This is a genomic window from Peribacillus sp. NPDC096448 (assembly GCF_044762675.1).
In the GTDB taxonomy this organism is placed as follows: domain Bacteria; phylum Bacillota; class Bacilli; order Bacillales; family DSM-1321; genus Peribacillus; species Peribacillus frigoritolerans_B.
The window spans coordinates 1-46,204 of sequence record NZ_JBIWEU010000023.1 but is presented as its reverse complement, the minus strand read 5'-3'; the positions used below and the strand labels follow the sequence as shown (position 1 = coordinate 46,204).

The following is a 46,204-nucleotide window of genomic DNA, read 5'->3' as shown; positions in this document are numbered from 1 at the left end:
AAATAAATATTGATGAGGATAAAAAAAAGGAGAATGATCTTACAGGTCCTGGCTTCTATATAGGTATTATATTCGTATGTTTTGGCCTTTTCATTGACTTAGGCTCCTATTCTATCGTTATTACCATTTTGGGATTTTTGACAATGGCGTTTTATGAAGACTTAAAAAAGATATTTTGGAATGTAAAGAAAGATTTTAACGAGCAATAGAGTTTTAAGCAAAAAACCTGTTGTTTAAAGCATATGTTTGTCCTTTTAAAGTTTGAAGGAATGATTTGAGGTGGAATTTTGAGCCAATTTGCTATTTTAGTTATTTGTGCAGCATGCCTAATCCTAGGGATGTTTGTAAAAAAGACGAATTCTTAAGACTACAAATCACTATGTATATCATATTCATATTTAGTTTACATAAACACTCCTATAGGAACCAAGCTTTAACAGACCCTTTTATATAAGGGTTTGTTTTTATTTTATCTAACTCATTAAAGTTTATTCAACTAAACGGGTTCGTTAGCTGAGATCAGAGGGGGCTTTAAGGCAGCTCTTTCTTTATGCAAACTAACGAGGCAGGTTTATTAGGAAAGAAGGGGGATTTTTGAAGTTATCGAATGGGATACCAACCTAAAAAGGATCATACATATTAGAAGGACTAATATGTATGATCCTTTATTTGTTCACGCATAAATATAAAATTTACATATCTGGCGTATATACTGTCAGCAAATAATGAAAAATAGGAATGAAGTAATGAAAAAGGTTAGGATGTGTATCTTGGAAAAATTAGTTTATTTATTAACAGCAGTAAGTGCCATTATGACTTTACTGTTTATAGCACTTTTTCTGGTTGTTAAAACAAAGAAAATTAAAAACCTTTGTATAATCACTTCAATTTTTTTATTCATGATTTTTATAGGTGGAATTATGATGGAATATTATAAAATTATTTAATATTGTGAACAACTGGCTCTTTTTGTGAAATATTGTACTTGGAGTCCAGACAGCAAAACGCGGTAAACGTACGCTAAGAGTTGTGTTGCATTAATTTTTTAGTATTTCAGGTAAATTGTGTTGCGTAAAAGCGATAAATGGCACTTCTTCAACTATGTAATGCAACATAATTGTATTTATGTTGTATAGAATGAACAGCCTTAGCGTATAAAAAAGCCTTTGTTTTAGGTATTTTAATCCTTAGCGTATGAAATCCGCGTTTTGCTGGCGGTACCCCATCGCCATCAAGCTAAGCGTGCAAGAGATAATATAAAAGTGTGTTCTCTTTAATTTGCTATGGTAACACTAAAAATGCGCATGACAAAAAAAACATCAAATAGGTTTTTTTAAAAAATATTAGGCAGCTTTAAGTTTTTGTGACGTACAATCATACACAATACCTAAGATATCAAAGACCGTTTTCTTGTTATAACGATGACATTTCCGTCCGTTTTTCTCCAAAAGGTGAAACAGACGTAGAAAAATTTTTGATAATTCTTTGGCGTCCTTTTGTAATCCTTGATAAAACAATAAATAATAGTCTTTTATCATATAGATGGATTTATATTAACTTAACTCCTTCTTTTTCTTATCTAAAAGTAACTGACGCATTCTAAACATTGTAGATGAACAGAGTAAAATGCTAATAAGTTGCCCATACAAGTGACACTCTAAGCGTTCCCTCTTAATCTCTTTGCACTTGTCAATTTGAAAGAAAGATTTCCATGTCTTAAATAGAATTCAATCTGCCAACGTAACGAATACAGTTCATGAATATGTTCCGTTGGAACGTCTTCTAAAGAAAGATTTGTAATATATACGTTTATTCCACTTAATCGTTTGCTTCGGTCTTTATAGGTAATGCCCTTCTTCTTTTCTTTTTTTGCTTGTTCTTTCAATCTTTTCTCTGTTTGTACCTCAGTTAATCGATGAATAATCACTCGGGCGGGTAGTTTTTGATTCAGCCCAATGTATGCTTCTGAAATTTCCAGTGTTTGACCAGGTCGTAATTGATTCATAAGCTCTTCCGTGTCTAACTGAATAAAGAGAGTACCTTTCTTCACAGTCCCATTCCGAAAAAACTCTGGTTCATCATTCTTACGATATATACGAGAATTCAACTTCAAACGTGAGACATAGTAAGCACCTTCATCATTCATTTTCTGTAAGTCGTGTAAGTCGCAATACCCTAAATCCCTTATGTATAAGTCTTTCGGTTGAATGGTTAGTAGACTTGTGGAACCGAAGGTTTTATCATTTTCTCTCCCTTCTCCTACATAAACGTGGAGGAACTTCCCACTCAATAAGTCATATTCAAGTTGTATTTTAGCACCTGCGGTATGGCTACTTCCGCCAGAACCTTGATAATGTGAAGCAAACTTATCTGGAAGTTGAAATGTTGTAGAATCTAGGATCCGAATACGTTTAAAAGTCGTGGAGTATGGATGTAGTATTTCTTGCGTTGAATGAATTCTTTGAGTTAGAAGATTAGCTAAAACTTGTTGAAGAAACTGTACGGCTGAACCATTAAATCGTTGATTAAGCCCTTCGGGGCTCATGAGGACACCTGTAGATGCTTCGAGACGGCTACACAATTGTGTGAGTGGTGTACTCGCAACCTGTTGACTAAGCCATACACATAAAGCAATTAATTCTTGTGCTTGATATTTACTTGTACGTTGAACAAAACCAACTTCTTTAGCTAATTGTTGTAGAGAAGATGGAGATAAGTAGTTTTGAAGTTCTTGAGAAAAGAGATTCATTTCGTCTGAAATAGAAAAACTCATAGAAAACGACATCCTTCCTGTATATTTCTACAAAAAGAATAGCGTTTTTTTCGTTATGATGATACAAATTCACCTTAGCTTGATGGGAATATGGCGGTACCCCAAAAAGAAGTTGCGAAATGGCAATCATAAAAAGCTTGGTATTTCTGAATGATGGACACGATTGGGTAGTGGACATTGACCTTGAAAGATTCTTCGATACAGTCCACCACGATAAACTCATGCGAATTATAGCTAATACAATAGATGATGGAGACGTTATCTCTCTATATCTGATAAAAAATTCATGATATACGGTTATTTGTCATGCGTACCAGAAAGGTGCGCTTATTTTTATAGTTCGGGCTTACCACTTGTCCACGTCATTCTCATTCATTTTTTGTAAGATTATTGAAAGAAATTCGAAAGAAGTCAGAAAGATTTATCCAGTAATATGAAACTGGGAGTCTTAAATATCAATCATTATTGGAGGTTACAATCATGCAGGTTATATGGGAAAATGTCCGACAATCGATAAATCGCTTAAAAACGAACCGAAAGCCAAAGCAGCCTCTGTCTCCAGGTTGGAAGTGGGCAGCAATTATCATGATCATTCCTTCTCTCATCCTATTTATTATTCAATCTATCTATTTTTTCGGGGACAGAGGAATCTATGAATTCACTGTTGCTACACTCCTGTTTATCCTATTTATTTCTCTAATTAGTGGCTTATTAACTGTTTTACTATTTGCTTTTAAAAAATTGCCAAATCTTTATCTATGGTTATTCTTTAGCTCTTGTTTCATGCTATTTATTTGTTTTATGGGTCCGTTAGAAGTTTCTGCACTATTTATCTTTGTTTTTATTCTTTCCCTTACCCTTTGGGGTGCACTTATATACCGGCTTAAGGAAAAGGGTGGAATTAGAAATAAACTTTTATTCGCCCTACTCACCATCTGGATCGGACTCTTTAGTTATTGGATAATTAACGATGGCCAGCCATCCCCCCGTGGAGTCACGTTAAAAGAATTAAAAAAAGCAAATCATTATGACAGTTCTTCTATCCAGAATCCCAACCAAAATGGGCTGTATAAGGTCCAATCGATTACGTATGGCAGTAAGAATAGCTACCGCAAAGAATTCAATCGAAAGAACTCACTGCTTACCAAACCCATTGATGCATCTTCATTTCTTGAAAAATGGTCCACTTTAAGAACGAAAACCTTTGGTTTTGGACCAAAAGAATTGCCGCTCAATGGAACAGTCTGGTATCCAAAAGGAGAGGGGCCCTTTCCCCTCGTTATAGCCGTCCACGGAAACCATCTAATGACAGACTACTCCGACCCCGGCTACAAATATCTCGGTCAACTTCTTGCCAGCCGCGGTTATATCTTTGTTTCAATTGATGAGAATTTCCTAAATGTATCACCCTTTAATGATATGTTTATCTTTCATGCCTTGGAAAAAGAAAACCCTGCAAGGGCTATCTTACTTCTAGAGCACCTTAAAACCTGGAAGAACTGGAACAAAGAAGAGAAAAACCCCTTTTTCGAAAAGGTAGATATGGACAATATTGCACTTATTGGCCATTCACGAGGTGGTGAAGCGATTTCAATAGCTGCGGCCTTTAATCAATTAAGCAACTCTCCTGATAATGCAAAGATTAAATTTAACTACGGATTTCACATTCGCTCGCTTATCTCAATTTCGGGTACTGATGGATACTATTCTCCTTCTGGAAAACCAGTCCCGCTTCAAAATATAAATTATCTAGCCTTGCATGGTTCTCATGATATGGATGTCAATAGCTTTTCTGGTTATAGTCAATTTAATCGAATTCATTTTAACTCTGATCAGGATTTTATGAAGGCTTCCGTTTACATTTACGGGGCCAATCATGGTCAATTTAATCAAACTTGGGGCAAACGGGACGGTGTTGGTTTAGGAAATCAACTTTTCAACCTGAAACAGCTTATGCCAATAGAAGATCAAGAACGAGTGGCCAAAGTGTTCATTTCTTCCTTTCTCGATGCTACGATAAAAAATAAAAAGGAATATAAATTGATTTTCAAAGATATCGGTTATGCACAAAAATGGCTGCCGAATACCATGTATATTAGTGATTATGGAGACTCGAAGACTTCCATCCTTACCTCATTTGATGAAGATATTGATGTGCTAAGTACTTCCGTCATGGGGGGGAGAATTCAAGGAAAGCACTTAATGGAATGGAAGGAAGAGCGGATGAAACTGAAATATGGAGAATCCCTTAACAGCGTGGTACGGTTAGGTTGGAACCTTCGTAAGCTCCGTAAGGCTGCCTCCTATACGGTCTTCCTACCCGGGAAGGGTTTGAATCTTACAGAAAATAGCTCCATTTCCTTTTCAATGGCCGATTCGACAAAAAGGAAAAATCCTTCCTATAGAAAAGATCTTATTGATTTAACCATCACCCTAGTGGATGATGAAGGTAATCGTGCCAGCCTGCCGCTTAGCCATGTTTCAAAATTAATCCCAATGATAGAAGGAAAACTATTAAAATGGCCGTTTACTGAGTTATCTCCTACTAAGGAGCCCATCTTTCAACACTTTAACTTCCAACTGAAGGATTTCAAGCGAATGAATCCAGCCTTTAATCCCCAAACATTAAACCAAATTTCATTTGAATTTAATCGAACCGAAAAAGGCACCGTTTTAGTAAACGATATCGGTATTCGCTAAAAACACGGGGGACTTCCATGAAAAGCAGTCCCCCATTATTTTAATAAAGCAATCTGGAAATGTGTATATCCGTTACCTGAATCCAATTGAATACTTCCATTGTGCATTTCAATAATTCTCTTTGTGATCGTTAGTCCTAGGCCAGTGCCTTCATTACTTTTCCTAGATTGGTTTTTCAACCTACCCAAAGAGAAGAAATTAAAGATTTTAGAAGTTAGTATGGCTGAATTCTCTGAGCATGGTTATCAAGAGTCCAGTATCTCAAGCATTATTAAGAAAGCAGGAATTCCTAGGGGGAGTTTTTATCAATACTTCGAAGACAAACTTGATTTGTATAAGTATGTAGTTGAACAAGTAGGCATCAAAAAACACGAGTACTCCCAAAATTTAACCCAGATAACTAGTGAAATGAAATTTATTGATATTATAAGGAACCTATTTATCGGGGGAATTCATTTTTACCGTAAGCATCCGGATATGGGCAAAATTGCAAACGACCTTATCTTCAATTCCGATCAAGATTGGAAAAAATCAATACTTGGGGAAGAAGATAAAAAGAGTAATGAATTTTTTCATATATTAATCAATGAGAGTAAGAAGAAACATGAAATTGATCAGAGATTAAATAATGAAACAATCATTTTGCTTGTTCATTCTCTTAACCTGTCACTTGTTCAATATTTCATCAACAAATCTGGCTCCGATTATTTTGATGATAAGCTATTTTTTTTAATTGATGAAATGATGTTGTTCTTAGAAAAAGGTCTATCAATACCATTACAAGGGAAGGAGAAAAACTTTTGATGCGTAAATATGATAAGCCATTGGCTATTTTCTTTGCTCTATGCTCCATATGTTTACTGATTGTAAATCGCGATTTATTAGATTGGGCTTTTGCAAGGCATCATAATCAGCTTTCTTGGTATATAAGACCTATATTTATTATTCCTTTTTGTTTTTTTGCCTTCAAAAGGAGCCTTGCCGGAATATCGTTCACACTGTTCTGTATTTTCACATCCATGTTTTGGTTCCCTGAACCGACTACCGTAGATACAAAAGTGCAAGAATTTCTTCAATATGAAGTCGATTATCTAACTGGGGATTGGGGAATGGGGAAAATTTTGCTTACATTGATTGTACCACTATCTTTAACCCTCTTAGCTCTTGCTTTCTGGCAACGTAACATTTGGTTCGGCTTGTCAATTATGGCCTTTATTGCAATAGGGAAAGTAGGATGGAGTATCCTATTTGCAGGGGACTCTGGTAAATCTATAATTATTCCAGCTACATTAGGTCTTATAGTATGCATGGTATTTGTTTATCTCGGAATTACACGAAATAAGAGGCGACAAAATTGACATGGAGGGGATAAGGGTGGAACCAAACGGCCAAATTTTACAATTAAATGATGGAAGAAAACTTGGATATATTCAATATGGGAAGAAAGACGGCATACCTATATTTCTCTTTCACGGAACACCAGGTTCAAGAATATGGTTTTTAGATGATGACGAAGTATCAAATTCACTAGGAATTAGGTTAATTTCGATAGATAGACCTGGATACGGCTTATCAGACTTAAAGCCAAACAGAACTGTACTAGATTGGACCGATGATGTTGAGGAATTGGCTAATCATTTACAAATTGAAAATTTTTCAGTAATTGGGGTTTCTGGAGGAGGAGCATATGCAGCTGCTTGTGGATATAAAATTCCGCAACGAATAAATTCAATTACGATGGTTTCAAGCGTTACTCCTTTCAAAGATGGAAAGCCTCCGAAGGCGATGGTAAAAGAAAATCGTATAGCGTTTTGGCTTTCTAAAAATGCACCGTGGATTTTGAAGTTATCATATAAATCCATGGTAAAGATAATGGATAAATCTCCAGATAAATTTAAAAAAGACCTTAAAAATGGCAATAAACATTTAACCGATTGGGATCGCCAGTTTCTGCAAACTGATGAACACTTAGAAGCAACATTTAGGCATTTAAGAGAAGCATATAGGAACCAAGTTGATGAAGGAGCAACCGAACCTTATTTATTGTCTAAATATTGGGGATTTGATTTAAAAGACATAAAAGTACCAGTCTATCTTTTTCATGGAGAAGAGGACAGAATGGCTCCTGTGGAAGAGATTAAAAAAGTATCAAGGATAATACCTGAGTGTCAGTTGCACCTTATTCCTGATGCAGGTCACTTTTTAACTGACGATAGCAAAATTTGGGGACGTATTTTAAGAGAAGTTATTATAAATTAAGCTACGTTTTACAAACTTTTTGCACAGTGTATTCACACGGTTTTAATAAGCTAACGGTGGTTAGAATTAAATAAGTGCGAGATAGCTGCAATTGCCTTTGATCTTCAACAATCGGGCGCTTTTATGGAGTAACAAAAAAGCCCAATTTCTCAATTTTAATCTGAGAAATTGGACTTTTTTTTCTGGAATTTCCTTAACGTTGTAAATTCGCGTTTTTTGCTGGTGGTACCCCATGCCCATCAAGCTAACAATAACGAGTTACCTCAAAACGATAAAAACGGAAAAATGCACAAAAATTTTCGTTCTGGGGGTATTATGATATCTTACCTTGATTGGCATGTGGCGGTACCCACTTTTAGTCCGCAAAGTGGTAGTGGTGACTTAGATTGGATTTATACACTTAGTGCATTTTATAAAAATTGAATTTTTTAGTTTATTATAGTTAATATATACCATTATAGGGATTTTGTGTTGATTTTATTTAGTTATTGAATTATGATGAGATAAAGTTTTTCCTTCAGGAAACATTTTAACGATAGGTAAAAATGTTTGTCTATAGAAAAAATATTCAAAGTAACTGCAAAAGTAACTATTATGAAGGTAAATTCAATGAATTGATGTTCTTTCTATCTATTGTGATCCCCCTATTTTTATATAAAAAAGAATGAGAAGCAGCCTGGAACTGCTTCTCATTCTTTTAATGAGTGAGATTTTATTTTACTTGAAGTTCTGCAATCATATCTTCTAAACGTTCTTTTTGTGCTACTAATTCTTCTACAGAAGGCTGATATGAAGATGCTCCTGCTCCCTGTACACTTCTAAACGATTGATTAGGTTGTACAAGTCTTTGTAATTGACCTCCATTTTGTTCATACAAACGGTATCCCACTGCACCTACTACTGTGCCTGATACAAAACCCATTAAAAAGTCGCGATTAATCATTGTATAATTCCCCCATTAAATTAGTTGTATATATCAATTCATGTAAAAGACATGAATGAATATCTAGATGATCATGTGTAGAAGTTGAGTTTGAAATTTTTGTTTTTCATGCAATAGCTCGAGTACGTTGACAATCCATGTAATCATAGCCACATAAAGCATATTAGAGGGACCTAGGGATAATAAAGTAACTATGCCTGTTAAGATGTCTGGATGCCTAATTTTATCCGCCGATCCATGAGACAATACAGTATATCCAGTGGCTACAACTGCTCCATATACTAAAGCATCCGGTTTATAGAAGGATGACTTTCGTATACCTGCTAACAATAATAAACATCCAGAAAATAGAGTCCGCAACCAATCTTTTCGAGTTGTTGGATCTATCTGAATCATAATATCATCTAACGGATCTAAGCGGATTTGCTGAAAAAAAATAGATATATACCGAAAAATAGTATTACGATAAAGATGTGAAATATCATATTTTATTAACATGGTTTGAATAGTAGGTTCTATCCTCACAAATAAAATACCTTTGAGGGAAGAAAACATATGCTCAATTTCCTTGTAATCCGTCTTGTCTCGTAAGGATGGAATCTGTAATCGAAGGCGGCCTGGTATATCATGTAGAACATAAAACTTTGGATTCATTCGATTCATCTCCTGTCCATAGAATACGTGCACTATTTATGACTACACCAATCGTAGCTGCATTATGAATAGCTGCTCCAACGATTGGCGAAAAAATGCCCAATGCTCCAAATAAAATAGCAAGACCATTAATTGCAAAGGTTACAATAAAATTTTGTTTAATAATATTCATTGTTTTCCTAGAAAGTCCTACTAATTCTGAAAGCATTTCCGGGTTATCAGATGTAATAATGACGTCACTTGCTTCTGAAGCAATATCTGTTCGTTTAGCTCCCATTGTGACGCCTACATGAGCATGAGCAAGAGCTGGTGCATCATTTATTCCATCTCCTACCATCATGACAGATCCTCGTTTCCCATAGTATTTTACATAAGTAGCTTTGTCTTCTGGCAGAGCCTCTGCATGATACCAATCTAATCGTAAACGTCGTGCCATTTCTCTTGCGACTGTGCGTTTATCACCTGTGAGCATGATAATGTCATCAATCCCTTGTTTACGAAGGTGGTGAACAGTCCGATGCATACCTGATCGGATTTTATCAAAGATACTCACTATACCTATAAGTGTTTGATCGTAGGCCACATAGATCACATTTTCATCTTTTTCTAACTTGTGAAGGAAATGATCTACTTTAATTTTCAACTCATTCATAAAGCGAAGACTTCCTACAAAAATTTGTTTTCCATCTAAGAAGGTACTAATCCCTTTTCCGACTACTGTCTCTACTTGAGCATTGTTATCTCGAATTTGAATCGGGATTCCCCATTTAATAGCTTGTTTAACAATAGCATCAGCTATAGGGTGAGAAGAATTCTTTTCAGCTGTTGCAGCTAACCGAATGACATCCTCTTGCTGGTATCCTTCACATGCTATAACATGTTGTACGACAGGGGCTCCTTCTGTAATAGTTCCTGTTTTATCAAGAATAATGGTGCTAATTTTAGACATCTCTTCAATATGGTGACTACCTTTGACAATGGCTCCTTCTTTCGCAGCTCGACCAATTGAAGCATAAAGTGCAGTTGCTGTAGATAATTTAATTCCACAAATAAAGTCAATAACGAGCATATTCATGGCACGGTTTACGTTACGTGTTAGAAGAAGCGTTAACAGTGCTAATCCAAATGAAACAGGTACCATTTTTTTGGCCAAGGTATCGGCAATATTTTGAATAGGTGCACGTTTTTCCTGTGCTTCTTCCAATAGTTTTACAATACGAGAAATAGCTGTGTCTTCGCCCACTTTCTCTACTATTACTATAAGATGACCATTTTGCAAAACACTTCCTGCATATACACAGTCGTCTTTTTTTAATTCTTTTGGCATGTACTCACCAGTAATAGAGGATTCATCTGCCGTTCCACATCCTTCTATGACAACGCCATCTGCTGGAATTTTTTCTCCAGTAAACACAACTACTCGATCGCCAACTTGTATTTCTTCTAATAAAACTTTCTCTTCAATACCTTCTCCATTTACTTTCCAAGCATAACAAGTATCTAGTTCTAAAACAGAATGGATGTATTGCTTTGTTTGCTGGGATGTATATTCGGTTAGTAATTCACTAATAGTAGACAAAATGGTAATAACCAAAGCAGAGCCAGGGTTGCCAATATACAAGGAAGCAAAGATGGAAGCAGCAGTCAACGTGTTAGCATTTCCCTTTTTTTCTTTAAATAAGTTTAAAATCCCATCTTTTATAACATTAAAAGATGTAGCAACCGCAGTTACCATTGCCCCTAAATGAAATGTATGTTTCCACATTACGGAGGCAGGAGATTTTTGTATGTACCAATTTGCTACAAACATAGCAATAGAGCTTACAATTGGTGCTAGTTGTTTCCAAACCGAAGATAACCATTCTGATGGGTTATTGATTTTTAAAAATGAGAAAATGAAATGTCTCAGTTTTACTAAAGAAATTGCTAAGTCATGATAAACTAGAATACTTCCTGTCATCTGCGTATAAACAGCCGAACGAACACCAGGAAAAGATCGTAAGCAGCATTCAATTTGACCTGGTTCTATAACTTTTGAAATATAAAAGCGTGTTCTTCCTGGTAAAGAATGTTCTATACGCACTGTATTCGTTATCACCTATTTGAATCCCCCTTATTTTTCATAATGCTATAAGACCAATATAATAGGCTTGCTGAAAAAGCAGGAGCATTGCCAAAGGATTGTATTCCTTTTCCTAGTAAGAATAAAATAAAGAGACTATCAAAATCTGCAAACCCATTGGTTTGCTTCTTAATACCTTTATCAATAAACTGTAAGGTATTTTTCATGCCATTCATTAACATAGCATCTTTATGTAAGATTGCGTTTGATGCTATTTGTACAATGTTAGTCATTATTTCATCCAATTCATCTTGACTAATATGAGGAACAATAAATTCAATAACAAGGCTTCCTGTTATTTCTGATGCTTTAGATGTTAATATAAGGGGATGACTCTGTACCTGTTTACCTAATGCTTCTGCTACAATAGTATGTTTCCAGCTATCACATTGTAAACGCAGTCTACCTGGCATAGCATGGATTACTTTTACTTTCTGATCCCGGAATTGGGACATTATTTTTGGAGCAATTAAAGAGGCTCCAATTCCCACAAGAGTAGGTACCATTGTTCATCTCTCCTTAGAGGATAAATTCTTTCTGATAAACTTCATCTACTATATAAAACCATGATTCTAGTTCCTTCATATCACTCACATGCGACGCATCATATGTAATAAGTAAACTACCTGTTGCTTGTGTAAACTGTACATCATACACTAAAATTTGCTCTTTTAACTTTGCTATAATCGTGTTTATTAATAGAACATTTTGCTTCCATGTAGAGGATTGAAGGCGAATACGTCCAGGGATAAAATGCATAAGCTTAATATCATATTTACCTAGCTTTCTTTCTACATGTTTCAACATAATTTTTTCTGTTATTTTTCCAATCATGTTAAATACCACCAATCTAATTCAATATTTTACTAATTATTTCCTTTTAAAGCAATGTATTGTTAAAGTACTGTAAATATTATAATTCAACTCTTATAAGAAGTTAGATTATCTTTACTAAACACATAAAAATAAGCAGTGCTCAATGACACTGCTTATTTTCGATAATTAAAATTTAATGAAATGAAAGTCAAAATTGATTGTTCGTACACCTTATATTATGTCTATAACGATTCTTTAAGAAGCGTGTTTTTTGTATCGAAGCCATTATTTTTATCTAAGGCAATTTTTATAGTGTAAAGAAACATTTATTGGATAGACTGATAACAAATATGAATACAATGAGAGTGTATAAGTATGAGTTATTTTTATGGTGCTACCTTTTTATTTTCTGGTTTGTTTCTAATAAACATGTTATTTTCGTATCAAAACAAGCATATTGATCCAGCCTTTTGGGCGACTTTAAAGTATCAAATTTTTGCCCTTCCATTATTTTTAATAGCTAATATGCTAATCGGATACGGCATCAAATTTGGATTTAAAGCGATTCAGAATTTAACATTTGTTTTAGTTCCGTCTAAAGGAATGGAGATAGTGATTTCAGTATTGATGGGCTATCTATTTTTCAAAGAGGTTCCTACTTGGAAAACACTATTGGGATTTTTTATTATGATTGTAGGGATTATTGTTTCGAAAATAAAATAGAACCTTCAAAGTTTTAGAAGGTTCTATTTTTAAATTTAAAGTAATAAACAACTTTCTGTTTGGAGAACGTTATATTAAAGTCCTAGAATGTTAACTTTAGGAAGTATCAAAAACGCCAACTATATCAAGGGTTTGGCGTTTGTTCATTTTTTATCATTTATGCAGGATTTTATACAACGTTGATAAATCAACGTTTTCGGCTTCTGAAGAAGCCTGGTGATTGCATAAAAAATGGAAAACCTTTTATTCAATATAATGGCCCTTTAATGGAATTACATGACTATCGTTTTTAAACAACAACAGTAATATAAGATATTTTTTATGTGTGGCTACTTTCAAAAAGCATACGTTAGAGTACTGCAAGGCTACCCTTTAAATAAACTGTGTCATCTACCTATGTGGGAACATAATTAGCCTAATTTCTCGGTGTTATAAGTGAGAAATTAGGCTTTAGTTACTTCATTAAAGCGCCCTACTTGACATAATCATTGATTATAAGAAGTCAAAGCAAAGAACTGTGTACTCGCCTAAAACATATATTGATTTGAAACCAATTTAGAGGGGATGATAATATGTCTCGTGAACTGCGTGCCACTTTGACTGGTCTGGATTCACAATACGCAAAAAGACTGGCTGATGCCTTCAATAGATACTTGGCTAATCTTCATGTAGTTTATATCAAATTACGTAACTTTCACTGGAATGTGGTTGGTGTTGATTTCATTGATTTTCATGAAAAATTAGGCGAATTGTATGAAGAAGTTGCTCTTGAAATCGATCGAATTGCTGAACGAATAAAAATGTTGGGTTTTTTTCCTCTTGCCTCTATGCATGAATTTGTCCGTTATGCAACTCTAGAAGAAGCCCCTAGTTGTCCTTACAATACCTCGACTATTGCTTATGCCGTTGCTAATGATTTCGCAGCAACAGCACGTTACTTGCGTGAAGTCGATGAATTCGTAAAAGAGACAACAGATGAATTTACAATCGATCTTATTGCAAATGCATTGGCCTTTCTAGAGAAACATGTTTGGTTCTTTACAGCATACCTAGAAAGAATGGATTGCGTTGATTCTCAAAGATGATAATTTCTATATAATCAATAAAAGCTACACCTGAGAAGTAAAGGGTAGCTTTTTCTGTTTTGTTACCCAACCCGATTTAAGAGCTCATTAACTTCAAGAAAATCAGCTTTTTCTTTATGGAACTGATATGAACGAAACTGTCAACCCACCACACCCAAATGTTTTTAAATGGTGTTTCATTCAGCTATGAATAGAGTTATTCCTTGTTCAACTTATAAACCAAATATCCTTTCGGATTTAGCTTGTCAAGGGCGTACTTTCCCTTGATAAGCTAAATTGAAATGGATACAATTCTAAAAGTTGAACAAGGATAACCTTAAAAACTTGGCACGAAGGCAAAAACGTTGACGGTGGTATACAAACTGATATGCGTGGGTTGGTTACCACATTTCACCCCATCCGTCACGGAGCTGCCTCGGACTAACGGCGCACGTTCAGTCCCTAGACCTAGTGCATAGTTGCACATGAGGGTTCTCCTTCCCGGGGGTTTGCCTTCGAGCCAAATCTTCAATTCTAAATCACAAAATTATGATTCGATAAAATCATTTATTACATAATCTTACTTTCAATCGACTTAAGCAACATTCGATACACTTACTTGCTTATCCTCAATGGCACAACCGATAGCCCAAATAAAACCAAGTAATTCTCTGGCTACTGCAACAACAGCTACTTTTCCACCTTTTCCTTTAGCAGAGATGCGATGATATTTCATATGAAGACGGTGTTGAGCTTTCCAAGCAATACGTTTTGCCTCTGGATCTTGACCTTCTTGACGTTTAAGTAATTCACCTTTAAGAGATGGTCGATGGCGATAAGACCAACAAACTTCTACTATGGAACGACGAATTTGGGAGTTTCCGGTTTTCGTAATGGAACCTTGCCAACGACTAGACCCACTCGAGTACTCCTTTGGAACAAGTCCAGCATAGGACATCAGTTGTCTTGGGTTTGAAAAGCGAGAAAACTGTCCAATTTCAGCTACCAAAGTAACAGCTGTGACTTCTGCGACTCCTCTTAATGTTTGAAGAGCTTGAATTACCGGAGCATGTTCACTTTGAAGGGCTTCTTCATGGATCTGAGCTTCGATTCGTTTCATACGATCTTCAACCTCATTGATTGCATGAAGATATTCTTGAAAAACAATACGTTGAGAAGCTCGTTCAAATGTTAATCGTTTTAACCATTCACGATGTTTTACGGACCAATTTCTAACTCCCTGCGGAGGACGTATTCCATGGCGAAGTAAGAAGTGAACAAGTCTCTGGCTAGAACTTTGTAAATCCTCACGAGCATCATGACGAGCACGAATTAAGTCTCTCAATGCTTCATGATCTTCATCTGGAACCCATACAGAAGTAAGCTCTCCAGCGCGAAGTAGCTGAGCTACTAATCTAATAGAATCTCATTTATCTGTTTTCACACGATCGCCCGATCGCTTTGGAATAAGGGAGGGTGCGACAACCATACAATCAATGTCCATAGATAGAAGAAATCGATAAATTCCATACCCAGAAGATCCTGCTTCATAACATACTAATAGACTTTCAGGCTTCCCTAACTTTTTCATCAATTTGCGAATATCCTCTGGTTTATTTTGAATAGTTCCAAGAAATCTAGGTTCACCACGACCAGAATCAGCAATCGCAACAGCAATTGAATCTTTAGATACGTCTAAACCAACAAATTTTTGAACATCCTTCATAATATAGGCTCCTTTTCGTGTGTAGCTCTACACTTGGTTTTTTATTTTTGGTAGTAACATTATGACCAAGTGCAATCTACGTTAAGCGATGGGAGCCGTTTTCGTTCATTATGACTATCGGGGCAGGATAGTTCAAGAGTGCTGTTGATCTTTGTTCAACAATTGGTCCATATTCTTGAATAACTAACGAAAGTACACTTGTCATAAGAAAGAGCTTATCAAGGTAAACTCTTTCTATTTTCCTTTTAATAACCAAAAACCAATTAATATAATTGTGATACCAATCCCTGTTCGCCAATTGGGAATTTCTTTTAGAAATATATATCCAATTGCGACACTAACTAGTATCTCCATTCCTTTAGAGACAATAAGTGAGAAGGTTAAGTTATCTACAATTTTTGTTAAAAACTTCACTCCGTATCCAATCATAATACTCGCAGACAGGAAAAGAGGTAAAAGTTTTATATAGTACCATAAAGTCGATAAAAAATTCGAGTCTATGTGCTTGGTGTGATAAGCGTAAATAGTATTAATAATTAATAAACCGCCTAACATTAATAAAAGGGCAAGGAAAATCATAAATGTTGTTCTCCAATTGAATTTGTTTCTATAATTTTGCCCAAATGCAAAATCTTTATGTATAGTAAAAATGAAGTTACTCATTAGCATGAACTGTTTTCAGAATCGCTTTTCTTAATGAACTAACGGGTGCTTTAGCTGAAGATCGGAGCTGTTTTTAAAAGATAAAATAAAACCTTTTTACACTAACCAAACTATAGAACCTGATTTGTTTGGGATTGATGCAGATTATTTTAAGTGGAGTTCTGATGGGAAGTGGGTTAGCTTTTTAATTGTTCCTACAGCTTCTTGGTCAATGGATAGCAATACGTTATGTGTCCTATTATCACAAGGAAAACACTTTCAATCAGTGGGAAAAATGTTAGGGTTTAAAGACTGGTATAAGTGGGCTCCTCTAGCCAATCAATTGGCCTATAAAGGAAGATTTTTCGTTGAAAACAAGAAGATGACGATTGCCGAAACCCCAACATCTAAACAACAAAAGGCATAAACACCTAAAGAATTTGTAGACCTCGATCTGGTATGGTTTTTACTCTTATAGTGCTAACGACCCGTTAGCCATCCATGAATCGCAAAGAATGAAAATGGTTAGGCAGTGTTAATACTAATACTGACCTTAATCCAGTCAACCCTAATCCATAGACTAATTAATTAACGCTCTCCTCTTTTTTTAAACGATTGAGCAGGGTCTTCTTAAGTATTGTCATCTTTCATTTTTAAAGAAACTTATTTTCATGGTAGTTTAAGTGAAGTCCGTCACAATCTTGTTGATAGAATAATGAAAAGTAAAAATAGTCGATTCCTTAACGTTGAACTGCACCCCAAAAAAATAGGCGACGTGTAACCCCTTGAGCGCCAATGGGGTCTTTGCTATGAGTACTTCCTGAAAGTAGTCTTATGTATGTTTCCACCTTCAAAAACATTAGGATCTTAATTTGATATAGCATAAATTTGCAATAACGAATATAATTTGTAATAGGTAAACTTTTTTTCATTTCATTTTTAAAAAGTAAATATTCCATTTCAAGAGAGTAGCAATCGTTAAACAAACAAATGTAGGAGAATGTTATATATTTGTTAGATTTTTGAGAGAACATGTATAAATTCCTTCTTACTTACTGTATTTCGTTTATAGCTAGGATTAGTAGCTGGATTTATCAAAAATTACTTAGAGATGAAACTAATAAAATGTAATGGTTTACAAATAGTTTCAACTGACTAATTTTAGAATAGACAAGTTCTAAATTTTATTATGAAGATAAGGGAAAATTTCATATTTTATTGGAATGGGTGTATTTGTTTAATTGCAAATACTTAAAAGGGAAGCCGGTGCAAAATCCGGCACGGTCCCGCCGCTGTAAGGGTGAGTCCTATGTGAAAATGTCACTGGATAATATCTGGGAAGACGCATAGAGATGATGAGCCTAAGTCAGAAGACCTGCCCGTTCTAGAGATGCTGTTAAACCTACGGGAGATAGGGAGGTGTTAGAGTGCTAGAAGACAAATTTCTTGAACTATAGGCATTTCTGACCTGATAAATTCTGGTAGGAAATGTTTTTTTTGTATTTCATATTTTTCAAATAGTTAAATTCTATAATTGAAGGTGAGAACGCATGTTTTTAAAGAAGTCTAATTTATTCCGTTCTTTTGTTGGACTGCTAGTAATATTTACAATCTTTGTTACTGGTTGCAACAACACAACAAAAGATCAAAAAAATGTATCAGATAAAGATCAACCAAAAATTGTTGCGTTTTCTTGGCCTAGAGATATCGGTAATTTAAATCCACACACGTATTTTCCAAATGAATTTTTTTCTCAAGCGATGGTATATGAATCTCTTGTTTATTACGGTGAAGGTGGGGAAATTCAGCCTTGGCTGGCGGAGAGTTGGGATATATCGAAAGATGGAAAAGAATATGTATTTCACCTCAGAAAAGATGTTAAGTTTTCTGATGGTTCGCCATTTAATGCTAAAATCGTTAAGAAAAACTTTGATACTATTTTAGATAACCGCAAACAACATGAATGGGTGGAATTAATTAACCAAATTAAAGGTACAGAAGTAGTGGGTGAATATACATTTAAACTTACTTTGCATAACTCGTACTATCCAACTCTTCAAGAACTAACTTATGTTAGACCTTTGAGATTTGTAGGAGAAGCTGCTTTTCCGGACAGTCAAAATACATTTAAGGATGGACTCAAATCTCCGATAGGTACAGGTCCGTGGGTATTGAGCGAATATAAGAAAAATGAGTTTGCTGTATTCAAAAGAAACGAACATTATTGGGGTTCTAAACCTAAAGTAGATAAGGTGGTTGTTAAAGTTATTACTGACGGCGAGTCTAGAGTATTAGCTTTTGAGAAAAAGGAACTTGATTTTATTTTTGGTAACGGGGTCATCAGCCAAGATTCATTCCAATTCTTGAAGAACTCTGGAAAATATAAAACCAAATTGTCAGAACCTACTGCTACAAGAACGCTGCTTTTTAACACAAATAACGAAGCTACTAAAGATCGTAAAGTTCGGTTAGCTCTTAACCATGCGTTTAATAAACAGGCTGTTATCGATAATATTTTTTATGGTATGGAAGAAAAGGCTAATACTTTATTTCCACCTGTTTTGGATTACACAAAGATTAATGTAGATCCTTATAAATATGATGCAGCAAAGGCAGCACAGTTATTGGATGAAGCTGGATGGGGAAAAGTAGAGGGCAAACCGTTTAGAGAAAAAGACGGAAAAGAGTTGCAACTGGAATTTCTATTTAATAGTACAGACAACATCCAGAAGTCGATAGCAGAATTTGTTCAAGGTGATTTTAGAAAACTAGGGATAGATATTAAATTGACTAGTCAGGAAAGTAATACATTTTGGAAAACGGCATTCCAAGGTAAGTATGATTTATTATTTACATCAACATGGGCTGTACCGTTTGACCCACATTCCTATTTAGCATCTATTACGACAGATTCAGAAAATGGAAGTCCAGATTACACTGCTTTATTAGGGCTACCTGAAAAGAAAGAAATAGACCAGAAAATTAAGGAAGTATTATTAACTACAGATGAAAAAGAGAGAAAAATGTTGTATACAGATATTTTAATGACTTTGCATGAGCAAGCTGTTTATTTACCGATATCTTATCAGTCTAATGTAGCCGTGTATCATAAAAATATTAGCGGGGTAGACTTTTTACCTCAAGAAGTTGAGGTGCCTTTAACTTCAATTGATGTTAAATAAATTGAGCATAATTAAAAACAACTTAAGGAGTATTACATGGGTTGGTTTATTGTTAAGCGTCTCACAAGTTTAATTCCAATATTGTTAGGAATCTCACTCATCACCTTTATCTTGCTGCACTTAATTCCTGGAGATCCAGCAGTAGCTTACTTAAGGATTTCACACATTCCACCTACGGATGAGGCAGTGAACGCTCTGCGATCTGAGCTTGGATTAAATAAGCCTTTATATATTCAATATATAGATTGGCTAGGAAAAGTGTTGCAATTGGATTTAGGGATGTCTTATGTATCCAAAAATTCTGTTTGGGACGAAATATTGTTGCATCTATTTCCAACGATTCAATTAACATGTGCTTCGCTTATTTTTATTGTTGTAATTAGTTTACCTATAGGAATGATTTCTGCTATTTACAAGGGAAAAATGGTTGATCAGGTTAGTGGAATAGTAGCCTTTGCTAGCGTCTCTATGCCTACATTTTGGTTTGGTTTTATCTTAATCTACTTTTTATCCGTAAAGTTAGATTTATTCCCTGTCTTGGGGAGGGGCACTTTGGCTCATCTAGTACTTCCCACCTTAACACTTGCTTTTGGTTATATAGGTACGTATATGCGATTGCTTCGGGCTAGTATGCTGGAAAATTTGAATGAGTCATATGTTATGTATGCTAGAGCAAGAGGCTTGCGTCAGAGGCTAATCGTTAGCAGGCATGTATTAAAAAAGTCCTTGTTGCCTGTGATAACTGGACTTGGTATGAGTTTAGGGAACATGCTAGGAGGAGCGGTAATTGTTGAAACAATTTTTGCTTGGCCCGGCATGGGGCAATTATTTGTCACATCTATTCTAAATCAAGATTATCCGATGATTCAGGGTTGTGTATTATTTATGAGCGTGATCTTTGTGGTCTGTAATCTTCTTGTGGATGTTACGTATTCCTTCCTGGATCCTCGTATACGATGGGAAGGAGAGAAATAAGAGTGTTACAAAACGTGAAACGAAAGCTGTTATCACATAAGCTCATGATGATTAGCAGTATGATTATTTTATTCATGATAGTATTGGCTCTTTTTGCTCCTTTTTTGGCTCCTAATGATCCGTACTTGATTGATATCGCTCAGAAACTGCAAGGACCTTCCTCCCAGTTTCCATTGGGGACTGACCATTTAGGGAGGTGTATATTGTCTCGATTAATCTATGGAACACAGACCTCGTTAGGAACAGCATTCCTTGTCATGGGATTAACGATGATGATAAGTATCCCACTTGGTATTTATGCAGGTTTTAGAGGTGGTAAGGTTGATTATTTCTTCATGAGATTATGTGATATTCTTATGGCATTCCCAAGCTTTCTTCTATCTTTAGCTTTAATTGGAATTTTAGGAGCGAGTCTTGGCAATTTGATTTTGGCTACGGTGCTTGTCCAATGGGCTTTTTATGCGCGCGTTATTAGAGGAATGGTTCTTAGTATAAAGGAGCAAAACTTTGTCTTAGCAGCCAAAATATGTGGAACACCACGGCTCATTATTGTCGTCAAACATATTTTACCTGCCATTATCTCTCAAGTTATAGTATTAGCCTTTATGGACATAGGGGGAGTTATTTTATCTATTTCTGGTCTATCCTTTCTAGGTCTTGGCATAAAACCGCCAGAGGCAGAGTGGGGAATGATGATCAATGATAGTAAGCCATTTTTTAGAAATAATCCTTCATTGATGCTGTATCCGGGGATGATGGTCTTTATCGTTGTGATTGCTTTTAACTTGTTTGGCGAATCTTTAAGGGATGCCCTAGACAAAAAAAGGAATAGAAGGGAGGTTGGGAGATGACAACACTCCCTTCTAACTGTAAAAAATTTAAATGTAGTCATATCAACACCGCATGGAGGTCCAACAATATCATTGATGTATTGAAAAAAGGTTTTTTCGGGAAACTGCTGGCTTAATTTGACCATAATCACTCCCGCGATAATCGCGATAAATCCGCCTATAATAACGCTTATCCATACATCTGGTGTGTGTACCTTTTCCACAGATACTCTGGGTAGGGTGAGTAATCCTGTACCGAGTATAAAGTTGATGACAATGACAGCTGCTTGAGTAGTTGTAATTTTGTCTTTCGGACTGAGAATCATTCTTTAACCACCTTTTCACCGATAGGTTATCCTTTACGTATGGGGTTTTTTGTATGCATCATCTTTGGACGGCGTTTCATCACCATAAGTGGCATGCGAACCATCAGGTCTTTCCACTCACTTAAGCGATAAGGAACAGCTGGACTCAAGAAAGGCACACCAAATTGTCATTACGACAGCTCCTTTTTTTACCGCGAAAAATTGCCCGGTAAAAAAAGACTGTTTTTTTCAATGTGCTATATTTGTTTTAAATCAGAATGAGAAAAGTTTAATGCTATTTATTTGTTTTAGAAAATTCCTGAGAGAAATAATTTATGAAAAACTTACTTATACTCTTGTTTTTTTTAAGACCAAAAGAATTTAATTCAAACACCTTAGGCAACTAAGAGAATTAAATCTAGTTTGGGGATAAATAAAATGACTGTAAGTAAATCAGCAGGAGAATTAAAATTAATAAATGGCGATGTCTTTAATGAAATAAAAAAAATTGAAAGTAATTCTATTCATTTAATATGTACGGATCCGCCATATTTTATTTCTAGAAAGACGAATTTTAAAAGTGGCGGTGGTGACCAAAAAAATATGGCTCAATTTCAATAGAATTTGGTGAATGGGAGAAGAGAATAGTTTAAATTGGTTTTCCCTATTACAAGAATTTAAAAGAGTACTAGTTCCAGGTGGAACAATGGTTATTTTTTACGATATTTTTAAAATAACTGATATATCAAAAGTTGCAGATAAGCTGAAGTTGAAACAAAAAAGAATAGGAATTTGGGAAAAAACGAATCCTTTCCTCATTAATGCGAAAGCCAATTATTTTTCAAACTCATGGGAATATTTTATTTCCTATACTAAAGGCACAAAAAGAACGTTTAATTCTTATTATGATAGGGCTTCTTATGAAGCACCTATAGTTAGTGGAAAAGTGAGATTTCACCCTTGTCAAAAGAAAGTTGATGTTCTCGAAAAAATAATTGCAACTCATTCTAATAAAGGTGAAACAGTATTAGATTGTTTTATGGGTTCAGGGTCAACAGGACAAGCTGCTATAAATCTAAATCGGAGCTTTATTGGTTTCGAATTAGATAATAACTACTTAACCAAAGCTTCTAGGGCTCTACATAAAGCTTTCACAAGGTGATTGTCAATTCCTATTTTCTCGTCTTAGGAAGTTTCTCTTTCAACGTTCTTGCATGTTTAGCTTAAATGTCCAATACGGGTTACCTTATTGAGAGTGTGAAGGTTTATACTTAAACTAATGGGTGCTTTACTTTAATAAGAGGGGGTGCTGCGGCGGCCTTTTTCTTATGGAACTAAAGGGTCAGGTTAGTTGCAGAAGGAAAATTACAGACAAATATAGAAACTAGTATTGACTACTTATGTGGGAGGATCTGTATGCTAAAGGAGATTTGCATTGTCAGACATTGCGAAGAACAGGGGCATCTCGGAATCTCAATTAACAGAAAAAGAGCATTGCTTCATTGTTCACTTTCCAAAATGTCGAGCAATGAAGCCTTTTTATCTGCTTTTTCCGCTTCTCTTTCTGTTTAATAATTTCTTTTTCCCCTTTAGCAGCACCACTTCCTGGGTGGCCAATTTCATTTTTAAAAGTTTCTGTTAAGGGCAGTCCATTTACATTAAGTTCGATAAAGGAACAGAAAGAGGGAAGAGAAAGAATCAATATTATTTCTTGGATTCTAAGAATTTCTCGAGGTCTCTATCTACAATAAACACTTCTAGTCTTTCCTCCATTTTCGTGCTGATATCACTATGACTGGAAAGAACGTTGCATTTTGTCAGCCGTTTCACAATCTCCTCAAAATCTTTACTGTACATTTCCCTTAACACTTGCCTCATTTCTTTGACAAGCTTCCGCCCGGTATCTTGGGAAACAAGGTGTTTTTCTTCCACAGTCAGCACTCCCTTAAAACGGGTAATGATCATATCCTGTACAATGTATGTTTTCGCCTCTTGAGGGCCCCGGCCCATTAGTTCTCGCTGAAAAGTTATAAAGGCTCCACTTATTTCAGCCTCTAGTTTCTTTTTGGAATTTACCATATTGTCTCCCCTGCTTTTCTCCAAATTTATGCAACTTATCATAATGTCCGATTTGAGTTCTTGTCAATCACTTTCGAAAAAATAATTCATAACTTGAATTAGTAAGATTTATAAAGAAAAATAGTTTTTTAACCGGAAAAATAAGTGATATCATAAGGAAACATTAGGAATAAGGAGCATATATTAAGATAAGTATGAAAAATGATCTTATTCAACCCAAAATGACAATTTACAAGGAGTAGTTAACGAGCATAAAATAACATCATATTCAACACCAACAATTGTAAATCGGCTTAGTCCTGAGTAATCAGGAACGGAGGAACCAATTTTTTGGGGTTAATTCTGCATTTGCAGAAGGGATGAGAGACTCTTTCGCCATCCTACCCGTCAGCTAACTTCGTCGGCTAAAGCGAAGGAGGTCATAAGACCGCCTTAATCATGGGGCTTTTTTGTTGTGTAAAAACGGCAAAAGGCAACTTGAATGATAAAGTAGGTCTTTTTAATTTGCCTATTTTCATATGAAAAAGGATCATGGAAGACAGAACGCAAAGGAAGCGCATGCTGGCTAGGCGTTAAGTAGACCAATGAGTACTTTTTCTCCAATTTTATATGTTTGCTTTGCAATGCATCCAATAACCGATGTGTGAATCGTATTGATTAACGCTGGAGTATGGATAGCTACTGCATGGCTGCATACATGGGGAAAGAGTAAGCATTGGTCTATTTTTTATGTTTTCAACTGGCAGGCTTTTCTTCCCCAGAAAGAATGCAGATTGAAATTAATAAGAGAAAGTACAAATGGGGTGAATCGTATGGGAAAAGTACTGCTTGTTGGAAAAGGAAAATTATTTATTTCTGTAAAGGAAAGTATAGGGGCCACCCACACGGATACAAGTAATGTAGAAACTGTTGACTATGATGAAGAATGGTTTAGGCCTACAAGAAACCTGAAGATATGTGATGGAATAATGGTTCATAAATCAGAGCAAGGTAACTGTGTTTATCTATTCCCTAATTCTCTGTTTGATGGAATTAATCTTGTGAGACTATTTTCAGAGTTCAAATCTTATAGGTTGTTTGTTGTCACTCATGACCAACAATATTCTAGTCTATATAAAAAAATGGGAGCCGATTTTGTCATCTTCAGTAAACCAGAATGTTACAGCTATAACTGGCTGCTAGCAAGTGGAACCTAGTTTCTTTAAGAAACTCTAAGGGGGTGAGTCATTGTAATTGTTTAACATATTTACAGTTTGGAAGGAGAGACGTTAATGGATCTTTTATCAGTTTCACTTACAGCTTTTTCATTCTTGTTATTTTTTGGATTTATCCATTTTTGTAACAAAGTTATAGAAGAAAAGGGAGAGTAGAAACATGCTTTTATTATTTATTGTTGGAGCACTTTCGTTGTATTTAATTCATGCTCTAATTTACCCGGAAAAATATTAATAGCTACAAAACGGAGGAAATGCAAATGGATTTTTTACAAATGGGTCTGGTATTGGCACTGGTCATTTTCCTGGCCATACCACTGGCCAAATACTTAGCAAATGTTTATTCCCTTGAAACAACAAAACAAGATCGGATATTTGGTGGGATAGAACGGGGCATTTATAAACTATCAGGTATTCATACCGGTGACATGAATTGGAAGCAATATGCAAAAGCACTGCTTTTGAGTAACTTAGTCATGTTTATTATTTCGTATATTATAATACGCTTTCAGGGGATCTTACCGGGTAACCCAAGTAAGATAGACAACATGGATCCATTATTGGCATTCAATACTGCTGTAAGCTTCCTTACCAATACCAATTTGCAGCACTACAGCGGGGAATCGGGACTTTCTTATTTATCACAAATGGTCGTCATTATGTTTTTGATGTTCACGACACCGGCTACCGGTCTTTCGTTATGTATGGCTTTTTTCAGAGGTCTGACCGGCCAGAGCAGTATGGGGAATTTTTATGTGGATTTAATTCGTTCCATCATCCGGGTGCTTCTGCCGTTATCTATTTTAATCGGTCTTGTCCTCGTATCTCAAGGAGTGCCGCAAACCCTTGATCCCACGGCGATTGCAACTACTTTGGAAGGTGCGAAGCAGAATATCGCGCGCGGGCCAGTAGCTGCATTGGAGTCTATTAAACATTTAGGGACAAATGGCGGTGGATTCTTTGGTGTCAACTCGGCACATCCCTTTGAGAATCCTAATGGTTTCACAAATATATTAGAGATTTTATCCATGTTTTTGATACCAGCCTCTCTACCCTTAACGTTTGGATATATGGCAAAAAATAAGAAAATAGGTTGGATTCTTTTTTCGGCAATGGGATTAATGTTCCTTGTATTCTTAGGTGTTACGTATTTCAGCGAACAAAATGGAAATCCATCATTAGAGAGTATAGGGATTTCTCAAGAGAATGGAAGTATGGAAGGCAAGGAGGTGCGGTTTGGAATTGCACAGAGTGCCCTTTTTACAGCCGTTACGACAGCAGCTACTACAGGTACAGTCAATAATATGCATGATACGCTTACTCCACTTGGCGGATTAGTGCCATTGGCAGAAATGATGTTGAACTGTGTGTTTGGCGGTGATGGAGTAGGGACGGTCAATATCCTTATGTACGCAATAATGGCAGTATTCATTGCTGGATTGATGGTTGGGCGAACGCCGGAGTTTTTAGGGAAGAAAATTGAAGGCAGGGAAATGAAACTAATAGCCATTACCATTCTTCTACATCCATTAATCATCTTAGTTCCGTCAGCCATTGCTTTAGCTACACAAATGGGCACTTCGGCTATTTCTAATCCGGGCTTTCATGGAATTTCGCAGGTTGTTTATGAGTTTACCTCTTCGGCAGCTAATAATGGTTCCGGATTTGAAGGTTTAGGGGATAACACTCCATTTTGGAATATATCCACCGGCTTGGTCATGCTATTTGGCCGTTACTTTTCTATGATTGCACTAATCGCTGTCGCAGGTTCTTTACTTACAAAGAAACGAGTTCCCGAGACGATTGGAACGTTTAAGACAGATAATAGCACTTTCCTGGTCATTCTCTTGGCAACGGTAATAGTTATAGGGGCTTTGACATTCTTCCCAGTCATTGCACTCGGACCAGTAGCAGAATGGCTCGCAATTAGATAAATGAAGAAAAGGAGTATTCTCAATGAGTACAACGCGTAAAGGGACTCTTAATAAGAAAATAATCGGGCAAGCCCTAAAAGATGCCTTTAAAAAGTTAGATCCAAGAATAATGGCTCGAAATCCTGTCATGTTTGTCGTGGAAATAGGATTTGTAATCACTCTTTTACTATCCATATTCCCAAACTTTTTTGGAGGAACATCGGATAGAGGTTATAACATTGCCGTGAGCGTAATATTGCTGGTTACAATACTCTTTGCTAACTTTGCAGAAGCATTAGCAGAGGGGCGGGGTAAAGCGCAAGCCGATAGTCTGAAAAAGACGAAACAGGATACTAAGGCAAAGTTATTCCAAAAAGACGGTTCGATAAAGATAGTCGAAGCCACGGAACTTCGAAAAGGTGATTTTGTCTTGGTGGAAACCAATGATTTAATCCCAACAGATGGTGATGTAATCGAAGGAGTAGCGGCTGTAGATGAGTCGGCAATCACTGGCGAATCAGCTCCAGTAATCAAAGAATCAGGTGGGGACTTCTGTTCTGTAACTGGAGGAACGAAAGTCATCAGTGACTTTATCAAAATTATCGTCACATCAGATCCAGGTGAATCCTTTCTTGATCGAATGATTAACCTCGTAGAAGGTGCTAAAAGACAAAAAACACCTAACGAAATTGCACTGAGTACCCTGCTTATTAGTTTGACCCTTATCTTTTTGCTTGTTTGCACTACACTAGTACCAATTGCTTCTTATATTAAAGTCACATTACCCATCGCGACCTTAGTGGCATTATTGGTCTGTTTGATTCCAACAACTATTGGGGGCCTATTGTCTGCCATTGGGATAGCGGGTATGGATAGGGTTACTCAATTTAACGTCATTGCCATGTCGGGAAAAGCTGTCGAAGCAGCTGGTGACATTAATACCATCATCCTTGATAAAACAGGAACCATCACCCATGGGAACCGCATGGCTTCAGCTTTTTTACCGGTTAAGGGGATAAGCCAAGCTGAGTTAAATAAAGTGGCTGTTCATTCATCATTACACGATGAAACGCCTGAAGGCCGATCTGTCATCGAACTTGCTAAAAAAGCCGGTTTATCTGATAAAGAATTAGATAAAACCGGGACAGTAGGAATTGAGTTCACGGCTGAAACCCGGATGAGTGGTACAGACTTTTCTGATGGTAGAAAAATCAGAAAAGGTGCTGCTGATTCAATAAGACAATATTTACAGCAACAAGCTGGAAAAGTACCTGGGGATTTAGAGAGCATTACTAATGAAGTCGCAACTGCGGGTGGTACGCCACTAGTTGTTGCAGAAGGAAACCGTGTGCTGGGTGTCATTTACTTGAAGGATACAGTAAAACCAGGCATGAGGGAACGCTTTGATGAATTACGGAAAATGGGGATTAAAACCATTATGTGTACCGGTGATAATCCATTGACAGCTGCGACCATTGCAAAAGAAGCGGGATTAGATGATTATATTGCTGAAGCAAAGCCAGAAGATAAGATTTCCGTCATTAAACAGGAACAAGCACAAGGCAAGCTTGTGGCCATGACGGGAGATGGAACGAATGATGCCCCTGCATTGGCCCAGGCTGATGTTGGTTTGGCCATGAATACAGGAACCATTGCAGCGAAGGAAGCGGCGAATATGGTGGATTTGGATTCTGACCCTACAAAAATTATCGAGGTAGTGGCCATCGGGAAACAGTTACTCATGACACGGGGTGCCTTGACAACCTTCAGTATTGCGAATGATGTGGCTAAATACTTTGCGATCATTCCAGCTATGTTTATGTTGGCCATTCCGCAGATGAAGGCTCTAAATATTATGAATCTGGCTACACCACAAAGTGCTATTTTATCAGCTTTAATTTTTAATGCTGTTATTATCCCCCTTCTCATACCATTGGCAATGAAGGGTGTAAAATACGTTCCTATGAGTGCTTCGAAATTACTAACAAAGAATTTGTTCATTTACGGATTAGGTGGTGTGATAGTTCCTTTCATAGGAATCAAACTTATCGATGTAATCCTAGTCATGTTTCATTTAGCTTAAAATCAAAAGTAAGGGTGAGAATCCATGTTGAAAAATATACGCTTAGTTCTGGTGCTACTTGTTATGTGTGGAATTGCCTATCCATTACTAATGACAGGTGTTGCCCAAGTTATAATGCCTGCAAAAGCAGATGGAAGTTTAATAAAAAACGAATCAGGAAAAATCATAGGTTCTGAACTAATTGGTCAATCATTTAAAGACCCTGGTTACTTTCATGGTCGTGTTTCTTCTATAGAATATGATGCGACAAGCTCAGGTACACCCAATTATGCCTCATCCAATGAGGACATGATCAAGCGCACAAAAAAAGATTTGGCAACATTTTTAAAAGAGAACCCTACAGTCAAACAAGAGGAGATACCTACTGATTTACTGACAAACTCCGGTTCGGGCCTTGATCCAAATATTTCACCCCAAGGGGCGAAAATTCAGGTATCACGCATTGCTAAAGAGAGAGGTGTATCTGAAAAAAGTATATATAATCTTGTTGATAAATTTACTGAAGGACGGTCATTAGGAGTGTTTGGAGACCCCCGAGTGAATGTATTAAAATTAAACATAGCATTGGACCAACTAAAATAACTTTTGAAAAGGAGAGTTTTTCACTCTCCTTTTAACCTTGAACTGGGTTTAGGAGGTCAGTATTATGTTAGAACAATTCCGAAGAAAAACCCCAGATGAGATATTGAATTCCATATCAAAAATAAAAAAGGGCCGGCTGAAAATTATTCTTGGCGCAGTCAGTGGTTCAGGCAAAACCTATCACATGCTTCTTGAAGGAAACGATTTGAAAAAGCGAGGTATTGATGTCGTTGTAGGTATTATTAGCGCATCTAATCGTCCGAAAACCTTGGAACAAGTGGGAGGTCTTGAAATCATTCCAGCTATCGAATGGGAAGTTAAAGGAGAGACTAAGCATGATTTAGACTTGGATGGAATATTCGCAAGAAACCCTGAAGTTGTGTTGATTGACCTGCTCGCTCATAAAAACAGACCTTCTGCCAAAAACGCTACAAGACTAGAAGATGTACAGGAGTTAATTGACAATAAAATCAGTGTCATTACAACCATAAACATTTATGAACTTGCCGGTGTTAAAGAAGTAGCAGAACAACTCACGGGACTCCCAATTCATGTAAGAAATACTGTGCCAGAGGATACGCTTTCTCACGCTGATGAAGTGAAATTATTGGACGTAACCCCCGAAGCTATCCTAAAACGTCTACAAGAAGGAGATTTAGATGAAAAACATGAGCAAGTAAAAGGACATGCTCACCTTTTTAAAAGACATAACTTAGCTGTACTTAGGGAATTGTCCCTTCGCTTCCTAGCAGGGGAGGTAGAGGATGATTTATACGAATATCGGGAGAGTAAAGGGTTATCTGGTCCCTCTGGTGCTTCAGAGCGAATCTTAGTATGTGTTCAATATCATTGGAATGGTTCCATTTTAATCCGAAGGGGAGATCAAATTGCCAAGCGATTAGGCAGTGATTTATTAGTTACTTGTTTTATCCCTAATCAAAAATCACTTTCCAAAGTAGAAGCCACATTTAAACGATCAATGGGGAAATTAATAAAAAAATTAGATGGGACGTTTGAAGAAATATCTATCAGTAAGGAAAACATTGCTGAAGAAATTGTTGCCTATGCTTTAGTGCATAATGTAACTCGAATTATACTTGGTCAGTCTAAAAGAACTCGTTGGGAAGAGATTATTCATGGATCCATCGTCAATCGGATTTTACGTATAACAAAGAATATTGATGTATTTGTTGTTGCAGACCGAGCTGAAGTGGAAGGAGAACGGATCATACCTGCTATTCAAACACAGAGGAAAAAAGAAAATCCCTATCGCAGGCTATCTTCAACCGAATTAAAAGAGAAAATACAAAAAGTTAAAAGAGGTACCTTAAAAGTTTATATTGGTGCTGCTCCTGGAGTAGGAAAAACATATACTATGTTAAGGGAAGCCAATCAATTAAAGAAAAATGGGATCGACGTAGTCATTGGCTTACTAGAAACACACGGGCGTAAGGATACGGGGAACCAGCTAGGGTGTTTAGACATGATTCCTAGAAAAAAAGTGCAATATAAAAATGTAACCTTGGAAGAAATGGACCTTGATACTATCATTTTGCGTAATCCAGAAGTAGTACTAGTGGATGAGTTAGCTCATACGAACATTCCGGGTAGTAAAAATGCTAAACGGTATAAGGATATAGAAGAGATACTAAGTGCAGGAATTTCTGTTATTTCCACTATGAATATTCAACATTTAGAGAGTTTAAATGACAGTGTCGAACAAATTTCTGGAGTCCGAGTAAGGGAGACTGTACCGGACCGTATCCTACATTTAGCAGACGAGCTGGAATTAATAGATATTTCGCCTAAGACACTAAGACAACGTATGCGAGAAGGTAACATTTATACAATGGATAAAGTAGAGCAGTCGTTAAGCAATTTCTTTAAAACTGGAAACCTAATTGCACTCAGGGAGCTTGCGTTACGTGAGTTAGCAGACGATGTAGATGATCGGTTGGAATCATTTGAACGGAAAAATGGTGTAAGAGGACCTTGGCGAAAAGAGGAAGTCATTTTTGTTTGTGTAAATTTACGTCAAGATTCAGAACGTTTAATACGAAGGGGATTTCGAATAGCGTATCGTTTGAAGGCAAAATGGTTTGTTGCTTATGTAAAAGACCATCAAAACTTGTCTAATGAAGAGGAAGTCATATTGAAAAGAGTCATGGTTCTAACGGAACGATTAGGAGGGAAATTTGAAATATACCATGCCACACATCGACGTTTAGTTGTAAAAGAAATAACGGGGCAATTAAAAAACAAAAAAGCAACACAAGTAATTATAGGACATTCAGCTAGGTCGAGGTGGAAAGAAATAAAAGAAGGCTCCATAGTTGAACGTCTTCTTCGCGAGACGAGGTATTTAGATGTACTAGTGGTAGCTGATTGAGGAGAAATGAATGAAACAATTTCTATCCAGATATTAAATATGAAGATAACTTTACTTGAGGAAAGATGACTATGTCGAAAATGATTAACAATAAATTTGATCGAGATAACCAGCCTGTCTTCTTACTAATTAAATCAACAATTCATTTACTTTTTTTAATGTCACGAGTATTGGTAAAGGGTTATGATTTTTTTTTGATATTAAAAGTCAAAAAATAAATCGTAATGGTGCGGAGATAGAAGCGTTATAATATGGAACCCCAAAAGATAATATTTTGTTTTGGAAAAAGGGAATGGATTTGACAAAAGCAAGCGAAGAAATAGAAAATATGTTTCAATTTGAATAGAAGTAAGGTAGTTTTGTTAATTAAATGATGGGTCATTAGCTGAAGATTGGAGCTGTCTTTAAGGCAGCTTTTTCTTATGGAGCTAACGGTTCAGGATAATTTAAGAAAGAATGATAGGTAAATATATAGGGGTTCAACCGAGGTACGTGTAAAAATGGGTCATATACTTACTTTTATTTCCATATCTACAATATTAAAAAATATAAAGAAACACGAATTTATAGGCTAAGATATTTTTGGAAGTAAAAACCTTGATTATTCTGTTTAGTGTAAATAATCAAGGTTTTTATTTGTAGAGAGACAATAAAGTTATTTAAATTTTTGAGTAGATTAATTCACCGATCGTTTAATCTAAGAGTTATTTCATATTCGTGCCCGATGTATCAACTTTTTTATAAAAGTATCATTCAATTGATTATGTTAAAAGCGTGTTTTGATCAAAGGAATATCCTATGCAACTGAAGGCCTCGGGCCATTGCAAGCCAATGGGTTTACGGAGCTATCGCCGCGGAACCAGACTATATCTGCTTTCTTTTCTTTCTTTTCTTATACTAAGTCATATAAAAAAGGTTTAGGCAATCGGGATAGCAGACCCGTTGTTTCGGATAAAACCATAAAAAGACTTTTCTCTTTCTTATCGGAAGCACTAAGTATTAATCTATATTTGCAAACATGGCTAGTTCCTCTTTATTACCAATCATCAGTAACATATCTCCTTCGTGGATAACCTGATCGGGAGATGGTGAGATAATAATCTCACCATTACTAACGATAGCAATAGCACTTATATTATATTTTGCACGTAAATCAAGCTCCCTGAGACTTTTTTCTGTCATGCTCACAGGGATCATGATTTCCTCAATATTGTATTCTTTAGAGAGTTCTATATAATTCAACATATTAGGGGATAGGAGTTGATTAGCCACCCGTTCACCCATATCTCTTTCCGGATAGATAACCCAATCAGCGCCTACTTTATTTAACACTTGTCCGTGGTTTTTATTAAGAGCTTTTGCAATAACCTTTTTTATCCCTAATTCCTTTAAGAGCAATGTAGTTAAAATGCTTGATTGCATATCATTTCCTATGGCTACGATGACACAATCAAAATTGCGGATTCCGATGGATTTCAATGTCTCTTCTTCAGTGGTATCCGCCATGACTGCATGGGTAACGCTCAATTCCGCATCCTCGACTCTCTCCTCATTTATATCGATTCCCAAGACCTCTTGGCCTGCTGAATGTAACCTAAGAGCTACACTCATTCCGAATCTTCCTAAACCAATAACAGCATATTGTCGTTTAGACATTCATTTACACCCCTTCATTTATTTTTAACCAATCATGATTTTGCCTTTTGGATGACGGAAAGGATCTGGTTTACGCCTCATGGCAATGGCAAAAGCAATAGTCAAAGGCCCCAACCTACCTGCAAACATCGTGAAAATGATGAGCATCCGGCCAATAGGCGATAATTCGGGGGTTAAACCCATTGAAAGACCAACGGTAGCAAATGCCGAAGTAGCCTCAAATAATATCATTAAGAAATCTCTACCATTTTCTGTGATGGTCAGTAACATGGTAATCGTTAATATTAAAGATAACCCAATTACAGTAACTGTTAATGCTTTAAATATTGTTTCAATAACTATGCGGCGACGAAACAAAACTACATCTTCTTTCCCTTTAATCTGAGACCAAACAGTTCCTATTAGGGTGGCTAATGTAGTGGTTTTAATCCCGCCACCAGTCGACCCAGGAGAAGCCCCAACAAACATTAAGAAGATGATAAGCAACAAAGTAGGCTGTGTTAAGTCCGGAATGTTTAATGTATTAGATCCTGCTGTTCTCGGTGTAACTGATTGAAACAATGAAGACAATACTTTTCCAGCGTAAGATAAAGGCTGTAACGTTTTGTCATTTCCATATTCAAATATGAATATTAAAATGGCCCCTCCTATTGTAAGGATTAAGCTAGTCATCAATACAATTTGCGTATGAACGGATAACCGATGGGTATCATGGTATTCGTATAGTTCATTTATAACGATAAAGCCAATTCCGCCTAATGTTATTAGGGCAGCAACAGTAAGGGTTACGATAGGATCTTCTGCATAAGGTGTCAGACTCCTAAACTCTCCCATTAAGTCAAAACCCGCATTATTGAAGTTAGATATCGAATGAAAAACGCCATAATAGAGTGCTTTACCAATTGGCATATCGAAAGAAAAACGAATAGATAATATAACGGCACCTAGGATTTCAATGACAGCAGTGAAAATCAAAATCTTTTTTACTAACCTAACTACACCTGCCATAGATAAGTTATTTAAGGATTCTTGAAGCAACAATCTGCTTTTTAATGAGATTCTTTTGCCTAATAAGAAGAAGAAAAATGTTGCAAATGTCATAAAGCCTAGACCACCCACCTGAATAAGTGATAAAATCACCAACTCTCCAAACTTCGTAAATGTCGTTTCCGTATCAACTACGACAAGCCCTGTTACACATGTAGCAGAGGTAGAAGTAAATAAAGCATTTAAAAAAGAAAGACCATTCCCATCTTCAGTGGAGATTGGGAGTGTTAACAAATATGAACCAATAAGTATCAAGGCGGCAAAGCCCATTACAAGAATTTTTGGTGGATCTAAAAATTCTATTCTTTTTTTCAAATTAATCATCATCCTAACTGTAAATTAGATATTAAGGGTACGAAAAAAAATGTACATTTGTACGGTGAAATGTGAATATTGCCAAAGGAAAAGGAGGGCCTTCTGTTAGATACTCTGCTACTACAAGTTGACCCAATACAAACATTAGAAACTATTTGACATTTGGTTAGTATTTCACATGTGCTTCATTCCATTCCCCTTCTATGTAGATAACTCTGAACATTAACTACGGTTTCATTGGGAAACAAAAGTAGATCAACGTTTTCTTTTTCCATGTATGCAGTAATAATTTGGTATCTACCCAAAGCGGCGATTTATAATTACGCGTGGATACATTAGGTGATTTGTCATTGATGCTTGAGTTGGAAAGTACCGATTTAATCATTGATCTAGTAACTTCCAAAGGGTGGCACAATATATTCTTCATAACCCATCGAGTTACTGACTCGTACCTTCTTGCTTTATCGTAGAAACGTAGTTATTTATGTTTTCCTGAGTTTTAATCTTTTTTACATAAAATCCATTTACAATTGCTGATCATAGGAGTATTATAATCAAAGTTTCAATTTCTAAATCGCTGAAACCATTAGGTACGGGGGAACCATTTTTGTGGGTTGTTACTATACCCAAGGGGTGAATCCTTTAAAGGTAGGGCTACTCAAGGTCCGAATCCGACAGCTAACCTCGTAAGCGTTAAATGAGAAGGAAGGTGGAGCTTGTGACACACGAAAAGTGATGTGCCTACAGGTCTATTCTGTAGGCACTTTTTTGTATTCATGTAAAATTTTATTGCTCTTTTGAGTCAATACTGTATGTACGGATAAAAATTAACTCATAAAAACTATTAGGGTGGTTTGGAATAATGATTTCACTTATAAAAAGGATGTTAATTGGGCGACCTCTGAAATCCAATGAATTAGGAGAACAGAGATTAAACAAAAAGAAAGCATTAGCAATCCTTTCTTCTGATGCTCTATCATCAGTGGCATATGGTCCTGAACAAATTTTGATAGTATTGATTACGTTAAGTGCAGCAGCATTTTGGTATTCAATTCCTATCGCAGTTGGTGTATTAATTCTTTTAACAGCTCTCATATTGTCTTATAGACAAATCATTTTTGCTTATCCTCATGGCGGTGGAGCGTATGTGGTTTCAAAGAGCAATTTAGGTGTAAATCCAGGCTTAATAGCTGGAGGTTCCCTATTGGTAGACTACATACTAACTGTTGCTGTAAGTGTGTCTGCTGGGACTGATGCTTTAACATCTGCCTTCCCCACTTTACATAACTTTAATGTGGAAATTGCCATTATATTTGTCATTTTTATTACAATTTTGAATTTAAGAGGAGTAACGGAGTCTGCTTCAATATTAGCCTACCCCGTTTACTTATTCGTTTTAGCGTTGTTAATATTAATTGGTGTAGGTATTTATAATATTCTAACTGGAGGAGTTTCGCCTGAATTGCACACCCCAATAGGTACACCTGTGGCGGGAATCAGTTTGTTTATTCTTTTAAGGGCGTTTGCTTCAGGAAGTTCCGCCTTAACAGGGGTTGAAGCTATATCGAATGCCATTCCTAACTTTAAAGACCCAGCACCTAATAATGCTGCTAAAACATTAATGGCGATGGGAGCCTTGCTTGCCGTACTGTTTTCAGGAATTGTATGTTTAGCCTATTATTATGGTATTTCTCCTAGTGGAGAGGTAACCGTTGTTTCCCAAATTGCCGAAGAAACTTTCGGCCGGAATTTCATGTACTTCTTTATACAAGGAACTACAGCATTGATTTTAATCCTTGCTGCGAACACTGGTTATTCTGCTTTTCCATTGTTGGCAGTAAATCTTGCAAAGGATAAGTTTATTCCAAGGGCGTTTCTAATGAGAGGAGACCGATTAGGATATTCTAATGGGATTATCATACTTGGAATTGCTTCGATCATTTTAATCCTTGCTTTCCATGCAGAAACGGAGCATCTTATCCCACTTTACGCAGTTGGTGTATTTGTTCCATTTACTTTATCTCAATCGGGCATGATGGTTAAATGGTTACGAGAGAAGCCGCATGGGTGGGTACCAAAATTCATTATTAATACTACGGGCGCCGTTATTAGCTTAACCGTCACATTAATATTCTTTTTAACAAAATTCTCACAGGTTTGGTCAATCTTAATTTTTCTACCTATCATTGTCTTTATCTTTCATAGAATTAGAAAGCATTATGAAGCTGTTGGAGACCAACTTAGGCTTACAACTTGTGAACCATCTGCGACCATTGACGGTAATGTTATGATAGTGCCTGTTGCTGGCATGACTCATGTTGTAGAGAATACCTTAAATTATGCTAAATCGCTTTCTCCACAACAAATTATTGCAGTGTATGTTGCATTTGAAAGAGATGACGAGAAGAAATTTGAAGGAAAATGGAAGAGATGGCAACCTGATGTAAGACTGGTGACACTGCACTCTCATTACAGAAGTATCATCAACCCACTTACAAAATTTGTTGATACTGTAGAGAATAAAGCAAGGGAAGGGAATTATCAGGTAACTGTTGTTATTCCACAATTTATTCCCAAAAAAGGCTGGCACAATATTCTTCACAATCAATCAAGTTTTCTTATTCGGGCCTTCTTACTGTTTCGAAGAGACGTGGTAGTAACAACTGTACCTTATCATTTGAAAAAATAAGGAATTGAATTAATGTACTTCTTAATGCTATAGGTAATTATCAGAGCTGTTATGCAGCTCTTTTTCTTATGGAGCTAAAGGGGCAGAATAGCATTCCTGTAGTTCGTTATTTTTCAGCTTTGAAAAAAATAGGGCTCCTCAGTAAGATGTGAGTAAGACACCACTCTAACTCAAAACCTTAGGAGGAACCCTAATATGAAGTTTAAAATGCAAGATAAACAAAATCAACTAATAGAAAGAATTTCCGATAAACACCTTGTTGTTGGAGTGGATATTGCCCAACAATTACATGTGGCTAGAGCAGTGAATTTCCGTGGAATTGTAGTCGGAGATCCACTTGTGCATTTGAAAATAATGAAGATGGTTTTGCTAGTTTATTAAAATGGATGGATAAGCTTCAAAGATTAAATAAACTGGATGCAGCCATCGTGGGAATGGAACCTACAGGCCATTATTGGATTAATCTTTCAAAATGGCTATTTAAACAAGGAATTGAGGTAGTAACGGTAAACCCCTCACTTAGTAAAAAGGAATAAAGAAAACCGTGATAATACTCAGTCTAAAAGTGATAAGAAAGATGCCCTGGTTATCGCTGATATGGTGAAGAACGGTTACTACGCCTTTGTCAGGAACACTTCAGAATCATTTGAAATACTTAGGGTCCTTATGTCTAACCGTGATGTGGTAGTTAAACGACTCGTTAGCACTATTAATCAATTAAACCGTTGGGTAGATATTGTCTTTCCCGAACTCAGGCAAGTATTTAAAGACATTACTGGTAAAGGGGCTATCGCCACACTTCGTTTATTTCCATCTCCAATGGAACTGCGTTCCCTGAAACCTCACGATGTTGTTTCAGGATGGAAATCAATAATGAAGAGGCAGCCTGGATTAAAGAAAGCTCAATTACTTCTTCAATTAGCTAGGAAATCTGTCGGCACAAGACAAGCACTTGAAGCGTATAAATTTCATTTGGAACAATTATTAGAGGAGTATGACCTCGCAGTCTTACAACTCGAAAGAGTGGAACAAGAGGTTAAGGATGTATTAAAACAAATACCTTTTGCCAAGAAGCTTCTTGCCATTAAGGGAATTAGTGAAATTTCTTTAGCTGGAATATTAGGTGAAGCAGGAGATCTAAGTGGTTTTTCACACGGTAATTCTTTACTTCGGCACGCTGGGTTGCATTTGGCTGAAGCAAGCTCTGGAAAGTGGAAAGGGCAAATTGTCATTTCTAAGCGAGGGCGATCCAGGCTAAGGCGTTTCCTTTACTTAGCCACCATGAGCCTTGTGATGAATAACACGGAATTTCGAGCCATTCACACCCATAATGTTAAGGTGAAAAAAATGAAGAAAATGAAATCGATTATGAAATTGGTAGGTAAGCTAGCTAGGATATTTGTTGGAATAGCACGCAGAAACGAGTCTTATTGTGCAGATAAAGTTCAACCTATAACTGAACTGGTTGCGTAGTTTTAAAGGGGGATTTTTTAATAGGGTTCTCGAAGGGAACCTTCAAAAACTAATTTTCATAGACTTTTTCTTTTTACGAATGTTGGCTTATTCGTAGGATTTCAAATATGTACGGAGTACCAGATTTCTTGAACAAAAGGGCACCGACCCATCAGGATAGCATAACTGGCCTCCACCCCTTGGATAGGCATGACGAAGGAATGATAGGGCAATTGACCCGTTGAGACATGGGAGGGAAAGCCTCCAGGGGCGGCGTGGAGAATGTACATTATATGGTAAAATATGGAGTGTTCTACAACTCCTTTATTTCACTATGCCTTCACGAAATCTTCATGTCCTGAAATCACTCCATTTAACCGTGAACTTAAATTCAATGGTGATGAAATCCTGCGAATAAGCGAGTATTTGTGAGAAAATCGTATTAAACTGAGGGAGTTCATCAATCATATTGTATTCGAACTATGCAATAAATACTAAACCATGAGAATAGAAAAATGATATTTAAATCTAATTATTGGATTTTATGGTAAAATTAGTTATAACTTTAAATCGTATGTAAAAGAAATGGAACAATTCCTTATAAAAAAGCACATTGGAAATCAATATGAGAATGATGAGTATCAAGACGAGGATAGTCATTTTATGCAAAGTATAGCTGTGTGATTAATATGGAACAACAAGCAACCACCTATACTATATTAATAGAGGAGAGGGAATGCCTTATGAAAATACGTAGTCAAATTACATTTGCAAGTCTTGCCCTATTAATAACTGGAAGTTCCCTGCTATACACATCGCCACCCTCAATTGCAAAAGAAGAGCCTACTCAAAATGTATCTAGTTCGTTACAAACAAGCACTCAACGAGATCATAATTCCGTCAAGCAAGCAATGCGGGATACATTGCAACTTGGATTCCCGGGAATACTTGCTAAAACTTCTGAGGATGGAAAAACGTGGGGTTATGCCGCTGGGGTAGCGAATCTGAGCACCAAAAAACCAATGAAAACAGATTTTCGTTTTCGCATTGGCAGCGTGACGAAGACGTTCACCGCAACGGTTGTACTTCAATTAGCTGGAGAGAACCGCTTGAATCTAGACGACTCCATCGAAAAATGGTTGCCTGGTGTCATTCAAGGAAACGGATATAATGATAAACAGATTACCATCCGGCAGATATTGAACCATACAAGTGGTATCGCTGAATACTCAAGGTCAAAAGACGCTGATTTTATGGATACAAAAAAATCGTATACGGCTGAAGAACTCGTGAAGATGGGGATTTCACTGCCCCCAGACTTTGACCCAGGAAAGGGCTGGTCTTATTCAAACACAGGATACGTATTACTGGGTATTCTTATTGAAAAAGTAACCGGAAACAGCTACGCGGAAGAGATTGAAAATCGGATTATTGAATCGCTTGAATTGTCGGATACATTCCTACCTGGTAATTCAAGCGTTATTCCAGGTACCAAGCATGCTCGGGGATATTCCCAACCAGACGAAGCAAGTGAGATAAAAGACGTTACTTATTATAACCCAAGTGCAGGCAGCTCGGCTGGAGATATGATTTCTACTGCTGACGACTTAAATAAATTCTTCACTTCCTTGCTCGGTGGCAAATTACTGAAGGAACAGCAACTAAAACAAATGCTTACTACAGTTCCTACAGGAACAGCAGGAATTGATGGATATGGTCTTGGAATCTTTGAAACTAAGCTTCCAAACGGTGCCTCGATATGGGGACACACAGGTGGCATTCTAGGGTTTTCTACTCTTGCTGGAGGTACACTTGGAGGCAAGCATACGTTGGTCATCAGTTTGAACAGTTTGGGTAGAGATAACAGTCCTAATCCTTTTAAAAATATTTTACTTGCTGAATTTAGCAAGTAGGCAAAAAGGAAAAATTTTGTCATAGTTTTTATAGTTAAAAATATACCTTTCCGGTTCAAAAGACCCGACTTACTTTTAAAAACAGTTAGCTATTAAGCAAGAAAAAGTTAACTCCTTCTCAAATAACGGTTAATGCATTAAAATGTTGCAAAAACTATTAAATTTCTAATGAGCGATGAAGCAGATTGGATTACAAGTTAGATTATTCATTCAGAAGGTGAATTTAAAAGGTAAATTAAACAAAAAGGTTCTAGAACCTTTTTGTTGTATTAAATTCAAGGATAGATATCAATTTGTGAAAGATTGTACTTAAACTAACGGGTGCTTTACTTTAATAAGGAAGGTTGCTGAGGCAGCCTTTTTCTTATGGCACTAACGGGGCAGGTTAGTTCACCAAGAAATGTAATGAAATTCATGGTATATTATGTAATAAAAATGAAAAAAAGGGGATTTATTCATGTTTAAGTTTTTTCTTATAATCGGAGTAGTTGGCATTATTATTTCTGGTATTTTTATTGGAGCTTGGACAGGTGGGCAACAGCAAAGAGCTAATTTTCATTCTGAATCAGAAGGACATAGGAATTTTAGAACGAAAATAGCATTCTTCTCAGGCCTCATAGGTGTAATCTCTTTGGGTATTACTGGATTAATATATTTTCTATAAGCAATACGTTTTTCTTCAACTAAACGTGTTAGCTTAAAATTGTAAATGTGTATTTTTGGGGGATTTGATGTGTGGAAATTTACAGTGATGTTGTTCTTGTTACTCATTGGAGGAATAGGTGGCATTGGCATAGTTAGTCTTTTTGAAGGAAATGAAATTTTTTCCGGATATCACGCTGGTATTGCGGCTATGGTTGGTATGATTGTTGTATTACTTTTGTTTATAGTCGCTCAATTACATAATATAGAAAGTAAAAAGGATTAGAGTTTTTCACTACAATAAGAGAGGTTTCTGAGTCAGCCTTTTTCTTATGGCACTAACGGGGCAGGTTAGTTCAACAAATAATTGAATTTTTAACTGCTCCTATTTCTGATATGAATGGTTATGTAAACCTCAAACCTCACATGAATGATATTCATACATCATTAATATCAAAAGGATATGAAAACGCCTCTTCCGATTCAATTCTAAAAAGGAAGTACCTGAAATATAAATATAATCGAAAGGAGTGAGACAACAATGGAAGCAAGTACCTTTTTAGGACTGTTTTGGGGATGGACGACGGTTATCATATCGGGAATACTTTTCGTACGTCCATTGGTACTACGTGAACTGAAAAAACTAGTGGTCGAGGACAGAGGATTTGGGATTATGTATGGCTTTCTATCAATTTTCCTAGGGTTAGGTACTGTTATCCTGCATAATGTATGGGCACTTAACTGGCAAGGATTCATTACACTGATTGCATGGCTCGCACTATTAAAGGGAATTTATGTAATTGCATATCCTGAACCATCTAAGAAAACCAACTTTGAAGTACGGATACTATCTACGCGTATAACACTCGCTATCCTTGGTGTTTTAGCTTTATGGATGCTTGTAGTAATTTATATGAAATAATCTGTAATTTGAAATAGCGACAAATCGAAAATTATGTTAACCACCCTTGTTTAAGGGGGGGGGGGAGGTTATGGTTTATCTTGTTGAACTAACAGGTGCGTTAGCTGTAGGTCGGAGCTGTCTTTAAGGCAGCTTTTTCTTATGGCACTAACGGGGCAGTTTAGTTGAAGAGAGGTTTTTAACTTGTGTTCAACAATCGAGCCAAATCCTAGAATAAGTAAGGAAATTAAAAGGTGCTTCTTGAATTGTAAGTTAAGCCAGAAAAAAGCAAGATTATTTAAGAAAGATAACATAGTTTTAATTATTAAATTATAAGATTAAATTGTAATGAATGGAGGGATTTCAATGGATTTGTATTACGAAGTTAATGGTAATGGTTATCCTGTGGTTCTCCTTACCGGTGGTGCTGATGTACGGAACTGGACATTTGTCGCATCTCTTTTAGCGAAACACTACAAGGTCGTTGCTTTTGACGGACGTGGGACCGGGAAATCACCGACCCCTTCAGAAGATGTCAACCATGTTGAAGATTTGCTGTCGCTGCTTGATCATCTAGAAATCAATCAGGCGACACTTATTGGTCACTCAATGGGTGGCCAAATTGCCACTGAATTTGCTCTGAATTATCCTGAAAGGGTTTCAAAACTTGTTTTGCTTGCGCCTGGATTATCCGGGTTTAGCTATTCAAAGGAATTTGAAAAGAATATGAAGGCGATTCATGAAGCTGCCCCCGATATCGGTAAGATGGTTGAGCTTTTGCTCAGTAATCCATCGTATCGTGTTGTAAAGGTGAGTCCTCACCTGAATTTGATGGTTCAAATGCTCCGGCACCATATGAACCGAATGTTTGAATGGCCGGCTGTTAAATTGATTTGGCCGCAACCACCGGCCATCGAAAGATTAGGAGAATTGACGGCCAAAACATTATTGATAATCGGTAAGGAGGATTCACCCGATAACCTTCGTGTTGCCAATTACTTTCGAAAGCACTCAAACGCTCGAATCATAGAAATTCCAGGTGCTGACCATATGGTCAATCTCACCCATCCCGAGAAGCTATATCGTCAAATTACTGGTTTTATGAAGGAATGAAAAGTTTACTATGCCAAGGACTCCGGAAAATCATTCGTCAGTTTTGTAACTTATCTAAATTATAATACGGGCGATAATATAATATTAACAGTTCAATTAAAGGGCGCTTTTCTTTAATAAGAAGGCGGCTTTTTGCACTAGATTCTGGAACAACCTATTTTAGGGATTGTAATATGTTAAAGTTTAGAAGAGATTGTGAAGGTTTCTACTTAAACTATAGGGTGCGTTAGCTGAAGATCAGAGCTGTCTTTAAGGCAGCTCTTTCTTATGGCGCTAACGGGGCAGGATAGTTCAACAAAATTCTGATTTAATTCAAAAACTACGATAATAAATGCGGCTTGATTCAGGCTTATATCTAGGAATCCAAATATTGGTATGATACAGTAAATATAAGGAATTTATAGATATCATAACGAGGTGGGACGAGAAATGATAAAGGGTCTTTACGAGGCACATTTACCTGTAAGTAATCTTGAAAACTCAATAAAATTTTATAAAAAGTTAGATTTAGAAATTGCCTATCAAAATGATAAATTAGCTTTCTTCTGGATTGAGAAAGGTAAAAGTTGGCTTGGTCTTTGGGAAACAAACCATGTAGAAATTCCCTACCATCCTTCAATACGACATGTAGCTTTACAAATAGATATAGAGGACATGACATCAGCAAAAGATTGGTTGAATAGTAAGGGAATCGAAATTCGTACAACCTTTGACTTAACTGAAGAACAACAACCTTTAGTTCTTGATAACAATCCACAAGCTCACGCAGCTATTTATTTTGATGACCCAGACGGAAATGCTCTTGAATTGATTGCTCCTTTAAGATTGGACTTTGAGGAATATTTTGGAGACATGTCATTAGAGAATTGGTATAGACGAAATACTGCTCACAACTAATTCTGCTCTGCTACAGTAATGGATTATTGAGTTTAACAAGGGGATTGCTGTGGTAATCCTTTTCTTTATGGAACTAACGAGTACGTTAGCTGAAGATTAGAGCTGTCTTTAAGGCAGCTTTTTGTTATTCAATTAAAAGGGAAGGTTAGTTTAATAAATTAATCGAGAGGAAAAAATAAATGGAGAAAATAAATGAAATTATTTATAGTCTTGTAAACCAAGGCATAATAAAAAATGATGATATAGACTTAACAAAACTAAAAAGTGGTACTACAAATGGAATTTTATATACTCTACATAACAATGAAATACCGAAATATGTAATAAAAATAGACCAACCTAAACTTATAGCTATAACAGAGGATTTTCTCCTTACTTATAAAGATGTAAATTTGTTGCCAAATGTACTTTATACAGATGAGAAAAAAGAATTTATTGTATACTCTTATATTTTTGGAGAAACTCATTTTAATCGAGGATCTAAATTAGAATGGATGTCGATTTTAATTAAGGAACTATTAAATAAATACAAAAAAGTAAACAAAGATAACTGGGGAAGAGTAAATGGAATACATAGAAATTCATGGGCGGACTTCAATCTAAGTAGTTTGGAATTTGCCAAAGAGGATATAGGCGATTTATTACCAAGCGAGGATCATAAAAAAGTGGAGTTATTGGTTAATAAATTGAAAACATACGAACATCAAGAAGAAAAGTATTACCTACATGGAGATGCTGGTGTTCATAATTTTGTATATAAGGGCAATAAATTAAATGGAGTTATAGACCCTTCGCCTTTAATCGGTCCAAAGATTTATGATTTTACATATGCATTTTGCTCTTCTCCAGACAATTTAAATTTAAGGACACTATTGTCATCTTTCTCATTATTGACTCAAGATGTCCCCTTTAATACAGAAAGGCTTTTGGATGAAGTTCTTTTTCAATTATACACACGTATAGGCGTTTGTATTAGAGTTCACCCGCATGACTTAAGTGGCTATCTTAAAGCTTGGAAAGAATGGAGAGTGTATCTTCCTTCTATGTAAATAGGGATTCTTAATGAACTACCATGAAAATAGACTTCTGGAATTTAGGGGAAAAGGCAATACTTAAGAAGACGCAGCTCATTGTTTTTTTAAAAAGGGGAGAGCGCCTAATTTACTGATTTATTGTAGGTAAGTGGACTGAATTAAGATGCTTCAGGTTCTTGTAATGTAACTGTGTATCCTAAACTTTCAAGTCTTCTTAGTGAATGCCGAAAAATTGATTGTTGTCTCTGTTTATCAAAGTAGTCTTCGCCTAAGTCTACATACATTTCTTTTCGAGTTAAGAGATAATAGGAGATACGTAACATGGCATGAGCGACTACTATTCCTGCTCGTTTCTTACCTTTTCGTGATGCTGTACGCCTATACAGTGCTCCGAGATAGTTTTTAGATCCTCTTACAGAATGAGCTGCTTCTGTTAATGCTGATCTCAAATACTTGTTTCCTTTTTTTGTTTTAGCCGATTTTCTTTTTCCCGCACTTTCGTTATGCCCAGGAACTAGTCCTGCCCAAGAACACATATGAGCTGCACTTGGAAACTGTTTCTTAATATCAG

General features: G+C 36.4%; 39 protein-coding genes, 6 pseudogenes and 3 riboswitches. Of the genes and pseudogenes, 29 read left to right on the top strand and 16 right to left on the bottom strand.

The window, feature by feature from the left end; translation table 11 throughout:
• Together ACIQ0C_RS24205 and ACIQ0C_RS24200 are read left to right on the top strand one after the other, a co-directional pair.
• Positions 1-209: pseudogene (locus ACIQ0C_RS24205) on the top strand (transcriptional regulator); the annotation flags it as partial.
• A 561-nt stretch (positions 210-770) separates the two neighbouring features.
• Positions 771-947 (top strand): hypothetical protein, encoded by a 177-nt coding sequence (locus ACIQ0C_RS24200; RefSeq protein ID WP_402844518.1) that lies wholly within the window; start codon positions 771-773, stop codon positions 945-947.
• 396 nt (positions 948-1,343) lie between these two features.
• Here ACIQ0C_RS24200 and ACIQ0C_RS24195 read toward each other — a convergent pair.
• A pseudogene (locus ACIQ0C_RS24195) lies at positions 1,344-2,773 on the bottom strand (IS4 family transposase).
• A gap of 480 nt (positions 2,774-3,253) precedes the next feature.
• Between ACIQ0C_RS24195 and ACIQ0C_RS24190 the strand changes: the two are divergent.
• Entirely contained in the window at positions 3,254-5,473 is a 2,220-nt protein-coding gene (locus ACIQ0C_RS24190; RefSeq protein WP_403064762.1) for an MFS transporter, read from the top strand.
• A 35-nt stretch (positions 5,474-5,508) separates the two neighbouring features.
• On the opposite strand, the gene ACIQ0C_RS24185 is transcribed toward ACIQ0C_RS24190, so the two are convergent.
• Positions 5,509-5,679 carry an ATP-binding protein gene (locus ACIQ0C_RS24185; protein WP_403064771.1) on the bottom strand — a complete coding sequence of 57 codons (171 nt, stop codon included), beginning with the start codon at positions 5,677-5,679 and terminating at the stop codon, positions 5,509-5,511.
• A gap of 13 nt (positions 5,680-5,692) precedes the next feature.
• Between ACIQ0C_RS24185 and ACIQ0C_RS24180 the strand changes: the two genes are divergently transcribed.
• Genes ACIQ0C_RS24180 through ACIQ0C_RS24170 form a run of 3 tightly spaced genes read left to right on the top strand, consistent with a single transcriptional unit; the run spans position 5,693 to position 7,732 of the window.
• The gene (locus tag ACIQ0C_RS24180) at positions 5,693-6,277 is read left to right on the top strand and encodes a TetR/AcrR family transcriptional regulator (protein WP_403064759.1); all 585 of its coding nucleotides are present in this window, start codon (positions 5,693-5,695) and stop codon (positions 6,275-6,277) included.
• The gene (locus ACIQ0C_RS24175) at positions 6,277-6,831 is read left to right on the top strand and encodes a hypothetical protein (protein WP_403064768.1); all 555 of its coding nucleotides are present in this window, start codon (positions 6,277-6,279) and stop codon (positions 6,829-6,831) included. Before ACIQ0C_RS24180 ends, ACIQ0C_RS24175 begins: the two co-directional genes overlap by 1 nt.
• A 16-nt stretch (positions 6,832-6,847) precedes the next feature.
• On the top strand, positions 6,848-7,732 hold the full coding sequence (locus ACIQ0C_RS24170; protein WP_403064756.1) for an alpha/beta fold hydrolase: 885 nt from the start codon (positions 6,848-6,850) through the stop codon (positions 7,730-7,732).
• A 712-nt stretch (positions 7,733-8,444) separates the two neighbouring features.
• Here the strand turns inward: ACIQ0C_RS24170 and ACIQ0C_RS24165 are convergent.
• The 5 genes from ACIQ0C_RS24165 to ACIQ0C_RS24145 all read right to left on the bottom strand — a co-directional run bounded on the left by ACIQ0C_RS24165 (position 8,445) and on the right by ACIQ0C_RS24145 (position 12,285).
• Entirely contained in the window at positions 8,445-8,675 is a 231-nt protein-coding gene (locus tag ACIQ0C_RS24165) for a hypothetical protein (protein WP_403064753.1), read from the bottom strand.
• Between the two features lie 63 nt (positions 8,676-8,738).
• Complete coding sequence (locus ACIQ0C_RS24160) at positions 8,739-9,329, bottom strand: HMA2 domain-containing protein (RefSeq protein ID WP_403064750.1); 591 nt, start codon at positions 9,327-9,329, stop codon at positions 8,739-8,741.
• Positions 9,301-11,427 (bottom strand): heavy metal translocating P-type ATPase, encoded by a 2,127-nt coding sequence (locus ACIQ0C_RS24155; RefSeq protein ID WP_403064747.1) that lies wholly within the window; start codon positions 11,425-11,427, stop codon positions 9,301-9,303. Before ACIQ0C_RS24155 ends, ACIQ0C_RS24160 begins: the two co-directional genes overlap by 29 nt.
• The gene (locus ACIQ0C_RS24150; RefSeq protein WP_403064744.1) at positions 11,424-11,957 is read right to left on the bottom strand and encodes an HMA2 domain-containing protein; all 534 of its coding nucleotides are present in this window, start codon (positions 11,955-11,957) and stop codon (positions 11,424-11,426) included. Before ACIQ0C_RS24150 ends, ACIQ0C_RS24155 begins: the two co-directional genes overlap by 4 nt.
• A 13-nt stretch (positions 11,958-11,970) precedes the next feature.
• The gene (locus ACIQ0C_RS24145; RefSeq protein ID WP_403064742.1) at positions 11,971-12,285 is read right to left on the bottom strand and encodes an HMA2 domain-containing protein; all 315 of its coding nucleotides are present in this window, start codon (positions 12,283-12,285) and stop codon (positions 11,971-11,973) included.
• 357 nt (positions 12,286-12,642) lie between these two features.
• On the opposite strand from ACIQ0C_RS24145, the gene ACIQ0C_RS24140 reads away from it, so the two are divergent.
• Both ACIQ0C_RS24140 and ACIQ0C_RS24135 read left to right on the top strand, forming a co-directional pair.
• Entirely contained in the window at positions 12,643-12,990 is a 348-nt protein-coding gene (locus tag ACIQ0C_RS24140) for a hypothetical protein (RefSeq protein ID WP_403064739.1), read from the top strand.
• Between the two features lie 572 nt (positions 12,991-13,562).
• Positions 13,563-14,075: a Dps family protein gene (locus ACIQ0C_RS24135; RefSeq protein ID WP_367235606.1), complete on the top strand. Its 513-nt coding sequence runs from the start codon at positions 13,563-13,565 to the stop codon at positions 14,073-14,075.
• A 574-nt stretch (positions 14,076-14,649) separates the two neighbouring features.
• Here ACIQ0C_RS24135 and ACIQ0C_RS24130 read toward each other — a convergent pair.
• From ACIQ0C_RS24130 to ACIQ0C_RS24120, 3 genes are all read right to left on the bottom strand, one after another.
• The gene (locus tag ACIQ0C_RS24130) at positions 14,650-15,474 is read right to left on the bottom strand and encodes an IS110 family RNA-guided transposase (RefSeq protein ID WP_403064765.1); all 825 of its coding nucleotides are present in this window, start codon (positions 15,472-15,474) and stop codon (positions 14,650-14,652) included.
• A gap of 6 nt (positions 15,475-15,480) precedes the next feature.
• A complete protein-coding gene (locus ACIQ0C_RS24125; RefSeq protein ID WP_403064735.1) occupies positions 15,481-15,780 on the bottom strand; it encodes an IS110 family transposase in 300 nt (99 codons plus the stop codon).
• Between the two features lie 234 nt (positions 15,781-16,014).
• Complete coding sequence (locus tag ACIQ0C_RS24120) at positions 16,015-16,359, bottom strand: hypothetical protein (protein WP_096341081.1); 345 nt, start codon at positions 16,357-16,359, stop codon at positions 16,015-16,017.
• 160 nt (positions 16,360-16,519) lie between these two features.
• Between ACIQ0C_RS24120 and ACIQ0C_RS24115 the strand changes: the two are divergent.
• The 4 genes and pseudogenes from ACIQ0C_RS24115 to nikC all read left to right on the top strand — a co-directional run.
• Positions 16,520-16,846: pseudogene (locus tag ACIQ0C_RS24115) on the top strand (translocation protein TolB); the annotation flags it as partial.
• A 784-nt stretch (positions 16,847-17,630) separates the two neighbouring features.
• A riboswitch (cobalamin riboswitch) is annotated at positions 17,631-17,819 on the top strand.
• Between the two features lie 153 nt (positions 17,820-17,972).
• The gene (nikA, locus tag ACIQ0C_RS24110; RefSeq protein ID WP_403064731.1) at positions 17,973-19,604 is read left to right on the top strand and encodes a nickel ABC transporter substrate-binding protein; all 1,632 of its coding nucleotides are present in this window, start codon (positions 17,973-17,975) and stop codon (positions 19,602-19,604) included.
• A gap of 36 nt (positions 19,605-19,640) precedes the next feature.
• Positions 19,641-20,579, top strand: a complete 939-nt coding sequence (gene nikB, locus ACIQ0C_RS24105) for a nickel ABC transporter permease (RefSeq protein WP_403064728.1) — start codon at positions 19,641-19,643, stop codon at positions 20,577-20,579.
• A gap of 2 nt (positions 20,580-20,581) precedes the next feature.
• Entirely contained in the window at positions 20,582-21,430 is an 849-nt protein-coding gene (nikC, locus tag ACIQ0C_RS24100) for a nickel transporter permease (RefSeq protein WP_403064725.1), read from the top strand.
• A gap of 59 nt (positions 21,431-21,489) precedes the next feature.
• Here the strand turns inward: nikC and ACIQ0C_RS24095 are convergent.
• A pseudogene (locus ACIQ0C_RS24095) lies at positions 21,490-21,735 on the bottom strand (GerAB/ArcD/ProY family transporter); the annotation flags it as partial.
• A 26-nt stretch (positions 21,736-21,761) separates the two neighbouring features.
• Positions 21,762-21,899, bottom strand: a pseudogene (locus ACIQ0C_RS24090) (spore germination protein); the annotation flags it as partial.
• A gap of 253 nt (positions 21,900-22,152) precedes the next feature.
• Here ACIQ0C_RS24090 and ACIQ0C_RS24085 point away from each other — a divergent pair.
• Positions 22,153-22,335, top strand: a complete 183-nt coding sequence (locus tag ACIQ0C_RS24085; protein WP_403064723.1) for a hypothetical protein — start codon at positions 22,153-22,155, stop codon at positions 22,333-22,335.
• A gap of 10 nt (positions 22,336-22,345) precedes the next feature.
• Positions 22,346-22,876 carry a DNA-methyltransferase gene (locus tag ACIQ0C_RS24080; protein WP_403064720.1) on the top strand — a complete coding sequence of 177 codons (531 nt, stop codon included), beginning with the start codon at positions 22,346-22,348 and terminating at the stop codon, positions 22,874-22,876.
• 542 nt (positions 22,877-23,418) lie between these two features.
• Here ACIQ0C_RS24080 and ACIQ0C_RS24075 read toward each other — a convergent pair.
• A complete protein-coding gene (locus ACIQ0C_RS24075; protein ID WP_403064717.1) occupies positions 23,419-23,793 on the bottom strand; it encodes a Na-translocating system protein MpsC family protein in 375 nt (124 codons plus the stop codon).
• Between the two features lie 280 nt (positions 23,794-24,073).
• Positions 24,074-24,214: riboswitch (cyclic di-AMP (ydaO/yuaA leader) on the top strand.
• 232 nt (positions 24,215-24,446) lie between these two features.
• Between ACIQ0C_RS24075 and ACIQ0C_RS24070 the strand changes: the two genes are divergently transcribed.
• The 6 genes from ACIQ0C_RS24070 (at position 24,447) to ACIQ0C_RS24045 (ending at position 31,974) form a co-directional block, all read left to right on the top strand.
• Entirely contained in the window at positions 24,447-24,989 is a 543-nt protein-coding gene (locus ACIQ0C_RS24070) for a hypothetical protein (RefSeq protein WP_402836398.1), read from the top strand.
• Positions 24,990-25,167: 178 nt separating this feature from the next.
• Positions 25,168-25,242 carry a potassium-transporting ATPase subunit F gene (locus tag ACIQ0C_RS24065; protein WP_133348042.1) on the top strand — a complete coding sequence of 25 codons (75 nt, stop codon included), beginning with the start codon at positions 25,168-25,170 and terminating at the stop codon, positions 25,240-25,242.
• A gap of 25 nt (positions 25,243-25,267) precedes the next feature.
• A complete protein-coding gene (gene kdpA / locus ACIQ0C_RS24060; RefSeq protein WP_403064714.1) occupies positions 25,268-26,941 on the top strand; it encodes a potassium-transporting ATPase subunit KdpA in 1,674 nt (557 codons plus the stop codon).
• Positions 26,942-26,963: 22 nt separating this feature from the next.
• Positions 26,964-29,003 carry a potassium-transporting ATPase subunit KdpB gene (kdpB, locus tag ACIQ0C_RS24055; RefSeq protein ID WP_403064711.1) on the top strand — a complete coding sequence of 680 codons (2,040 nt, stop codon included), beginning with the start codon at positions 26,964-26,966 and terminating at the stop codon, positions 29,001-29,003.
• A 24-nt stretch (positions 29,004-29,027) separates the two neighbouring features.
• Positions 29,028-29,585 carry a potassium-transporting ATPase subunit KdpC gene (gene kdpC, locus ACIQ0C_RS24050; RefSeq protein WP_403064708.1) on the top strand — a complete coding sequence of 186 codons (558 nt, stop codon included), beginning with the start codon at positions 29,028-29,030 and terminating at the stop codon, positions 29,583-29,585.
• Between the two features lie 64 nt (positions 29,586-29,649).
• Positions 29,650-31,974, top strand: coding sequence for a histidine kinase (locus tag ACIQ0C_RS24045; protein ID WP_403064705.1), 2,325 nt, complete (start codon positions 29,650-29,652; stop codon positions 31,972-31,974).
• Positions 31,975-32,973: 999 nt separating this feature from the next.
• On the opposite strand, the gene ACIQ0C_RS24040 is transcribed toward ACIQ0C_RS24045, so the two are convergent.
• Both ACIQ0C_RS24040 and ACIQ0C_RS24035 read right to left on the bottom strand, forming a co-directional pair.
• Complete coding sequence (locus ACIQ0C_RS24040) at positions 32,974-33,630, bottom strand: potassium channel family protein (protein WP_403064702.1); 657 nt, start codon at positions 33,628-33,630, stop codon at positions 32,974-32,976.
• Between the two features lie 24 nt (positions 33,631-33,654).
• Positions 33,655-34,947, bottom strand: a complete 1,293-nt coding sequence (locus tag ACIQ0C_RS24035) for a TrkH family potassium uptake protein (protein WP_483878368.1) — start codon at positions 34,945-34,947, stop codon at positions 33,655-33,657.
• A gap of 610 nt (positions 34,948-35,557) precedes the next feature.
• Positions 35,558-35,701, top strand: a riboswitch (cyclic di-AMP (ydaO/yuaA leader).
• A 153-nt stretch (positions 35,702-35,854) separates the two neighbouring features.
• Here ACIQ0C_RS24035 and ACIQ0C_RS24030 point away from each other — a divergent pair.
• The 9 genes and pseudogenes from ACIQ0C_RS24030 to ACIQ0C_RS23990 all read left to right on the top strand — a co-directional run bounded on the left by ACIQ0C_RS24030 (position 35,855) and on the right by ACIQ0C_RS23990 (position 45,648).
• Positions 35,855-37,681 (top strand): APC family permease, encoded by a 1,827-nt coding sequence (locus tag ACIQ0C_RS24030; protein ID WP_403064696.1) that lies wholly within the window; start codon positions 35,855-35,857, stop codon positions 37,679-37,681.
• A 195-nt stretch (positions 37,682-37,876) separates the two neighbouring features.
• Positions 37,877-39,154: pseudogene (locus ACIQ0C_RS24025) on the top strand (IS110 family RNA-guided transposase).
• 722 nt (positions 39,155-39,876) lie between these two features.
• On the top strand, positions 39,877-41,046 hold the full coding sequence (locus tag ACIQ0C_RS24020; RefSeq protein ID WP_403064694.1) for a serine hydrolase domain-containing protein: 1,170 nt from the start codon (positions 39,877-39,879) through the stop codon (positions 41,044-41,046).
• 457 nt (positions 41,047-41,503) lie between these two features.
• Positions 41,504-41,710: a DUF5316 family protein gene (locus ACIQ0C_RS24015; RefSeq protein WP_034306256.1), complete on the top strand. Its 207-nt coding sequence runs from the start codon at positions 41,504-41,506 to the stop codon at positions 41,708-41,710.
• A gap of 69 nt (positions 41,711-41,779) precedes the next feature.
• Positions 41,780-41,974 carry a hypothetical protein gene (locus ACIQ0C_RS24010; protein ID WP_054399314.1) on the top strand — a complete coding sequence of 65 codons (195 nt, stop codon included), beginning with the start codon at positions 41,780-41,782 and terminating at the stop codon, positions 41,972-41,974.
• Positions 41,975-42,229: 255 nt separating this feature from the next.
• Positions 42,230-42,610: a hypothetical protein gene (locus ACIQ0C_RS24005; protein ID WP_403064689.1), complete on the top strand. Its 381-nt coding sequence runs from the start codon at positions 42,230-42,232 to the stop codon at positions 42,608-42,610.
• Between the two features lie 345 nt (positions 42,611-42,955).
• Positions 42,956-43,702 (top strand): alpha/beta fold hydrolase, encoded by a 747-nt coding sequence (locus ACIQ0C_RS24000; RefSeq protein ID WP_403064686.1) that lies wholly within the window; start codon positions 42,956-42,958, stop codon positions 43,700-43,702.
• A 429-nt stretch (positions 43,703-44,131) separates the two neighbouring features.
• Positions 44,132-44,599 (top strand): VOC family protein, encoded by a 468-nt coding sequence (locus tag ACIQ0C_RS23995; RefSeq protein ID WP_403064683.1) that lies wholly within the window; start codon positions 44,132-44,134, stop codon positions 44,597-44,599.
• Positions 44,600-44,778: 179 nt separating this feature from the next.
• Entirely contained in the window at positions 44,779-45,648 is an 870-nt protein-coding gene (locus ACIQ0C_RS23990; RefSeq protein WP_403064680.1) for a hypothetical protein, read from the top strand.
• Positions 45,649-45,791: 143 nt separating this feature from the next.
• On the opposite strand, the gene ACIQ0C_RS23985 is transcribed toward ACIQ0C_RS23990, so the two are convergent.
• A partial coding sequence (locus tag ACIQ0C_RS23985; protein WP_403064677.1) for a transposase occupies positions 45,792-46,204 on the bottom strand: 413 nt, incomplete at its 5' end.

What these genes read in the sequence shown, in the direction of transcription:
- ACIQ0C_RS24190 (WP_403064762.1), top strand. Translation starts at nt 3,254, where the DNA reads ATGCAGGTTATATGGGAAAATGTCCGACAATCGATAAATCGCTTAAAA.
- ACIQ0C_RS24180 (WP_403064759.1), top strand. Translation starts at nt 5,693, where the DNA reads ATGGCTGAATTCTCTGAGCATGGTTATCAAGAGTCCAGTATCTCAAGC.
- ACIQ0C_RS24175 (WP_403064768.1), top strand. Translation starts at nt 6,277, where the DNA reads ATGCGTAAATATGATAAGCCATTGGCTATTTTCTTTGCTCTATGCTCC.
- ACIQ0C_RS24165 (WP_403064753.1), bottom strand. Translation starts at nt 8,675, where the DNA reads ATGATTAATCGCGACTTTTTAATGGGTTTTGTATCAGGCACAGTAGTA.
- ACIQ0C_RS24160 (WP_403064750.1), bottom strand. Translation starts at nt 9,329, where the DNA reads ATGAATCCAAAGTTTTATGTTCTACATGATATACCAGGCCGCCTTCGA.
- ACIQ0C_RS24150 (WP_403064744.1), bottom strand. Translation starts at nt 11,957, where the DNA reads ATGGTACCTACTCTTGTGGGAATTGGAGCCTCTTTAATTGCTCCAAAA.
- ACIQ0C_RS24145 (WP_403064742.1), bottom strand. Translation starts at nt 12,285, where the DNA reads ATGATTGGAAAAATAACAGAAAAAATTATGTTGAAACATGTAGAAAGA.
- ACIQ0C_RS24140 (WP_403064739.1), top strand. Translation starts at nt 12,643, where the DNA reads ATGAGTTATTTTTATGGTGCTACCTTTTTATTTTCTGGTTTGTTTCTA.
- ACIQ0C_RS24135 (WP_367235606.1), top strand. Translation starts at nt 13,563, where the DNA reads ATGTCTCGTGAACTGCGTGCCACTTTGACTGGTCTGGATTCACAATAC.
- ACIQ0C_RS24125 (WP_403064735.1), bottom strand. Translation starts at nt 15,780, where the DNA reads ATGAAGGATGTTCAAAAATTTGTTGGTTTAGACGTATCTAAAGATTCA.
- ACIQ0C_RS24120 (WP_096341081.1), bottom strand. Translation starts at nt 16,359, where the DNA reads ATGATTTTCCTTGCCCTTTTATTAATGTTAGGCGGTTTATTAATTATT.
- nikA (WP_403064731.1), top strand. Translation starts at nt 17,973, where the DNA reads ATGTTTTTAAAGAAGTCTAATTTATTCCGTTCTTTTGTTGGACTGCTA.
- nikB (WP_403064728.1), top strand. Translation starts at nt 19,641, where the DNA reads ATGGGTTGGTTTATTGTTAAGCGTCTCACAAGTTTAATTCCAATATTG.
- ACIQ0C_RS24085 (WP_403064723.1), top strand. Translation starts at nt 22,153, where the DNA reads ATGACTGTAAGTAAATCAGCAGGAGAATTAAAATTAATAAATGGCGAT.
- ACIQ0C_RS24080 (WP_403064720.1), top strand. Translation starts at nt 22,346, where the DNA reads ATGGGAGAAGAGAATAGTTTAAATTGGTTTTCCCTATTACAAGAATTT.
- ACIQ0C_RS24075 (WP_403064717.1), bottom strand. Translation starts at nt 23,793, where the DNA reads ATGGTAAATTCCAAAAAGAAACTAGAGGCTGAAATAAGTGGAGCCTTT.
- kdpA (WP_403064714.1), top strand. Translation starts at nt 25,268, where the DNA reads ATGGATTTTTTACAAATGGGTCTGGTATTGGCACTGGTCATTTTCCTG.
- kdpB (WP_403064711.1), top strand. Translation starts at nt 26,964, where the DNA reads ATGAGTACAACGCGTAAAGGGACTCTTAATAAGAAAATAATCGGGCAA.
- kdpC (WP_403064708.1), top strand. Translation starts at nt 29,028, where the DNA reads ATGTTGAAAAATATACGCTTAGTTCTGGTGCTACTTGTTATGTGTGGA.
- ACIQ0C_RS24045 (WP_403064705.1), top strand. Translation starts at nt 29,650, where the DNA reads ATGTTAGAACAATTCCGAAGAAAAACCCCAGATGAGATATTGAATTCC.
- ACIQ0C_RS24040 (WP_403064702.1), bottom strand. Translation starts at nt 33,630, where the DNA reads ATGTCTAAACGACAATATGCTGTTATTGGTTTAGGAAGATTCGGAATG.
- ACIQ0C_RS24035 (WP_483878368.1), bottom strand. Translation starts at nt 34,947, where the DNA reads ATGGGCTTTGCCGCCTTGATACTTATTGGTTCATATTTGTTAACACTC.
- ACIQ0C_RS24030 (WP_403064696.1), top strand. Translation starts at nt 35,855, where the DNA reads ATGATTTCACTTATAAAAAGGATGTTAATTGGGCGACCTCTGAAATCC.
- ACIQ0C_RS24020 (WP_403064694.1), top strand. Translation starts at nt 39,877, where the DNA reads ATGAAAATACGTAGTCAAATTACATTTGCAAGTCTTGCCCTATTAATA.
- ACIQ0C_RS24015 (WP_034306256.1), top strand. Translation starts at nt 41,504, where the DNA reads ATGTTTAAGTTTTTTCTTATAATCGGAGTAGTTGGCATTATTATTTCT.
- ACIQ0C_RS24005 (WP_403064689.1), top strand. Translation starts at nt 42,230, where the DNA reads ATGGAAGCAAGTACCTTTTTAGGACTGTTTTGGGGATGGACGACGGTT.
- ACIQ0C_RS24000 (WP_403064686.1), top strand. Translation starts at nt 42,956, where the DNA reads ATGGATTTGTATTACGAAGTTAATGGTAATGGTTATCCTGTGGTTCTC.
- ACIQ0C_RS23995 (WP_403064683.1), top strand. Translation starts at nt 44,132, where the DNA reads ATGATAAAGGGTCTTTACGAGGCACATTTACCTGTAAGTAATCTTGAA.
- ACIQ0C_RS23990 (WP_403064680.1), top strand. Translation starts at nt 44,779, where the DNA reads ATGGAGAAAATAAATGAAATTATTTATAGTCTTGTAAACCAAGGCATA.